General features: G+C 59.6%; 55 protein-coding genes (2 of these 55 only partly in view). 29 read left to right on the top strand and 26 right to left on the bottom strand.

What is annotated here, in order from left to right:
• The 4 genes from CX511_RS23215 to speA all read left to right on the top strand — a co-directional run.
• Positions 1–290, top strand: partial view of a DUF2333 family protein gene (locus tag CX511_RS23215; RefSeq protein ID WP_045182313.1) — the 3' portion only. 784 nt of this gene lie to the left of the window's left edge; the window shows 290 of its 1,074 coding nt (coding positions 785–1,074); its start codon lies off the left edge, out of view; it ends in the stop codon at positions 288–290.
• Between the two features lie 3 nt (positions 291–293).
• Entirely contained in the window at positions 294–830 is a 537-nt protein-coding gene (locus tag CX511_RS23210; RefSeq protein WP_045182315.1) for an NUDIX hydrolase, read from the top strand.
• Positions 831–1,026: 196 nt separating this feature from the next.
• Positions 1,027–1,398: a translation initiation factor Sui1 gene (locus tag CX511_RS23205; RefSeq protein ID WP_010221702.1), complete on the top strand. Its 372-nt coding sequence runs from the start codon at positions 1,027–1,029 to the stop codon at positions 1,396–1,398.
• Positions 1,399–1,551: 153 nt separating this feature from the next.
• A complete protein-coding gene (gene speA, locus CX511_RS23200) occupies positions 1,552–3,465 on the top strand; it encodes an arginine decarboxylase (RefSeq protein ID WP_045182317.1) in 1,914 nt (637 codons plus the stop codon).
• Positions 3,466–3,564: 99 nt separating this feature from the next.
• Here speA and CX511_RS23195 read toward each other — a convergent pair whose 3' ends face one another.
• A complete protein-coding gene (locus CX511_RS23195) occupies positions 3,565–4,905 on the bottom strand; it encodes an MATE family efflux transporter (protein ID WP_045182319.1) in 1,341 nt (446 codons plus the stop codon).
• Between the two features lie 145 nt (positions 4,906–5,050).
• On the opposite strand from CX511_RS23195, the gene CX511_RS23190 reads away from it, so the two are divergent.
• Positions 5,051–9,973 (top strand): alpha-2-macroglobulin family protein, encoded by a 4,923-nt coding sequence (locus tag CX511_RS23190; RefSeq protein ID WP_101292318.1) that lies wholly within the window; start codon positions 5,051–5,053, stop codon positions 9,971–9,973.
• Between the two features lie 129 nt (positions 9,974–10,102).
• Here the strand turns inward: CX511_RS23190 and CX511_RS23185 are convergent, their stop codons facing one another.
• Positions 10,103–10,396: a hypothetical protein gene (locus CX511_RS23185; protein WP_045182322.1), complete on the bottom strand. Its 294-nt coding sequence runs from the start codon at positions 10,394–10,396 to the stop codon at positions 10,103–10,105.
• A gap of 104 nt (positions 10,397–10,500) precedes the next feature.
• On the opposite strand from CX511_RS23185, the gene pbpC reads away from it, so the two are divergent.
• Positions 10,501–12,855, top strand: coding sequence for a peptidoglycan glycosyltransferase PbpC (gene pbpC / locus CX511_RS23180; protein WP_045182323.1), 2,355 nt, complete (start codon positions 10,501–10,503; stop codon positions 12,853–12,855).
• Positions 12,856–12,970: 115 nt separating this feature from the next.
• Positions 12,971–14,635 carry a ShlB/FhaC/HecB family hemolysin secretion/activation protein gene (locus tag CX511_RS23175; RefSeq protein ID WP_045182325.1) on the top strand — a complete coding sequence of 555 codons (1,665 nt, stop codon included), beginning with the start codon at positions 12,971–12,973 and terminating at the stop codon, positions 14,633–14,635.
• A 9-nt stretch (positions 14,636–14,644) separates the two neighbouring features.
• Here CX511_RS23175 and CX511_RS23170 read toward each other — a convergent pair whose 3' ends face one another.
• Entirely contained in the window at positions 14,645–15,052 is a 408-nt protein-coding gene (locus CX511_RS23170) for a response regulator (protein ID WP_045182327.1), read from the bottom strand.
• A 59-nt stretch (positions 15,053–15,111) separates the two neighbouring features.
• Positions 15,112–15,345: a Flp family type IVb pilin gene (locus tag CX511_RS23165; RefSeq protein ID WP_045182329.1), complete on the bottom strand. Its 234-nt coding sequence runs from the start codon at positions 15,343–15,345 to the stop codon at positions 15,112–15,114.
• A gap of 323 nt (positions 15,346–15,668) precedes the next feature.
• Between CX511_RS23165 and cpaB the strand changes: the two genes are divergently transcribed.
• From cpaB to CX511_RS23125, 8 genes are read left to right on the top strand one after another with little or no spacing between them, the layout of a single operon-like run.
• Positions 15,669–16,598 carry a Flp pilus assembly protein CpaB gene (cpaB, locus tag CX511_RS23160; RefSeq protein WP_045182331.1) on the top strand — a complete coding sequence of 310 codons (930 nt, stop codon included), beginning with the start codon at positions 15,669–15,671 and terminating at the stop codon, positions 16,596–16,598.
• A 20-nt stretch (positions 16,599–16,618) separates the two neighbouring features.
• Positions 16,619–17,869, top strand: a complete 1,251-nt coding sequence (locus tag CX511_RS23155) for a type II and III secretion system protein family protein (protein WP_045182333.1) — start codon at positions 16,619–16,621, stop codon at positions 17,867–17,869.
• On the top strand, positions 17,866–19,056 hold the full coding sequence (locus tag CX511_RS23150) for a CpaE/TadZ family protein (RefSeq protein WP_045182335.1): 1,191 nt from the start codon (positions 17,866–17,868) through the stop codon (positions 19,054–19,056). Before CX511_RS23155 ends, CX511_RS23150 begins: the two co-directional genes overlap by 4 nt.
• Positions 19,053–20,324, top strand: a complete 1,272-nt coding sequence (locus CX511_RS23145) for a TadA family conjugal transfer-associated ATPase (protein WP_101292321.1) — start codon at positions 19,053–19,055, stop codon at positions 20,322–20,324. The genes CX511_RS23150 and CX511_RS23145 overlap by 4 nt, the downstream gene beginning before the upstream one ends.
• Positions 20,318–21,202: a type II secretion system F family protein gene (locus CX511_RS23140; RefSeq protein ID WP_177409679.1), complete on the top strand. Its 885-nt coding sequence runs from the start codon at positions 20,318–20,320 to the stop codon at positions 21,200–21,202. The genes CX511_RS23145 and CX511_RS23140 overlap by 7 nt, the downstream gene beginning before the upstream one ends.
• Position 21,203: 1 nt before the next feature.
• Positions 21,204–22,091 (top strand): type II secretion system F family protein, encoded by an 888-nt coding sequence (locus tag CX511_RS23135; RefSeq protein ID WP_045182342.1) that lies wholly within the window; start codon positions 21,204–21,206, stop codon positions 22,089–22,091.
• A 14-nt stretch (positions 22,092–22,105) separates the two neighbouring features.
• A complete protein-coding gene (locus CX511_RS23130; protein ID WP_101292325.1) occupies positions 22,106–22,807 on the top strand; it encodes a tetratricopeptide repeat protein in 702 nt (233 codons plus the stop codon).
• A 34-nt stretch (positions 22,808–22,841) separates the two neighbouring features.
• Positions 22,842–23,105: a DUF3613 domain-containing protein gene (locus CX511_RS23125; RefSeq protein WP_045182346.1), complete on the top strand. Its 264-nt coding sequence runs from the start codon at positions 22,842–22,844 to the stop codon at positions 23,103–23,105.
• Between the two features lie 23 nt (positions 23,106–23,128).
• Here the strand turns inward: CX511_RS23125 and CX511_RS23120 are convergent, their stop codons facing one another.
• Positions 23,129–23,911: a response regulator transcription factor gene (locus CX511_RS23120; protein ID WP_045182348.1), complete on the bottom strand. Its 783-nt coding sequence runs from the start codon at positions 23,909–23,911 to the stop codon at positions 23,129–23,131.
• A 133-nt stretch (positions 23,912–24,044) separates the two neighbouring features.
• Complete coding sequence (locus CX511_RS23115) at positions 24,045–24,515, bottom strand: A24 family peptidase (RefSeq protein WP_045182350.1); 471 nt, start codon at positions 24,513–24,515, stop codon at positions 24,045–24,047.
• 74 nt (positions 24,516–24,589) lie between these two features.
• On the opposite strand from CX511_RS23115, the gene CX511_RS23110 reads away from it, so the two are divergent.
• Both CX511_RS23110 and CX511_RS23105 read left to right on the top strand, forming a co-directional pair.
• Complete coding sequence (locus CX511_RS23110) at positions 24,590–25,033, top strand: TadE/TadG family type IV pilus assembly protein (RefSeq protein ID WP_101292327.1); 444 nt, start codon at positions 24,590–24,592, stop codon at positions 25,031–25,033.
• Positions 25,030–27,711 carry a PAS domain-containing sensor histidine kinase gene (locus CX511_RS23105; RefSeq protein WP_101292329.1) on the top strand — a complete coding sequence of 894 codons (2,682 nt, stop codon included), beginning with the start codon at positions 25,030–25,032 and terminating at the stop codon, positions 27,709–27,711. The genes CX511_RS23110 and CX511_RS23105 overlap by 4 nt, the downstream gene beginning before the upstream one ends.
• Here the strand turns inward: CX511_RS23105 and CX511_RS23100 are convergent.
• The 7 genes from CX511_RS23100 to CX511_RS23070 form a co-directional block, all read right to left on the bottom strand.
• A complete protein-coding gene (locus CX511_RS23100; RefSeq protein WP_231353351.1) occupies positions 27,696–29,648 on the bottom strand; it encodes a pilus assembly protein TadG-related protein in 1,953 nt (650 codons plus the stop codon). The two genes, CX511_RS23105 and CX511_RS23100, sit on opposite strands and share 16 nt — an antisense overlap.
• Positions 29,649–29,713: 65 nt before the next feature.
• The gene (locus CX511_RS23095; protein WP_045182356.1) at positions 29,714–30,295 is read right to left on the bottom strand and encodes a DUF4136 domain-containing protein; all 582 of its coding nucleotides are present in this window, start codon (positions 30,293–30,295) and stop codon (positions 29,714–29,716) included.
• A gap of 19 nt (positions 30,296–30,314) precedes the next feature.
• Positions 30,315–30,953, bottom strand: coding sequence for a DUF4136 domain-containing protein (locus tag CX511_RS23090; protein WP_101292331.1), 639 nt, complete (start codon positions 30,951–30,953; stop codon positions 30,315–30,317).
• Between the two features lie 19 nt (positions 30,954–30,972).
• Positions 30,973–31,722 carry a methyltransferase domain-containing protein gene (locus tag CX511_RS23085; protein ID WP_101292333.1) on the bottom strand — a complete coding sequence of 250 codons (750 nt, stop codon included), beginning with the start codon at positions 31,720–31,722 and terminating at the stop codon, positions 30,973–30,975.
• Positions 31,719–32,024, bottom strand: a complete 306-nt coding sequence (locus CX511_RS23080; RefSeq protein WP_045182361.1) for a MazG-like family protein — start codon at positions 32,022–32,024, stop codon at positions 31,719–31,721. Before CX511_RS23080 ends, CX511_RS23085 begins: the two co-directional genes overlap by 4 nt.
• Before the next feature lie 61 nt (positions 32,025–32,085).
• Complete coding sequence (locus tag CX511_RS23075; protein WP_045182363.1) at positions 32,086–32,940, bottom strand: MaoC family dehydratase; 855 nt, start codon at positions 32,938–32,940, stop codon at positions 32,086–32,088.
• A gap of 2 nt (positions 32,941–32,942) precedes the next feature.
• On the bottom strand, positions 32,943–34,295 hold the full coding sequence (locus CX511_RS23070) for a 3-oxoacyl-ACP reductase (RefSeq protein WP_101292335.1): 1,353 nt from the start codon (positions 34,293–34,295) through the stop codon (positions 32,943–32,945).
• A gap of 197 nt (positions 34,296–34,492) precedes the next feature.
• On the opposite strand from CX511_RS23070, the gene CX511_RS23065 reads away from it, so the two are divergent.
• Entirely contained in the window at positions 34,493–35,770 is a 1,278-nt protein-coding gene (locus tag CX511_RS23065; RefSeq protein ID WP_101292337.1) for an acetyl-CoA C-acetyltransferase, read from the top strand.
• Here CX511_RS23065 and CX511_RS23060 read toward each other — a convergent pair.
• Entirely contained in the window at positions 35,757–36,773 is a 1,017-nt protein-coding gene (locus CX511_RS23060) for a bile acid:sodium symporter family protein (protein WP_101292339.1), read from the bottom strand. The genes CX511_RS23065 and CX511_RS23060 overlap by 14 nt on opposite strands.
• Positions 36,774–36,860: 87 nt before the next feature.
• On the opposite strand from CX511_RS23060, the gene CX511_RS23055 reads away from it, so the two are divergent.
• Together CX511_RS23055 and CX511_RS23050 are read left to right on the top strand one after the other, a co-directional pair.
• Positions 36,861–37,649 (top strand): AraC family transcriptional regulator, encoded by a 789-nt coding sequence (locus CX511_RS23055; protein WP_045182372.1) that lies wholly within the window; start codon positions 36,861–36,863, stop codon positions 37,647–37,649.
• 181 nt (positions 37,650–37,830) lie between these two features.
• Positions 37,831–38,724 (top strand): PA4780 family RIO1-like protein kinase, encoded by an 894-nt coding sequence (locus CX511_RS23050; protein ID WP_045182374.1) that lies wholly within the window; start codon positions 37,831–37,833, stop codon positions 38,722–38,724.
• Between the two features lie 4 nt (positions 38,725–38,728).
• On the opposite strand, the gene cueR is transcribed toward CX511_RS23050, so the two are convergent.
• Positions 38,729–39,133, bottom strand: a complete 405-nt coding sequence (gene cueR, locus CX511_RS23045) for a Cu(I)-responsive transcriptional regulator (protein ID WP_045182376.1) — start codon at positions 39,131–39,133, stop codon at positions 38,729–38,731.
• 73 nt (positions 39,134–39,206) lie between these two features.
• Positions 39,207–39,593, bottom strand: a complete 387-nt coding sequence (locus CX511_RS23040; RefSeq protein WP_045182378.1) for a hypothetical protein — start codon at positions 39,591–39,593, stop codon at positions 39,207–39,209.
• A gap of 148 nt (positions 39,594–39,741) precedes the next feature.
• Between CX511_RS23040 and CX511_RS23035 the strand changes: the two genes are divergently transcribed.
• A complete protein-coding gene (locus CX511_RS23035) occupies positions 39,742–39,939 on the top strand; it encodes a heavy-metal-associated domain-containing protein (RefSeq protein ID WP_045182380.1) in 198 nt (65 codons plus the stop codon).
• A 115-nt stretch (positions 39,940–40,054) separates the two neighbouring features.
• A complete protein-coding gene (locus tag CX511_RS23030; RefSeq protein WP_045182382.1) occupies positions 40,055–41,236 on the top strand; it encodes a multidrug effflux MFS transporter in 1,182 nt (393 codons plus the stop codon).
• On the opposite strand, the gene CX511_RS23025 is transcribed toward CX511_RS23030, so the two are convergent.
• Positions 41,220–41,384: a hypothetical protein gene (locus CX511_RS23025; protein ID WP_177327752.1), complete on the bottom strand. Its 165-nt coding sequence runs from the start codon at positions 41,382–41,384 to the stop codon at positions 41,220–41,222. The two genes, CX511_RS23030 and CX511_RS23025, sit on opposite strands and share 17 nt — an antisense overlap.
• Before the next feature lie 126 nt (positions 41,385–41,510).
• Positions 41,511–42,524 carry a zinc-binding alcohol dehydrogenase family protein gene (locus tag CX511_RS23020; RefSeq protein ID WP_045182384.1) on the bottom strand — a complete coding sequence of 338 codons (1,014 nt, stop codon included), beginning with the start codon at positions 42,522–42,524 and terminating at the stop codon, positions 41,511–41,513.
• 118 nt (positions 42,525–42,642) lie between these two features.
• On the opposite strand from CX511_RS23020, the gene vimR reads away from it, so the two are divergent.
• Positions 42,643–43,560, top strand: coding sequence for a transcription regulator VimR (gene vimR, locus CX511_RS23015; protein WP_045182386.1), 918 nt, complete (start codon positions 42,643–42,645; stop codon positions 43,558–43,560).
• Between the two features lie 476 nt (positions 43,561–44,036).
• Positions 44,037–44,753 carry an ArsR/SmtB family transcription factor gene (locus CX511_RS23010; RefSeq protein WP_045182390.1) on the top strand — a complete coding sequence of 239 codons (717 nt, stop codon included), beginning with the start codon at positions 44,037–44,039 and terminating at the stop codon, positions 44,751–44,753.
• Between the two features lie 62 nt (positions 44,754–44,815).
• On the opposite strand, the gene CX511_RS23005 is transcribed toward CX511_RS23010, so the two are convergent.
• The 4 genes from CX511_RS23005 to CX511_RS22990 form a co-directional block, all read right to left on the bottom strand.
• A complete protein-coding gene (locus tag CX511_RS23005; protein ID WP_045182392.1) occupies positions 44,816–45,769 on the bottom strand; it encodes an adenosine deaminase in 954 nt (317 codons plus the stop codon).
• A gap of 122 nt (positions 45,770–45,891) precedes the next feature.
• On the bottom strand, positions 45,892–46,383 hold the full coding sequence (locus CX511_RS23000) for an NUDIX hydrolase (RefSeq protein ID WP_045182394.1): 492 nt from the start codon (positions 46,381–46,383) through the stop codon (positions 45,892–45,894).
• Between the two features lie 10 nt (positions 46,384–46,393).
• On the bottom strand, positions 46,394–47,107 hold the full coding sequence (locus CX511_RS22995; protein WP_045182396.1) for an NUDIX hydrolase: 714 nt from the start codon (positions 47,105–47,107) through the stop codon (positions 46,394–46,396).
• Positions 47,107–47,676: an adenylyltransferase/cytidyltransferase family protein gene (locus CX511_RS22990; protein WP_101292344.1), complete on the bottom strand. Its 570-nt coding sequence runs from the start codon at positions 47,674–47,676 to the stop codon at positions 47,107–47,109. Before CX511_RS22990 ends, CX511_RS22995 begins: the two co-directional genes overlap by 1 nt.
• 234 nt (positions 47,677–47,910) lie before the next feature.
• Here CX511_RS22990 and CX511_RS22985 point away from each other — a divergent pair, with 234 nt between their 5' ends.
• The 3 genes from CX511_RS22985 to nadE are packed head-to-tail and all read left to right on the top strand — an operon-like array spanning position 47,911 to position 50,646.
• Positions 47,911–48,558, top strand: coding sequence for a nicotinamidase (locus CX511_RS22985; RefSeq protein ID WP_101292350.1), 648 nt, complete (start codon positions 47,911–47,913; stop codon positions 48,556–48,558).
• A gap of 1 nt (position 48,559) precedes the next feature.
• Positions 48,560–49,798, top strand: coding sequence for a nicotinate phosphoribosyltransferase (gene pncB, locus CX511_RS22980; RefSeq protein ID WP_045182400.1), 1,239 nt, complete (start codon positions 48,560–48,562; stop codon positions 49,796–49,798).
• Positions 49,798–50,646, top strand: coding sequence for an NAD(+) synthase (gene nadE / locus CX511_RS22975; protein WP_045182402.1), 849 nt, complete (start codon positions 49,798–49,800; stop codon positions 50,644–50,646). Before pncB ends, nadE begins: the two co-directional genes overlap by 1 nt.
• A gap of 114 nt (positions 50,647–50,760) precedes the next feature.
• Here the strand turns inward: nadE and CX511_RS22970 are convergent, their stop codons facing one another.
• The 4 genes from CX511_RS22970 to CX511_RS22955 form a co-directional block, all read right to left on the bottom strand.
• Entirely contained in the window at positions 50,761–51,441 is a 681-nt protein-coding gene (locus CX511_RS22970) for an SDR family oxidoreductase (RefSeq protein ID WP_045182404.1), read from the bottom strand.
• Positions 51,442–51,778: 337 nt separating this feature from the next.
• A complete protein-coding gene (locus CX511_RS22965; protein WP_101292346.1) occupies positions 51,779–52,363 on the bottom strand; it encodes an IMPACT family protein in 585 nt (194 codons plus the stop codon).
• Between the two features lie 10 nt (positions 52,364–52,373).
• Positions 52,374–53,036 (bottom strand): TetR/AcrR family transcriptional regulator, encoded by a 663-nt coding sequence (locus CX511_RS22960; protein WP_045182409.1) that lies wholly within the window; start codon positions 53,034–53,036, stop codon positions 52,374–52,376.
• Between the two features lie 62 nt (positions 53,037–53,098).
• Positions 53,099–54,016 (bottom strand): LysR family transcriptional regulator, encoded by a 918-nt coding sequence (locus tag CX511_RS22955; protein WP_045182411.1) that lies wholly within the window; start codon positions 54,014–54,016, stop codon positions 53,099–53,101.
• Positions 54,017–54,133: 117 nt separating this feature from the next.
• Here CX511_RS22955 and aptA point away from each other — a divergent pair, with 117 nt between their 5' ends.
• Together aptA and CX511_RS22945 are read left to right on the top strand one after the other, a co-directional pair.
• Entirely contained in the window at positions 54,134–55,480 is a 1,347-nt protein-coding gene (aptA, locus tag CX511_RS22950) for an omega-aminotransferase AptA (protein WP_045182413.1), read from the top strand.
• A 73-nt stretch (positions 55,481–55,553) separates the two neighbouring features.
• Positions 55,554–56,803: the 5' portion of a CoA-acylating methylmalonate-semialdehyde dehydrogenase gene (locus tag CX511_RS22945; protein ID WP_045182415.1), read on the top strand. Its footprint extends 244 nt past the window's final position; only the first 1,250 of its 1,494 coding nucleotides appear in the window; the start codon lies at positions 55,554–55,556; its stop codon lies off the right edge, out of view.

The raw sequence follows: 56,803 nt of genomic DNA, 5'->3' as shown, positions 1-56,803 counted from the left end.
AGATCGACAACGTCTTCTATGAAGCCCGTGGCCAGGCCTGGGCGCTGTCGCACCTGTTGCGCGCCATCGAAGTGGACTTCGCTGACGTCCTGGCGAAGAAGAACGCCACGGTCAGCGTGCGTCAGATCATTCGTGAACTGGAGGCTTCGCAGGAGCCACTGTGGAGCCCAATGGTGCTCAATGGCAGTGGTTTTGGCATGTGGGCCAACCACTCGCTGGTGATGGCCAACTACATCTCCCGTGCCAACGCGGCAGTGATCGACCTGCGCCAGTTGCTGTCGCAAGGCTGATCGATGGCCATCTCCAAGCAAGAGGCGGCGCACCGCGCTGCCTCCGACGCCGAACTGATCGCCTGGGTGGACGACAACGACGTGTTGTTAGGTGCCTTGCCTCGCGCCGAACTGCGTGACAAAGGCCTGATCGGGCGCGGCACCTATATTCTGTTGTTCAACTCCGCCGGTGAGCTGTGCGTGCACCGACGCACCGAGAGCAAGGCGATTTATCCGGGCTACTGGGATGTCGCTGCTGGTGGCATGGTCCAGGCTGACGAAAGCTTTGCCGAGTCAGCCGCCCGTGAGCTGGAGGAAGAGCTTGGTGTATCCGGTGTCGAGCTGACGGCCCACGAACGGTTTTTCTTCGATCAGCCCGGTAACCGGCTCTGGTGCGCGGTGTTTTCAGCCGTCTGGGACGGGCCGTTATGCCTGCAGCCAGAGGAGGTCAGCGAAGCGCGATTTTTGCCGCTCGAACAGGCCTTGGCCGACAGCCGGCAACAGCCATACTGCCCCGATTCGCTGGCTGCTTTGCAGCGCTACATCGACCGTCGGACCTGACGTCGCGAATCGTGTGATAAATGGCGCAGTTTTGTACTTAGCATCGGCGGAATTTATCGTTACACTGCGCGGCCTTTTTAAGGCTGTCGTACCCTGGGTACGACAGTTGCGCTGCCCCTGCCAGAGTGGGGCTTCGCGGTCGGTACCCTGCCCGGGGCGTCGACCAGTTTTTGTCCTCACCGTTCGAGGATCAAAAGTGGCCAAAAAAGCCGCATCATTCGCCGCCCTGGGTGGCCTGGTGTTCTCCACTGATGCAGGTCGGCATTGTCCGGACTGCAGCAAACCCATAGATGCCTGCATCTGCAAACAGACGCTCATCCCCGAAGGCGATGGCATTGCTCGCGTGCGCCGCGAAAGCAAAGGCCGTGGCGGCAAGACGGTGACGACCATCAGCGGTGTACCGCTGCCCCTGGAACAGCTCAAGGACCTCGCCAGCACGCTCAAGCGTCGCTGCGGCACCGGCGGCGCGTTGAAAGACGGGGTCATCGAAATTCAGGGCGATCACGTCGAGCTGTTGTTGGCAGAGCTGATCAAACAAGGCTTCAAAGCGAAAAAGTCCGGCGGCTGAAGACCGCATCGCGATTTTTTGCAGTTCGCTTTCTAAACTCGTTCCCGTAGGAAGGGTCTATCCCTGAACACGGAAAATCGTCATTTCCAGGTTTTACACTGCGCCCGCCACCTGCTGGCCGGTGTTATTCGACTTTTTATATAGGGGACTTCAATGTCCGTACGACGCACACGCAAAGACGATGGCAGCCAATGGACAGTTGCGGACAGCCGCAGTGTTTACGGAATTCGCCATTGGGGGGCCGGTTACTTCGCAATCAACGAGGCCGGCCGCGTCGAAGTTCGCCCTAATGGGCCTGGCAGCGCGCCGATTGATCTGTACGAACAGGTCGACGAGCTGCGCAAGAGCGGCCTGTCGCTGCCGTTGCTGGTGCGTTTCCCCGACATCCTGCAAGACCGCGTGCGCCAGCTGACCGGTGCCTTTGATGCCAACATCGCGCGCCTGGAGTATCAGAGCCAGTACACCGCGCTGTATCCGATCAAGGTTAACCAGCAAGAAGCGGTGGTGGAGAACATCATCGCCACCCAGAACGTCTCTATTGGCCTGGAGGCCGGTTCCAAGCCGGAGCTGCTGGCTGTTTTGGCCCTGGCACCAAAAGGCGGCACGATCGTCTGCAACGGCTACAAGGACCGTGAGTTCATTCGCCTCGCGCTGATGGGCCAGAAGCTGGGTCATAACGTGTTCATCGTCATCGAGAAAGAGTCGGAAGTGGCCTTGGTGATCGAGGAAGCGGCTGAGCTCAAGGTCAAGCCGCAGGTTGGTCTGCGCGTGCGCCTGTCGTCGCTGGCATCGAGCAAGTGGGCTGATACCGGTGGCGAGAAGTCCAAGTTTGGCTTGTCGGCAGCCCAGTTGATCTCGGTGGTTCAACGCTTCCGTGATGCCGGTCTGGACCAGGGTATTCGCCTGCTGCACTTCCACATGGGGTCGCAGATCGCCAACCTGGCTGACTACCAGCACGGTTTCAAAGAAGCGATTCGCTACTACGGCGAACTGCGTGCCCTGAACCTGCCAGTCGATCACATCGACGTCGGTGGTGGCCTGGGTGTTGACTACGACGGTACCCACTCGCGCAACGCCAGCTCGATCAACTACGACATGGACGACTACGCCGGTGTCGTGGTCGGTATGCTGAAAGAGTTCTGCGATGCTCAGGGCCTGCCGCATCCGCACATCTTCTCCGAGAGTGGCCGCTCGCTGACCGCCCACCACGCCATGCTGGTGGTGCAGGTTACCGACGTCGAGAAGCACAACGACGAAGTGCCGGTAATCGAGAACAAGGAAAGCCTGCCTGAGACGGTGCAATGGCTGGCTGACCTGCTCGGCCCGACTGATATCGAGATGGTCACCGAGACCTACTGGCGTGCGACCCACTACATGAGTGACGTGGCGGCTCAGTACGCGGATGGCAAGATCACCCTGGCTGAGAAAGCCCTGGCCGAGCAGTGCTACTTCGCCGTCTGCCGACGCCTGCATAACTCGCTCAAGGCCCGCCAGCGCTCGCATCGCCAAGTGCTCGATGAGCTCAACGACAAGCTTGCCGACAAGTACATCTGCAACTTCTCGGTGTTCCAGAGTCTGCCGGACACCTGGGCCATCGGCCAGGTCCTGCCGATCCTGCCGTTGCACCGTCTGGACGAAGAGCCGATGCGTCGTGCGGTATTGCAGGACCTGACCTGCGACTCTGACGGCAAGATCAATCAGTACGTCGACGAGCAGAGCATCGAAACCAGCTTGCCGGTGCACGGGATCAATGAGGGTGAGGACTACCTGCTGGGAATTTTCCTGGTTGGTGCCTACCAGGAGATTCTCGGCGACATGCACAACCTGTTCGGTGACACCGACTCGGTGAACATCTACCAGAATCCGAACGGCAGTGTTTACCACGCCGGTATCGAGACCCACGACACCATCGAAGACATGCTGCGCTATGTGCACCTGTCGCCGGAGGAGTTGATGACGCACTACCGCGACAAGTGCGCCAGCGCCAAGATCACGGCCCGTGAGAAGACCCAGTTCCTCGATGCCTTGCGTCTGGGCCTGACCCGCTCTTCGTACCTGTCGAGCTGATCAGGGCCCTGGCAAGGCCGGCTCCCACAATGGACTGTGAACACAGAACCTGTGGGAGCTGGCTTTGCCAGCGATGGGCTGCACAGCATCCCCGGCATTCTACCGGGTAAACCACCCATCCCGACGCTGCAATCGCCAGCCCATCACCCCCAGCGTCACCCCACGCAAGGCCATGAACAGCAAAAAGCCCAGCCACAAACCGTGGTTGCCCAGGTCCCTGGCAACATAAGCGACCGGCAGAGCAATAACGACGCTGAGCAGCATGCCGTTGCGCATCTCTCGTGCCCGCGTGGCGCCGATGAACAGTCCATCCAGCAAGTAACTCCACACCGCGATTAGTGGCAGCAGAGCCAAGTACGGCAGGTACTGGTAGGCGGTGTCTCGCACACTGCTGATGTCGGTCTGCATATTGATGAACAAGTGCCCGCCGAACAGAAACAATACGGCAAAGCCGATGCTGGCCAGCAGTGACCAACCACAGGCTACCGTCAACGAGCGGCGCAGAGCCTGGCGATCACTGGCGCCAATGGCGTGGCCGCACAAGGCCTCGACCGCATGGGCGAGACCATCGAGGGCGTAGGCCGTCAGCAGCAGGCCATTGAGCAGTAGGGCATTGGCAGCCACCGTGGCCTCGCCCAAGCGCGCTCCCTGTACCGTGATCAGGAAGAACACCGCTTGCAAGGCTAGGCTACGAATAAAGATGTCGCGGTTGACCGCCAGCAGTGGCCGCCAGCTGTGCCAGCGGGCCAGCAGCGCCCAGGCGATCTTACCCGGGTAGGCACGTAGCGCCGGGCGGGTGAGGGCCAGGCCGAGCAAGGCGGCGCTCCATTCGGCAATGACCGATGCACGTGCCGAACCGATTACGCCCCAATCCAGGCCCAGCACGAACCACAGGTTCAAGGCGATGTTGAGCAGGTTGGTGGTCAACAGAATCGCCAACGGCGCCTTGGCGTTCTGGGTGCCGAGGAACCAGCCGACCAGGGCGAAACTGGCGAGCGCTGCCGGGAGACCGAACAACCGGGTCTGGAAAAAGTCGTGGGTCGATTGCTCCAGCGCCGCCGATGGCTGCATCCATTGCAAGGCCAGGTGACTGAAGGGCAGGGCTAGCAAACCCAGTAACAGTGCAAATAGCACCGCCAGCAACAAGCCTTGTACCAGCACCTGACGCAACGCCGCGCCGTCGGCACGCCCAGCAGCCTGGGCGGCAAAGCCGGTGGAGCCCATGCGCAAAAAGCCCATTACCCAGGCCAGAAAGGTGTACAGGCTGGCACCGACGGCGACTGCGCCAAGTTGGTGAGCATGGGGCAGATGGCCGATCACGGCGCTATCGACCAGCGCCACCAGCGGCACGGAAATATTCGAGAGGATCATCGGCGCAGCCAATGCCCAGACCTTACGGTGGGTCGGGCGGTCGCGCCAGTCAGTGAGCAATCGGGACATGTCGGCTCCAGGCAAGCCGAACATTGTAGCCGCTACAGGCAACAAATCCTGTAACTGTGGAGGGAGGCGCAGATGCCGCAGCCCGATCGTCGCGCTGTTGATATATAGTTCACCCTTCAGAACCTGCTGCCAAAGAGTTACTTTCATGCTCAACAAAGGATTGTTGCTGGCCTGCGCGCTGGCCTTGCTCAGTGCTTGCGACTCGTCTGCCCCGGATAAGCCTGCCACGCCGCCGGCCCAGGCACCCGCCCAGAGTCAACCCCAGGTACAAGAGACCGCCACCGCGGCAAAACCAGTCGAGGATGCCGCGACCCTGGCCAAGCGCTACGCTGGCCGTGAGTTGAGTGTGGTGGATGTCTCCGAAGTTCAGGTCGATGGGGCCAGTGCCTTGTCCCTGAGCTTTTCGGTGCCGCTGGATGCGCAGCAGAACTTTGCCGATCGAGTACACCTGGTCGATACCGTCAAAGGCAAGGTCGATGGTGCCTGGGAGCTTTCTGACAACGGTATGGAGTTGCGCCTGCGTCACCTGGAGCCGCAACGCAAGTTGGTGCTGACCATTGATGCAGGTTTGCAGGCGGTTAACGGCAAACGCCTGGCCGCTGAGTCGGTCAGCCGCCTGGAAACCCGCGACATGCAGGCGACCATCGGCTTTGCAAGCCGGGGTTCGCTGCTGCCGACGCGTTTGGCCGAAGGCTTGCCGGTGATCGCCCTGAACGTCAATAAGGTCGATGTTGAGTTCTTCCGCATCAAGCCGGAATCGCTCTCGCCGTTCCTCAGTGCCTGGGGCCGTAACAGCAGTCTCTACTACTACCAGTCCAAAGAAACCCTGGACATGGCCGAGCTGGTCTACAGCGGCCGTTTCGACCTCAACCCGGCGCGCAACACCCGCGAAACTGTGTTGTTGCCCATTGCCGGGATCAAACAGCTGCAGGAGCCTGGTGTGTACCTGGCGGTCATGCGCGCCTCGGGCACCTACGACTACTCGCAACCTGCGACCCTGTTCACCCTCAGCGACATTGGCGTGTCGGCGCACCGCTTCCAGAACCGTATCGACGTGTTCACCCAGGGGCTGGAAGGTGGCAAGGCACTGAGCGGCGTCGACCTTGAGCTGCTTGACGCAGAAGGTCGTGTGCTGGGGCAGGGCAAAACCGACAGCGATGGTCATGCCCAGCTGCCAATGCCGTCCAAGGCTGAGACCCTGCTGGCCAAACAGGGTGTGCACACCACCATGCTGCGCCTGAACAGTGCGGCACTGGACCTGGCAGAGTTCGATATCACCGGACCCCAGGCCAACCCCCTGCAGTTTTTTGTGTTTGGCCCGCGTGATCTCTACCGTCCCGGCGAAACGGTGCTGCTCAATGGCCTGCTGCGTGATCAGGATGGTCGCCCGCTCAAACCCCAGCCAGTGACCGTGGAAGTGCGTCGGCCCGATGAACAGGTCAGCCGCAAGTTTGTTTGGGAGCCAGGCAGCAATGGTCTGTACCAATATCAACTGCAACTGGCGACCGAAGCACCCACCGGTCGCTGGCAATTGCTGTTCGACCTGGGTGGCGGTAAGAAACAGGTCTACGAATTTCTCGTCGAAGATTTCCTGCCCGAGCGCCTGGCCCTGGAGCTCAAAGGCAGCGATGTACCGCTCCGTCCTGAACAAAATGCCGAAATCGACGTCAATGGCCGCTATCTGTATGGCGCTCCGGCGTCGGGCAATCGTCTGAGCGGTCAGGCCTATGTGCGTCCACTGCGCGAAGCGGTACCGGCATTGCCGGGTTATCAGTTCGGTTCGATCACTGAACAGGAGCTGAGTCAGGACCTGGAGCTCGATGAAGTCAATCTGGACGTCAACGGCAACGCCGTTCTTGGCATTGAAAGCAAATGGTCTGAAGCCCGTTCGCCGCTGCAACTGACGGTGCAGGCTAGCTTGCAGGAGTCCGGTGGCCGGCCGATTACCCGGCGTCTGGAACAGCCGATCTGGCCCGCCGAACGCCTGCCGGGGCTGCGTGGCTTGTTCGACGGTGAAGAAACTGACAGTGATGGTCCGGTGGAGTTTGAGGTGCTGGTCGCCGACCGCGAGGGCAACAAACTGGGGGTCAACAACCTCAAGGTGCGCCTGATTCGCGAGCGCCGTGACTACTACTGGAACTACTCGCAGAGTGACGGCTGGAGCTACAACTTCAACGAGAAATTCCTGACCCAGAGTGAAGAAACGGTCAACATCAAAGCAGGCGCCACCGCGCGCCTGAACTTCCAGGTTGAATGGGGCCCGTACCGCGTCGAGGTTGAAGACCCGGCCACTGGCCTGGTTTCCAGCGAGCGCTTCTGGGCGGGCTACCGTGCCCAGGACAACGCCGACGGCGGTGCGGTGCGCCCGGATCAGGTCAAGCTCGCCCTGGACAAACCGTCCTACGCCGATGGTGCCACGGCCAACATTACCGTCACGCCACCTGCAGCCGGTACCGGCTACCTGATGGTTGAGTCCAGTGATGGACCGCTGTGGTGGCAAGAAATCGACGTGCCAGCCGAAGGCAAAACCTTCGAGGTCAAGCTCGACCGCAAATGGGCCCGCCATGATCTGTATGTCAGCGCCCTGGTGATTCGTCCGGGCGAGCGCAAGGTCAACGCCACGCCCAAGCGTGCAGTTGGCATCCTGCACCTGCCGCTGGACCGCGCCGAGCGCAAGCTGGCGGTGACGCTCAATGCGCCGGAAAAGATGCGTCCCAAGCAGCCATTGAAGGTTAAGGTCCAGGCGCGCAACGCTGACGGCAGTGTGCCCAAGCAGGTGCATGTGCTGCTGGCGGCGGTGGACGTAGGCATCCTCAATATCACTGATTACCCGACCCCAGACCCGTTCACTGGCCTGTTCGGGCGTAAAGCCTACGGCGCCGACCAATTGGACATCTATGGCCAACTGATCGAAGCCGGCCAGGGCCGTCTGGCCAGCCTGGCCTTCGGTGGTGACGCCGCGATGGCCAAGGGTGGTAAGCGACCCAATACCAGTGTCACCATCGTCGCCCAGCAGAGTGCGCCGGTGACGCTGAACGAGAACGGTGAAGGTGAGGTCAGTGTCGATATCCCCGACTTCAACGGTGAGCTGCGGTTAATGGCGCAAGCCTGGACCGACGAGCGCTACGGTATGGCTGAAGCCAAGACCGTGGTCGCCGCGCCGCTGATTGCCGAGTTGTCGGCCCCGCGCTTCCTTGCTGGAGGCGACACCACTACCCTGGCGCTGGATGTGTCGAACCTGTCGGGGCAGGCGCAAAAACTGACGGTGCAGTTGAGCACTGAAGGCCAGTTGAACTTGATGCGCGCTGGCGAACAAACCCTCAACTTGACGCAGGGCAAGCGGGTCACTCTGCAACTGCCGGTGCAGGCCATAGGCGGATTGGGTCAAGGCAAGGTCAAAGTGCAAGTGCTGGGGCTGCAACTGCCAGGCGAGAAGGCCACGGCGTTCAGCCGCGAGTGGACCCTGGGCATCCGCCCGGCGTACCCGGCCATGCTCAAGCACTACCGCGTGGCGCTCACGGATCAGCCGTGGAGCCTGCCGGATGCGGATCTGGCTGCATTCGAACCACAAGGTCTGGAGGCCATGCTGGCGTTGTCCAGCCGTCCGCCGCTGAACCTCGCCGAGCAGATCCGCGCGCTGGAAGCCTACCCCTATGGTTGCCTGGAGCAGACCACCAGTGGTCTTTACCCATCGCTGTATGCCGATGCTGCGACGCTCAAACGTCTTGGCATTACCGGCGAACCGGCCGATGTGCGCAAGCGCAAGATCGAGATGGGCATCGAGCACTTGTTGGGTATGCAGCGCTACAACGGCAGTTTCGGTCTGTGGAGCTCTGATAGCGAGGAAGAGTATTGGTTGACCGCTTATGTCACCGACTTCCTCCTGCGGGCGCGCGAGCAGGGCTATGCCGTACCTGCCGATGCCTTGAAGAAGGCCAGCGAGCGACTGCTGCGTTACTTGCAGGAACGCAACCTGATCGAGGTTAACTACAGCGACAACGCCGAGCACAGCCGCTTTGCCGTGCAGGCCTATGCCGCACTGGTTCTGGCTCGAACCCAGCAGGCGCCGTTGGGCGCACTGCGCAGCCTGTTCGAGCGGCGCAGCGATGCGCGCTCCGGCTTGCCGTTGGTGCAGTTGGCCATTGCTCTGGAAAAAATGGGCGACAAGCCACGTGCCCAACAAGCCTTGCAGGCGGGTCTGGCAGTCGCTCGTGATGCTAAAGGCTGGCTCGGTGACTACGGCAGTCCGGTGCGTGACCAGGCATTGATTCTGGCCTTGCTCGAAGAAAATAACCTGGCCAGCAATACCCTGGATCAACGCTTGTTCGAACTGTCTGATCAGGTCGCGGCCAATCAATGGTTGTCGACCCAGGAGCGTAACGCCTTGTTCCTCGCCGGTCGTGGTCTGCTCAGCAGGCCAGAAGGCAAGTGGTCGGCGCGTCTGGACAGCGCCGGTGAGCTGCGTGACCTGGACAATGCGCAATCGGGGTTGAAGCTTGAAGGGCCGTTGCTGGCCTCGCCGCTGACGGTGCAGAACCAGAGCAGCGACACCCTGTACCAGCAATTGACCCTGTCCGGTTATCCGCGTCAGGCGCCTGCGGCGAACAACGTCGGCATGAGCATTCGTCGTGAGTACCTTGGCATGAACGGCCAGCCTTTGGACATTCGTGCACTCAAGAGTGGCGACCTGGTGCTGGTGCACTTGGCGCTGACCGCCACGACACGGGTACCGGATGCACTGGTAGTCGACCTGCTGCCTGCTGGTCTTGAGTTGGAAAACCAGAACCTGGCGCAAAGCGCGGCCAGCCTGGAGAACGCCAGCAGTGCAGTGAAGCAGTGGCGCGAGTCGATGCAGAACGCCAACCTGGTGCATCAGGAGTTTCGCGATGATCGCTATGTCGCGGCGTTGCCTGTGAACAGCTATGGCACCACTCACTTGCTGTACCTGGCGCGAGCGGTGACACCTGGTACCTACCGAGTGCCGCCACCCCAGGTGGAGTCGATGTACCGACCGAACATGCAGTCGGTGGGTGAGTCAGCCGGCGAGATGGTAGTGAGGGGGCGCTAACAGGCGGGGTGCAGCTTCATTGTGGGAGCCGGCCTTGCCGGCGATGACATCAACTCGGTATCAACTGCACCGAGTCGCCTGCATCGCCGGCAAGGCCGGCTCCTTCAGGTTTTTAAGGCTGCAGTATCGTCAGTGAATGATCCAGCTCAGTACCCACAGCCCCAACACCAGCCAGATAATGCCAAGCACAATGGACGCACGCATAAAGGCGCGGATTGCCGAGTACAGCAGCATCAAACCGATGATCAGGGCGATGATGCTGACCAACGAGGTGTCCATGCCCAGCGTACGTGCCAAGCCATCGATAAAGTTGCCTCCGGCGTTGGTCAGCAGGTTGAACAACCCGCTCAGGGCATCAACGATAAAGCGGATCAGCGCGCCCAGTGCCTGGCCGAGCCACTCGAAAAAACCTTCTACATGCATAGTTGCTTCCTGATGATCGTATCGGCTCATTGGCCGTTGCCAAACCTTTGGCCATGCGTTGGCCTGCTCGGTTCCCTGCCCATTGCCAGCGACGGGGAGGCCTGATGCCTATCTTAGCTCGCCCGCTTAGCCCAATGGCAAAACGCCTGAGAAGGCTATTAGCTGTGCTGCTGTTGTTTATGGCATTGCTGTGGGCCGCTGACCGCATGTGGCCCTTGCCGCTGCCGACCGATGACCTGGCGCGGGTAGTGTTGGCCGAGGACGGCACACCGCTGTGGCGATTTGCCGATGCCGAGGGGGTCTGGCGCTACCCGGTCAGCGCCGAACAGGTATCACCCTACTACCTGCAGGCACTGTTGACCTACGAGGACCGCTGGTTCTACCAGCACCCAGGCGTCAACCCGCTGGCCCTTGGCCGTGCAGCGTGGCAGAACCTGCGTGATCAGCGGGTGGTGTCGGGGGGCAGTACGCTCTCGATGCAGGTAGCACGTCTGCTCGATCCACACTCACGCACCTTGCCCGGCAAGCTACGCCAGTTGTGGCGCACGGCGCAGTTGGAGTGGCACTTGTCGAAGGCGCAGATCCTGGAGATCTACCTCAATCGCGCCCCGTTTGGCGGTACCTTGCAGGGTGTGGCAGCAGCCAGTTGGGCGTACCTGGGCAAATCGCCGCAACACCTGACCCCGTCTGAAGCGGCCATGCTCGCGGTATTGCCCCAGGCGCCGAGCCGCTTGCGTCCGGACCGTCACCCGGCACGCGCACAGGTGGCCCGCGACAAAGTACTCAAGCGCCTGGCCGAGTTTCAGGTATGGCCGCAACAGCGAATTGATGAGGCCATGGAGGAGCCGCTGTTGCTGGCGCCACGTCAGGAGCCGACACTGGCGCCATTGCTGGCGCGACGCTTGAATCGGCCGCACAGCCCTCCGCTGATCCACACCACCCTCGATGCTTCGCTGCAACGTCGTCTGGAAGACTTGCTGCTGGGCTGGCGAGCGCGGCTGCCCGAGCGAACCTCGGCAGCGATCCTGGTGGTGGAGGCGCAGAACATGGCGGTACGCGCTTACCTAGGGTCGGTTGACCTGAGCGATGAACGACGCTTCGGCCATGTCGACATGATCACCGCCTTACGTTCCCCAGGATCGACGCTCAAACCGTTCCTCTATGGTATGGCCATGGACGATGGTCTGATTCACTCCGAATCCCTGTTGCAGGACGTGCCCAGACGCTATGGCGACTATCGGCCCGGTAACTTTTCCATGGGGTTCAGCGGCCCGGTGGCAGCCAGCTCGGCGCTGGCACTGTCGTTGAATCTGCCTGCGGTGCAGTTGCTCGAAGCCTATGGTCCCAAGCGCTTTGCCGCGCAGATGCGCATGGGAGGCGTGCCGCTGACCCTGCCACCGCTGGCCGAGCCGAACCTGTCGTTGATCCTCGGCGGTGCGGGCAGTCGCCTTGAAGACTTGGTGGCTGGCTACGGTGCGCTGTCACGCGGCGGTATGAGTGCCCCGATGCGGTTGCAACCGGATGCGCCATTGCTCGACCGCCGTTTACTGTCACCGGGGAGTGCCTGGATTATCCGGCGCATTCTCAGTGGCCAGGCGCGCCCGGACCGTGACCCCCATGCCGAACTTGTGCAGCGACCACAATTGGCCTGGAAGACCGGCACCAGCTATGGCTTTCGTGATGCCTGGTCGATCGGCGTCGGGCCGCGGTATCTGATCGGGATCTGGATTGGCCGACCGGATGGCACCCCGGTACCAGGGCAGTTTGGCCTGGCGTCGGCGGCGCCGTTGATGCTCCAGGTTCATGACGTGCTGAGCAACCGTGACAGCCAACGTGGAATCGCTGTACCTGTGGCGGCGGTGCCTGCCAATGTCGGCGTGGCTGCGATCTGCTGGCCACTGGGACAACCCCTTGCCCGCCAGGACGACAATTGCCGTCGCCAGCGCTTTGCCTGGACCCTGGACGGCACTACACCGCCAACCTTGCAAGCGGCCGACCAGCCCTTGAGCGTCGGCTTGCGCGAAACGGTATGGCTCAATGCCAACGGGCAACGGGTCGATGCCAGTTGTCCTGGTGCTCAAGCCCGCGAGATAGCCTTGTGGCCAGCGCCGTTGGAGCCCTGGTTACCGCGTGTGGAACGGCGCCAGGCGCGCTTGCCCCAGCTTGATCCGGACTGCCCACCCCAGGTCCCGGCGATTGCCCCACCGTTGTCTATCGTCGGTGTGCGCCAGGGCGATCAATTACGTCGACCGGCCACCAGCAGTGAGCCATTGCGCCTTGAGGTGTCAGCACTGGGTGGTAGCGGGCGGCGCTGGTGGTTCCTCAACGGCGTGCCACTGGGGGAGTCGCTGGGGCAGGAGCACTTGAGCGCCCGTTTCGAACAGACCGGACGGATGGAGTTGAGTGCGCTGGATGAAAGCGGGCAAACCGCGCGGGTCGAGTTCCAGATCAATGAGTAGCGGCCGGTGTGCCCTTGCATTGTGATTAGACGATCCTTCGGGCAACACCTACGCTTGAGACTGACGAGCGGACTGTCTTGGCGCTCTCGTACTTGTCGGGATCATGGAGCGTCCAATGCGTCCGTTGACCGTCGTGATTCTGAGTCTTGCCTGGGTAAGTGGGCTAAGTGCCGAACCACTGCCAGGCTTTCTCAACAGCAATGACGTCGAACGCAGCCTGCCCGCGGCCAACTTGCCTGCCGATGCCTATCGCCCCAGCGTACTCGACCTGCAGGTAGCCGCACCTGTCCCTCAGCCGCAAGCGTTGATGAGCACCCGAGTGCGCTTACACAAGGTTCGCTTCGAAGGCGGTACCCTCTATCCCTTGAGTGACCTGCGCGACAACTTTCAGGACCTGATCAATCGCGAGGTTAGCCTGGCCGAGTTGAATGAAGCGACTCAACGCCTGACACGGCGTTATCAACAGGATGGTTACCTGTTGTCTTACGCGTACCTACCGCCGCAGGACTTTGCTGATGGGCGGGTACAGGTGGTGTTGGTTGAGGGCTACATTCGCGACTATGAATTGCAAGGCGATATTGGCCCGGCGTCAGCCTATCTGGGTAAGCTGGCGACCCGGCTCAAGGCCGAGCGCCCGCTGACGCGCGAGACCCTGGAACGCTATACCGGATTGATGAGCCGGATGCCCGGAGTCACCCTTCGCGCTCAAGTGGCCGCGCCTGACACTCATGACGCCGCGAACACGCTGGTGGTTCAGGCCTCGCGTAACCCCGTGTCCTCAACGCTGACCCTGGGCGATGGCAGCCGTGACGACCTTCAGGCGTTATTGGCCGTCAGCAGCAATGCCCAGACGTCACTGGCCGAACAAGTGAGTTTCAGTGCGCTGGTGCCGCCGGGCGATGACCATGAGTACTACTACCGCCTGGATTATGCCCAGTACCTGGACAGCGAAGGCAGTCAGCTCAACCTGTCAGCCTCGCAGTACCGTAGTGAGCCGCGTGCGCGGGTGCGTCTGAACAATGGCGTCGACCTCAAGCAACGCCGCGAGAACGACCGTTACTCGGTTGGCCTCAGTCAGGTGCTGATTGCCGCGCCTGACCAGTGGTTAAGTATTGGCGGACGCCTGTATGCGGTGAACGATGACACCGATTATCAAGCCGTTGACGCACCCCTTAGGATCAGCAGCCGTACCGATCTACGTGCCTTGGCGTTCGACGGTGACTGGCGCAAGGCCGATCCGCGGCAACTGCGTATTCTCAGTGTCGGTGCCTATCAGGGCATGGACTATTTTGGGGCGAATACCACAGGGAATATCGATCTCGACTTTCTGCGCCTGCGCGTCTCCGGACTGCAGAGTGATCGTTTCTTCGATGATTGGCAGGGGGTGGTTTCGGCCGCGTTGTTCTGGACCAACGATAGCCTGCCTGACAGCGAGCGCGCGGTATTTGGCGGGCAGACATTCGGCCGTGGTTATCCCAGTGACCAGGCGTCGGGGGACAAGGGCTGGGGGGCGGCGTATGAGCTGAACTACAGCTTCAAGCGGGACAACGGCTGGTTCAAACGTGTTCAACCCTATGTTGTGGTGGATGCTGCACGCAGCTGGTTCAACGAGCTGGAGATACGTGACTCACGCCTGTCATCAACGGCAATGGGGCTGCGCTTTGGCGATGCCCACGCTTACAACATCTCCCTGGAGGTGGCCAAGCCGATGTCCGATATCGCCCTGGACAGCCTCAACCGGCAGCCACGTTTTACCGTGAGCTTCAGGTATCAGCTGTAGGCGCGAGTGTCAGTTAACCAGGTGTAGGCGCGGCTTGGGGAAGAGGTTATCCAGGGTTTCCAGCAGGCGGGTGTGATAGATCGGCTTGCGAAACAGGTCCAGCACCTGCAGGCGTAGCAAGTCACTGATGTCGTCCATGTCGGCATGGCCAGAGGTGACAATCACTGGCAAGTGCTGGCGCGCCGTGTGCTCGCGCAGGCGCTTGATCAGGGAAATGCCACTTTCCTCCGGCATGCGCAGGTCGGTGATTACCAGGGCCACATCCGGGTGGCGGGTGAGCTGCTGTAGGGCGAGTTTGACCGAGGTGGCCGTGTAGCAACAGAAGCCTTCGCCCTCAAGCAATTCGGCCAGTTCCAACAAGGCGTCCTCTTCATCATCCACCAGGAGTATCTGTTGTCGCTGGGAAGAGGTTGGCATGGTGTTGTACCGTTAAAATTCAAAGGTCAGGCCGCATAGTCCATGAAGCTGGTCAGTCTTTAAGTGCCACTACCGCCACCAGTGGAAGCAGTACCACCGCCAGTTTTTCCTGCATTTTCCATGGAGGTTTGCACCTTCTCAAAAATTGAGGTGACGTTGGTGGAGATGGGCTCGATAAACGTGGTCAACACTGCCGCCACCATCGCCGCCGCAATGGCGTACTCGATACCGGAAGCCCCGTCCTTGCGGTAGAAGAATTCTTTGCAGCGCTTGAGCATTCGTGACAGACGCATGGCTCTTCTCCTGGCGCACAAGGCGCAGATGGGCAGGGGATTTGTTCGATGATTCCCCTTTGCCATCACAGCATCGTCAAACGCTGAAAATCCGGCAAATGTAAGAAGGCATTAATACGAAAGTGATAGTGCCTTTTTGACGTCACTAACCTGCTGTTTTGAGGGGGTGTCAGCTTTGCGATGGAAAAAAATCTGACGGGTAATGGCGTTTTGCCTTAGCTGCGCTACCTTCAAATAGCGAAATAGTTACTTCTGATTTCAACGTAGTGCGCGGGTTCGCAAGGTGGCTGCACGGGACGAACACGCGCTGAGGAAGGGCCAGCATGAGCAGTCGCATTACCATCATTCTCGCTGGCTTCTTTTTACTTGGCGCCGTGCTCGCTGGTTACTGGGGCCTGGTATTGAGCCGTCCTGCCGTCGAGCCCGTGGCCGCGCCTGCCGCACCAACGCCTGTCTCTGCGCCAGTGGCGTTGGCCGAAAAGGCCGCCGATGAAATACGCCACCCGGTGGTAGTGCTGCGCCGAGATGTGCAGCCCTACACGCCATTAACCGTCGATGACTTGTTAGTTGAGCGTTTACAGGTAGCACCTGCGGGCAGCTTCCAGACGTTGGAGCAGGTGCTCGGCCGCAGCAGCTGGCGCGCACTGAGCGCTGGCACCTGGCTTGAGGCGAGCAGCTTTGAGGCGGGCGGGCCGTTGGCGCGCATGATCCATCCCCATGAGCGTGCCCTGGCCCTGGCCATTGACGATGTGGTTGGTGCGGCAGGGCAATTGAGCCCTGGCGATTACGTTGATGTGTTGCTCTACTTGCGTGAAGACAACAACAACCCCCAGGCCTCCGCCCAAGTGGTTTTGCCGGCCCTGCGCCTGCTTAGCGTCGGCAGGCAAATGGGGCTGGGTACAGAGGGGCAGCCCGTGGAACCGGCCCTGGATGACAAGGCCCGCCAGGAGCTGCAACGCAATGCAGCGCGTACTGTGGTCTTGGCGGTACCGGAAGCCTTGGCCAGTCGCCTGTTGCTCGCTGCCCAGGCTGGCAGTTTGCGCCTGGCCGTACGCAGCGCCGAAGAAAAGCGCCTGGCCCGTTACTGGGCTGACCCGCAAAGCAGTGCCCAAGAGGTGGGCCTCGCCAACCGCGAACTCTATCGCTTCAGTCAGTTGGCACAGACCCCCGTTGCTGCGGCCGTCGCCAGTTCAACGCCACGCCGTGGCATGCAAATCATCCGCGGTAATCAGTCCAGTCAGCCTACTCCCTGATCAAGCAAGGATGCCCTTAAATGAGCAGTCGTTCCGTGCGGATTATCAAGCAATTGCTGTGCGCTGCGTTCTGCGGCGGCACGCTGCTGCCCCTGGCCCACGCAGCGGGAAGTGGCTGCAAGGCGCTGGCAAATCTGCCAGCGGCGATCGAGATCGATCAGGGCTTGCAGCAGGAGTTGCGTACTCAGGTGCCGATCACTCGGGTCGCTGTGGGCGATGCGAAAATTGCTGACGTACACGCCAGTGGTGACGATGGTGTACTGCTGACGGCGATGAACCCAGGTGCTACCAGCCTGATGCTGTGGACGGATTGTTCAAAGAACCCGCTGCAAACGCTGTTGTTCGTCAAAGGCGTAGCCACTACCGCAATGGCCGATACCGCCTTGCCACCGTCCCAGGATTCAACGCTACCGAGCCAGGTGCAGGCCGATATCCGTTTTGTCGAGGTCAACCGGACCAAGTTCAAGGAAGCCGGTGCACGACTGTTCTTTAAAGGCTCCAACAACTCGCTGATCGGATCGCCGGGTACAACGTTCAACACCATCGCCAGGCCTGGTCAGGTGGCTGACGTGATCGGCGGTGTACCGCTGGACAACGATGTCTTCAATATTGTCTGGGGAGGTGGCAGCAGCCGCTTTCTGGCGGCTATCAATGCGCTGGAAAACAGCGGTTTTGCCTATACCCTGGCGCGTCCCAGCCTGGTGGTGCTCAGTGGTTTGACCGCCAGTTTCCTGGCTGGTGGTGAGATCCCGATCCCAGTGCCCAGCAGTGGCAGCGACAACGTCTCGATCGAGTACAAGGAGTTCGGTATTCGCTTGGCGCTGTCGCCAACGGTGGTTAGCCGTGATCGCATTACCCTGAAGGTCGCGCCAGAGGTCAGCGAACTGGACTACACCAATGCCGTGAATATCGCTGGCACCCTGGTGCCGGGGCTGACGGTCCGGCGCACCGATACCAGTATTTCCTTGGCCGATGGTGAGAGTTTCGTCATCAGCGGCCTGATCAGCAGCACCACGCGCTCGGCGGTGGATAAGTTTCCGGGCCTGGGCAATATCCCGATCCTGGGTGCGTTTTTTCGTCAGTCGCAGCTGATGCGCGATGAAACCGAGCTGTTGATGATCGTCACCCCGCACTTGGTCCAACCCTTGGCTGCCAATGCCAAGCTGCCGCAGCTGCCGGGTGAGGGACTGCGCAACTATGACCCAAGCTGGGGCCGGCTGTTCTTTCTTGAAAACGGCGACTTTGAGGGTCGCAGCGGGTTATCTCAATGAGCGAAAGCCTGAGCCAGACCTTTCTTGCCATCACCCGCAATAACGTCGATCTGCAGTGGCTGCAGGGCGCGCTGGCACCGTTGGGACAGGTTGTGGGTGCCGGCAGTGGCAGCCTCGATGAGTTACTGGCGCTGGTCGAAGTGACCTTTGCCAACCTGGTGTTTGTTGGCCTCGATCGCGAGCACGTGGTCAGCCAATGTGCGTTGATTGAAGGCGTACTGGAAGCCAAGCCGATGCTGGCGATCGTCGCCCTCGGCGATGGTATGGACAACCAGCTGGTGCTCAATGCGATGCGTGCTGGTGCCCGGGATTTCGTCGCCTATGGTTCGCGCTCAAGTGAAGTGGCAGGGTTGGTGCGACGCTTGAGCAAACGCCTGCCACCGGTGACCAGCAACCCCAGCCTGGGCGGCCTGACCGTGCTGTACGGCGCACAATCTGCGGCTGACGGTGCGCTGCTCACCACGCACCTGGCACGGGTGGTACAAAACAATGGTCAGCAGACCCTGCTGCTTGACCTGGGGTTGCCCCGTGGCGATAGCCTGGCGCTGCTGGGGCTGGAGGCATCGTTCCATTTCGGTGATGCCTTGCGTCACCTGCGCCGCCTGGACAACACCTTGATCGACAGCGCCTTCAGTCGCGAAAGCTCCGGTTTGCGCTTGCTGGCTTATGCCCAAAGCGACGAGCCGCTGGAACGTACCAGCGCTGCCGAGTTGTACATGCTGCTCAGTGCCTTGCGTCAGCACTTCCAGCACATCGTGGTCAACCTGACCGGGCAGGCGGACAGTGAAGCCTTGCGTACCTTTGTCAGTCATTGCGACAAGCTGATCTGGTACACCGATCAGAACGTTCTGGACTGCCGACGCAATCTCGAAGTGCTGGCCCAGTGGCGGGAAAGAGGCATGAAACTGGAGCATGCCAGCCTGCTGGTCGATCGCTATCTCAAGGGTGTGGCCCCGGATGCCGATGCCTTGGTCAAGCGCTTTGGCTTGCCCCTGTTAGTGGTGCTGCCTTACAGCCCGGAAGTACGACTGAATGCCAAAAACCAGGGTTTGACCCTGTTCGAGTTGGCCCCCCGGGAAAGCCTCACCCAGCATCTCAAAGCCTTGGGTGAGCGTTTGGCGCGGCGTACGCAGAGCAACAAACCTGCCAGAGCTAATTGGCTGAACCGACTGTGGGGGCACAAATGAGCAGCGTCGATGAACTGTTCGGTGGTCAACGGCATAACCTGGGCAACGATCCTCAAGCTCTCAAGCGGGCCTTGCATCGTTACATCATCGACGCCATTGAAGACAGCGGGCGTAACTTGCTTGAAGGGTCGCGCCCGGCGCTCGCGCAGTTTGTGGTGGAGCAAGTCGGTGACTACATATCGCGCCTGCACCTGGCCTTGTCGCGCTATGAGATGGAGCGCCTGGCTGAGGAAATCGTCGATGAGTTGACCGGCTTCGGCCCGCTGGAAGTGCTGCTGCGTGATACCAGTGTCACCGAGATTCTGGTCAACGGTCCGCACCGGGTGTTTGTGGAGCGCGGCGGCATGCTGCAGCAGACTGACCTGCGCTTTATCGACGCCCATCATGTCGAGCGCGTGATGCAACGCATCCTTGCGCCCCTGGGCAGGCGTCTGGACGAATCCTCGCCGATGGTCGACGCGCGTATGCCCGATGGCAGCCGGGTCAATGCCATCATCCCGCCGGTGGCACTGGATGGTCCTTGCCTGTCGATCCGTAAGTTTCGCAAGGACATGCTCAAAAGCGCTGACCTGCTGGCCACGCGCACCATTGACCAGAACATCCTCGATTTTCTCCACTTGGCGGTGACGCGGCGCTGCAACATCCTGGTCAGCGGCGGCACCGGCACCGGCAAGACTACTTTGCTCAATATCCTCAGCCAGTTGATCACCCCACATGAACGGTTGGTGAGCATTGAGGATGTCGCTGAACTGCAGTTGGACCACCCGCATGTGGTGCGCCTGGAAACCCGCCCGCCGAATGCCGAGGGCCATGGCGAAATCAAATCCAGCGAGCTGATTCGCAACGCCCTGCGCATGCGCCCTGATCGTATTCTGCTGGGCGAGATTCGTGGTGTTGAAGTGCTTGATGTGCTGACGGCGATGAATACTGGTCACGATGGTTCGATGAGCACCGTACATGCCAACACTGCGCAGGATGCCTTGCTGCGTCTGGAAACCCTGGTCGGCCTGACCGGGCGCCAGGTTGCGGAAAAGACCTTGCGGCAGATGATCTGTGCCGCGCTCGATGTTGTGATCCAGTTGACGCGTCTGGCTGACGGTCGGCGTTGTGTCAGCGAAGTACTGGAAGTGGTTGGCGTGCGTGAGGATGTTTATGTCACCAACACCCTGTTCCGTCTTGATCGTCGCAGTGGCGAGGGCTTCTTGCGCGAAGCGCTAAACCCGGCGAGTGACAAACTCCGCCGGGTATTCTCCGAGCCCCAATCATGATCGGGGCGTTGCTGGGGATTATTTGCCTGGGATTGCTGGGCTTTTCCATTCGGCTGTTCTACAGCGGTCTGCGCAAGGCCGGTACTGAACGTACCCTGGATCGACTCGGCCGGGTCCAGACTGCTTCCACCCTGGCGCCAGCAGGACGCGACTGGCTGGATCGGCTGTTGCAGCGAGCAGGCCTGGAACGACGCAATGACCATCTGTTGTCGTGCTTGGCCGCCTGGGCGTTGCTGTCTTTATTGATCGCACTGGCGATGGGGTGGGCGTTCGGCGCGGTGCTGTTGCTGACGGGGCCGTTGCTGTTTCGCCTGTATCTGGGCTGGCGCTATCACCGCCGTGTGCAGCGCATGATTGAGCAATTGCCGGTGCTGCTCGATCATTGCGTGCGCAGCCTCAAGTCTGGCCGAACCTTGAGCGATGCTGTGCTCGGTGGCATTGCGGTCTCCCGTCAACCCTTGCAGGGGGCTATGCAGCGAGTGCGGCGTAACGTGCAGATGGGGGTCAGCCTCGACGATGCCATGCAGGATCTGGCCGAACTCTATGAGCAAGACGAGCTGCGTCTGTTCGCCCTCGGTTTACGCATCAATCATCGCTACGGTGGCAATGCCAGCGAGTTGCTGGAGAACCTGATCAAGCTGATTCGCGAGCGTGAGCAGGGCGCCCGACAGTTGCGCGCGATGACCGGTGAAACGCGAATGACGGCGATTGTTCTGGGACTGTTGCCAGTGGGCATGGCCAGCTACTTTCTGCTCAGTAACCCCAAGTACCTGTTGACCATGTGGCACGACAGCCACGGTCAATTCATGTTGCTCGGCGCATTCGGCTTGCAGGTGTTTGGTTGCCTGGCGCTGTGGCGCATGTTGCGGAGTATCTGACATGGCCTTGATGCTAAGCGCCGTTATGTTCTTCGCAGCATTTGTATTGTTGCTCAGCCAGTTTCTACGCCAGCGGCGCAGGCAGCGTCTGGTTTCCCAGCGTCTGCAAGGGCAACTGACGGGCGATGATCGTCTGGGCAACTGGCTGCAGCAGGTGGGCAGCAGCTCGCTGGCGCAGCGCTTGTTGAATTTCGATGGTGAAACCCGCCTGCTGCTCGATCGGCTCGGTTGGCGGCGCAGCCGCCAGCGCGCGTTGTTCGCTGCCTGCCAAGTCGGCGTGCCGGTGCTGGCGTTGGGCGTTGGCGTGCTGGTCGAAAAAACCTTCTACCACGACCACCAGAGTGCCTGGCTAGTGGTGCCGCTGTGTGCCCTGGGGATCGGCTACCTACTACCTAAGCGCCTGCTGGCATGGGCGGCAGCACGGCGCCAGCAACAAATTGTGCGGGAAGTGGCGACCTTCATTCCCTTGCTGCGCATTCTGTTCGAATCGGGGTTGGCGGTAGAGCAGGGCTTACGCGTGTTGAGCCAGGAGTCGCGGCACCTGTTGCCGGTGCTCAGCGAAGAGTTACGGCTGATATTGCTGCGGGTCGATTCCGGCCTGGCCCTGGCGCCGGAGCTGGAGAAAACTGCGCAGACGCTGGCTGTGGACGAATTCAGCGACACCTGCGTGATTCTTCAGCAATTGCTCGCCCAAGGCGGCGGGGCGATGAAATCGCTGCTGGCTCTCAAGCAACTATTGGATGACCGGCGGCTGACACGGATGCAGGAACGGATATCGAAAATGTCCGGGAAGATGTCGATGGTGATGATGGTGTTTTTGTTTCCCGCCTTGCTGATCGTGCTGGCCGGCCCCGGCTTCACGGCATTGGCCAAGGCCATGGGCTCATGAACGGAGGAGCAGGGATGAAAGCAGTCATGGTAGTCATGAGCCTGGTGTTGCTCGGTGGTTGTGCCACTGCTGGTGGCCCGCCTTGGGCGGCGCTGGCAGGTAGCACGGCCAGTTGCGCCAAACCCGACTCGAGTCAGGAGTTGGCTTTGAGCATGGCTGACGAGATGCTCAGCGAAGGGCGTCCGCATGCCAGCCTCGCGCACCTTGAGGCGCTGCCGACGGACATGGCTCAGGTGCGTCTGCGCAAGGCCAAGGTACTGCGCCTGCTCGGGCGCAGCGAAGCCGAACCGTTGTATCGCAGCCTGCTTGGTGGTTGTCTGGCCTCCGACGCCGAACATGGCCTGGGCCAGTTGTCGGCGGCCCGTGGTGACAATCTTCAGGCCCAGCGCCACCTGCTGCGGGCGGTACGCCTGGCACCTACAGATGAAAAAGTACGCAACGATCTCGGTGTGGTTTACCTCAACCTTGGCAACGTCGAACAGGCTCGATTCGAGTTTCTGACGGCCATCGAACTCAAGGACAACAACACCCTGGCGGCGGTCAACCTGGTCAGCTTGCTGTTGTATCAGGACAAGTGGCAGCAGGCGGCCGACTTGGTCTCACGCCTGAACCTGACACCGGCTCAGTTCAGCGAGGCCAGGTCGCGTGCCGAGTACTTGAAGCAACCAGGCAAATCTTCGACAGCGCGCGCCGATCAGGTCGCGGCGGTGCAGTAATTCATCCTTAGGCTCAGGCAACGATGAGGTGTTTATGAAATCTGCTTGGTTATTACTGCTTACCTTGAGTTCACAACCGTTGACGGCGCTGGCGATAGAGGCGGGGCCGTCGTCCGCGTCGCAAAATGCCACTGAAGCCTGGTTGCAGATGCAGGCCAGCAACCAGCAGGCCTCGAAGATCCCGCAGTCAGCCACGCCCAAGGAGCGCGAGCAGACCATGCAGCGTTGGCTGGACAGCTACAAGTATGAGCTCCCGGAGTTCTACCAATGGGAGAAGGTCAACTCATCCAGCAAGTAAGGGCATCGTGTGGTAACGCTGCACTAATGCGCCGTCACTCGCAGACGCAATGGTGAGTTGCTCGGCGACAATGCCAGTGCGAGCTGCGTGCGGTTGTGCATGTGGGTCAGGCGTAATACCTGAGAGACATAGAGTTTGACGGTGTTTTCGGTGATGCCTAATTCGCAGGCGATCTGGTAGTTGGTCTTGCCTTTACTGACTAGGCGCGCGACTTCCAGTTGACGCGGTGACAGTTGCTCGAAAAGGCTCGGCAGGTTTTCGCTCTCTGCTTCACGTTCGACGTCGGTGGAACGGCGATGCGCACCCAGGCCCCGGGCTTTGTCCAGGTCCTGATAAAGGTCATCGATCGAGTCGGCCAGGTACTGCAGTTTCTGGTTCAGGGTACCCAGGTGCTGGACACTCTTCTGCTGCTCCTGCACTGCAGCCTCCTGTCGCTGAACGCCTTCGAGCAGTTCATTCAGGTCTACGGGTTTTTGGTAGTAGTCGGCAAAGCCTTCGCGCAAGGCTCTGATCACATCCTGCTTGTCGGCTTGGCCGGTGAGCATGATGGCTTCGAAAATTCGCTGATGGCCAGCGATAACTTTCAGCGCCTTGAATAATTCGATGCCATCGCAGCCGGGCATGTGCAAGTCGCACAGCACCAGGCCAATGCCTGGATCAGCAGCAAAGCATTCGAGCGCTTGATCGGTGGACTGACAGGGCACACAACAGTAGCCGCAACTTTGCAGAAACTCGCAGAGCTCTGCGACGGTCAAGGGCTGGTCATCGACCACCAATACCTTTACTGCACTGACGGGCTTGTTCACACGCTACTCCCTGCTAAAAAGCTCCTCTATCCCGGAGCTTGGGGCCTTGCGATCGGCCGCGGACTCTCTAGAAAGTAGTCGCACTTTGAGACTATGTAAAAGCGAGACGCGGTGCGAACAGTGGACGGGGCGACTAATGGGTCCACACGCTGGCCAGGATAAAACCGGCCAAGATGAAGGGCGCGAAGGGTTGTTTATTTGACGTTTCCTCGATCAGTTGCTTGATGCGGTTCTTAACCTTTTGACTTAGCAGCGACCACAGCCAGCGCCGACTGGACAGCCAGATCAGTACAGCTATTCCGGCGCCGATAAAGGTGCCCAGTACATACATGCGATCGGTCGCCAACGCCAAGGCGCCAAGCAGCTTTACATCCCCGGCACCAAAGCGACCGAGCATGTAGCCGGGCAAGGTCAGGAGCATGACGATGGCCAGCGCCCAGCCACCTTCGCTGGCGTCGGCACCGATCCAGGTGTGCCCGGTAATGAATAAATAACCCAGCGCGCAGGCTGCAGCGCCGAGGGTCAGGGTGTTGGCGATCTGGCGCTCACGCAGGTCTTGTTCAGTGCACAAGGCAAGCCACAACAACAGGACAATGCTTTGCATTGGCGAAATGCATCCCTTTGTGGTGAATGATTCTATGCTGTCAGTCAGGTGTCACTGTCAGGGTAGACGCGATCATGAAAGCAAGCGCGGTGAAACGGCAAAAAGGCGCGGTGGCACTGGAGTTCGTTGCTGTATTCGTGATCTTTTTCGCTGTGTTCTATGGTGTGGTTAGCTACGGTCTGCCGATGCTCATGCTGCAATCATTCAATCAGGCCAGTAGCGAAGCGGTGCGTCGTTGTGTGGCTCTGGATCCCAGCAGCGAAACCTACCGGCGCGACGTTGATAAGCTGGCCAAGGAGGTACTCGGCGAACAATTGGGCTGGATGCCGAACTCATTGAATTTTCAGCTGGCCAGTGATGCCAGTGTCACCCTCACCCCGGGCAACTTATTGACGGTAAAGATTGACTACGCCAAAGCTAAATTGACCGCTGTTCTGCCGGTACTCGACCTGCCAGTGATCGGTGAAGTGCCGCGGCTGCCTGCGAGCCTGAAGGCCGAAGCGAGCCTGCAACTGTGAGTGTTGGACAAGGATTGTTCGGCCGTTGGCGTGGGCGCTCTACTGCGAAGGCTGTCGAGCCGCAGCCGGTGACCTCCCTACCTGCCGTTGGCTTGCAGCTGTGGTTAGACGATGAAGCCAGGGTACAGCGCTTGGCCGGGCCCCTGCGCTCCGCGTTGGCATTACAGGGGCAGGGGCAAGCGCGGCTGCAGGATTATGTACAGCCTTATAGTCTGTTGGTGCTTGAAGGCGAGCCTTTGGACTGGCAGGCACAACCGCTTGATCTGGATTTCAAGGCGGTCAGTGGCGGCACCCTGCATACCCGCGGCTGGCTGCTGGGGCAGCCTGGCAGTTGGCTGTTGCAACTGTTCGACATCGGCGATCTGCTGCAACACCGCCAGCAGTCGCTGAGCGCCGAACGCCAGCGGCACTTGACCAGTCATTTGGCTGCCGAGTTGCGTGATTGCAGCTTCGATCGCCTGGGTCAGGTGGCCCGGGAACAGTTGCAATGGCTGGTCCGTCATTGGCGAGCCAGCGCTGGACGTATCCTGTTGCAAGGAAAACAAGGCTGGCAGACTTATGCCAGCAGCAGTGATCCGCTGAGTTGGCCTGACGATGATGAGCTCGGGCCGTTGTTGGATCGCTTGATACCGGGGCAGATGGCTTCGAGCCTTTCGCACGCAGCGCTGCAGGCGCTGCTACCGCAGGCTGATACCTACGTGCTGCCTTATGCCCAAGGGCACATCGTCCAGGCCTGGCTGGTCTGCGTTGGTCCGTTTGAGCCGTTGTCAGCGGCAGATGCGCTTAATGCTTGGGCCGCTTATGCCGAACCGCTGGTCAGCCGCCTGGCCGCATTCGAGTTGCAGCAGCAGAGTGAACGTCTGGACAGTCTGCAACTGCAACTGGGCGCGGGTTGGTGGCAGTGGCGTTTGAGCGAGGCAGCGTTGCAGCTTGACCCCGGTCTGGCCGCCAGCCTCGGGGTACCGGCACAGTTGACCATCAGTCAATGGCTCAGTCGCGTGCATCCAGCCGACCGTGAAGCGGCGCAGCTGGCCCTAGGGGAACTGCAACGCGACGGCTGCGCCTTGCACCTGAGTCTGCGTCTGCTCGACCACAACCTGGCGGCGAACCCACGCTGGTATCGCTTGTGTGGGCAGGTGCGCGGAAGTGGTCAGCAACGCCGTCTGCAAGGCTTCATGCTCGATGTCAGCGATATCAAGGGCCAGCAACTGCAAGCTAGCGCCGCCCAAGCGCGCCTGGAAAACCTTATCGCCAGCTCGCCTGCCGTGATCTACATCCAGCGCTACGTCGAAGGGGCGCTGCAGGCTGAGTTTTTCAGCGCCAGCCTGCAACCAATGCTTGGTTGGGAGCAGACCGGTGAGACATTGCAGCCCGGCCAATGGGTCCATCCTGAAGACCACGACTTATGGTTGGCTCGCTCGCGCACCTTGCTGCGCGAAGGGCAGGCGCGCGGCCGTTATCGTCTGCGTGATCGCCACGGGGGGTATCACTGGGTGCTCGACGAGGCGCGGCTGTTGCGTGATGACCTCGGGCTGCCGGTGGAAGTAGTGGGTATCTGGCTGGACGTCACCGAGGCCAGCGAAGCGGCCGAACGAATGCAGGTCAGTGAAGAGCGCTACCGGGTGTTGGTAGAAGATTCGCCCGCCATGATCTGTCGCTATACACCTGAACTGAACCTGGTGTTTGGCAACCAGCCGTTGGCCGACTACCTGGAGTGCTCGGCCGCGCAGTTGGCCGGCATGAACCTGGGCCAGTGGATGTCGGCAACCCAGCGTGAGGCCTTCGTTGAGCGCTTGTCCGGGCTTACCGTCGAGCAGCCAGTAAGCACTGCGGAAATCTGTCTGGCGTTGCCAGGGCGCGAGCACGCCTGGTGGGTGTGGGCCGATCGAGGCCTGTTCGACGCGCAGGGTCGGTTGCTGGAGATCCAGGCGGTGGGCCGTGACAACACGCAGGTAAGGCGAACCCAGCAGCAGTTGTTACAGAGTGCGAAAATGGCCACGCTCGGCGAGATGGCCACCGGGCTTGCCCATGAGATCAACCAGCCGCTGAATGTGATGCGCATGGCCGTGGTCAACGCTCTCAAGCGCCTGGAAAACGGTGATGTACAGGTCGATTACCTGCAAGACAAGCTCAAACGGATCGACGCCCAGGTGCAGCGAGCTTCGCGAGTGGTGGATCATATGCGCGTGTTTGGCCGCCGCTCAGAGGTCGAACAGCAATGGTTCGCACCTTGGCAGGCGGTGGAAGGTGCGTTGTCATTGCTTGCTGACGGTTTGCGTAGCAAGGGCGTGGAGCTACGGGTCGACACGCCCCAACAGCAGGGCTCGGTCAGTGGTCATCAGGATCAGTTGGAGCAGGTGCTGATCAACCTGCTGGTCAATGCCCGCGATGCTTTGCTGGCACAGCGCGAACAGCAGCCATGGATCGCCTTGCGTATGGACGCCGATGAGCAGAGGGTGCGGCTGTGGGTCGAGGACAACGGCGGCGGGATCGAGCCGCGGTTGCTCGAGCGGATTTTCGAGCCGTTCTTCACCACTAAACCGGTGGGTGTCGGCACTGGGCTTGGGTTGTCGGTCAGTTACGGGATTATTGATGGCATGGGCGGTTGCCTGAGTGTCGATAACGGTGCCCATGGCGCGCGGTTCTGTATTGAGCTACCGGTTCAAAGCACCAACTGAGCGCGGCTACTGGAACAGGTCAGGTTGGCGCCAACATCGACGTGTACCAGGTTGATGCCCAAGGTTTGCAGCAAGGCATTGATCAGGGGATCGACCAAGGGACTTAGCAGGCCTTTGATCAGCGGTTCGAGTATCGCCTTGACCTCGTTCAATACGCCACTCGTCAATACCAGCACGCTACCCAGAATGTTGCCGTGCAGGGGGTTGTAGGCCTCCAGATCAATGCCGTTAATAGTGGTGTCCAGGCTGCTGATAATGTCGCTGGCGGTGGTGCTCAGATAGGCCGGTGGCTGATCAACATCGGGCGGTGTATGGTCGGCAGGCGCGAATATCAGGTCACTGGCAGGGTCAGTGGAGTTGCTACCGAGCAAGGGCGCGTTGATCTTCAAGCCGATACCGCCGCCTTCAAACGGAATTCGGGTGCCACAGATCGCTGGAAGGAACAGCAGGCGGCTGCAGACATTGGTGCCGATATCAATCAACGGCAGAGGGCTTACCGTAGCCACTCCAACGGTGAAGAAGTCTTCGCGATCTTTGAATTGGCCGATCGCGACGTCCACCGCCGCACTTCGGGTATGCGCGGTGAGAGTTTTTTCCGGCGTGCAGCTATAGTCGCTGATCTCGCTGCTGGCTTTTGCGACCTCAAGACCCACATCCAGGCTGACCGTGCCAGGTAGCAGTTGGATGTCGCTGACCTTGCATGGAATGCCCAAGGCGCAGGTCAACGATTTCACGGTTCCGAGCAGGTGCAGGTTCAGCAGGTTGTTGAGGATATTAGTCAGGGGGGAGGCGAGGTCGAGCACGGCGTTGACCAGACCGGTGACGGTAGACAACACCGGCAAGTCCAGTGAAATCAAGGCGCGTACTTGTGCAGTGTGTACCTTGATCTGATCGGTCTGTGGATTACCGATGGCAGAAATCTGCTGTGGCTCAATGACCTTCAGGCGTATCTTGCCTTTGGCCAGACCGAGCAGGTCGATGGGCATTTCAACCACCGCGGCGCTGTCCTTGGTCGACAGCAGGATCACACTTTGCACCAGATCCAGTACTTGCAGGCTGGTGTCCAGACCCGCTTGGGTTGTGCCACTTTGCAGGTCGAGGATGTCGCCCAGGTGCAGCACGCGGGTATTGTCGGCACCGACGGCAAGCTTGCCCAGGTTGGTCGCCACCTCGACCGCAGCGCCGCCTTGCTGCAGTACCTTGGCGGCGGCGTCGATGAGCTGGCTCGCGGTGGCATCGGCACGCAGCAACTGTTGGTAATCGCCAGCGCTGACGCGAACATCAATGGCCAGTTGGTCGAGGTAACTGAGCAGGTTGATCTGAGTGTCGGCCAGGCCTTGCCAGCCCAACAGGTCGAGATTGACGTGGCTACCCAGTGGATTGAGCAAGGCACTGAGCAGTGCCGATTGACGCGAATCGACTTTTGCCAAGGTGCTGCCAATACGCAGTATGGCCTGCGGTGGTTTAGGGGTGGCGGCGATAGCGCGGGCGCTCAAGGTGGTGGCGTCAGGTAAGGCCTTGCCGCTGGCCAGCGCCTGTACACCGGCGGCGACGCTGGTGGTGACCTGGGCAGTGGCGATGACGCGGATTGCTTCGTTGCGCACGACATCGACCTTGAAGCTTCGCAAACTATTGGCACCGGTTTGTAACGCACCGCAGGCAGTGTCCAGCGTTTGCCCTGCGCCCGCGTCGAAACCGTTGCGAGCTGCGCTGCTCCGCGCCAGGGCATCAGCCCGAGGGCCGACGCCGCTGCACACGGCACTCTGGCCCGCAGCCTCCAACGCTGCCATGTCGGCGATCCGCTGCAAGCGGCGCTGCTCCAGGTAGAGTCTGCTGGTGTCGATCACCATCAGCATGAACAGCAACCCCATGGCCAGGGTCAACGCCGCAATCAAGCCGATGGCACCGCGTTGCCGTGCTGGAAAGCGAGAAGACACGAGCACTCCTTAGCTGGCGCATGGCCCGCGGGACAGAGGGTTACGCCGCGATCAGGAGAGTGTAGTCAGGGGGATGGCGTTGTGCCTCTAGTGGGAGGGTAGTTGGACAAGGCGCTGCTCACGGTGTCGTAGATCGCACTGCTGCGTTCTTCTGGGGTTGGCGGGTAATTGTTCATGATTTGCTCGGCACTGCCACGCCACACCAGCTTGCCATCCTTGCTGTCGAACATATCGATCTGGATGGTCGCCACCTTGTAGTCAACGCTGCGGGTTTCGTTGTACATCGGCCCGCCCCAGTAGCCGTTCCAGTAACCGTTCCAGGCACCGCCGTAATGGGTGGTTATCTGCTGCTGGCGTTGCTCGACGATCAGATAGGACTGCACTTTCAGATCGCCCTGGCTATTGCCTTGAGCTGGGCGCAAGCCACGCTGATCAAGTTGGCCAGTCACCGCTTGGCGGATGCGTTGTTCAGTCAGGTCGCTCTTGATGCGCGGATCGTCAGGACGGTACTGCAGCGCCGGTTCCTGCCACACCCAACTGCGATAGGCAGCAAAGTCGCGACTAGCATCGAAATCCACGGTTGCATTGTTGCTCTGGCAGGCGCCGAGCAACATCACTAAGGAGAGTAAAACGACACGGCACAACATAATGGATCTCCAATTGCCTTTAGCTGGGAGGATAGCCGCTAAGGGCCTTGTTCACTGACTTGCGTAAAGCCTCTGCGCGTTCGCCTTGGGAGCCCTGGCTGCTGGTTTCGGCGCTGGTGCTCCACACCGCTTGGCCGTCGCGGGCGTCATACAGGTCGACGTAGACCACCACGACTTCAACCTCGTAGGTGCGCACCACTGGAACGCTGCCATACACCCCGTAGCCGTTGTAGTAGCGGCCGGCACCGACGTATCCGCCATAGGGGTAGCCGTAGGGATAGTTATCGTAGGGATAGTAGTCTTCACGTACCTGGCGCAAACGCCGCTCCAGTTGCACGTTGGCACTGACCAGCAGGTCACCGCTCTGGCCATTGCGCGCCGGGCGCAGGCCATGCTGGTCCAGGGCACTGCTGACCGCGTCGGCGATTTGCGCAGGCTCGGCCAGGGCCGTGCCGGATGGCAACTGGCCGTTTTGCCAGGTCCAACTGCGGTAGCGGCCAAAATCCCGTGGTGGCGCAGGGTAGGCGCTGGCATCGAAAGTGTTGGCCGCCTGCGGCGGCGCTGGTGGCAGTGGCAGGGAGCTGGCGACATAGGGGTTGCTGTTCTGGCAGCCTGCCAGGGCCAGGCACAGCAGGCCCATAGCCAAACGATACGACATGTCACCCTCCCGGCGTGATTCAGCGTGGTCGACAGAGCCAGTGCAGGTAGCGTCCCAACCCGGCAAAGGCGGGATGCCGTCGATGGGCCAGTTCCATTTCCAGCAGATCAAGTAGCTCGGCCTTGGCCTGGAACTCGTTGGGCATATAGTCGTGGAACACCCGCACGCCGCTTTCGGTTTCGATCTGCCACAGATCTTCAACTTGCACCCTGAGCGTGCGTGGATCAAGTGGTTTCTGCGGGGTCAGGCTTTGCTTCTCGCCGGCCATGTCATCGCGCCGCAGCTTGCGAAAATGGCCTTTGAGCAGGTTGCGATAAACCAGGGCGTCGCGGTTGTAGAACGCCAGTGACAACAAGCCATCACTACGGGTCAGCTGATGCAGGACCGGCAGAATGGTCTCAGGCTCAGCCAGCCATTCCAGTACCGCATGGCACAGCACCAGGTCGTAGGGTTCTGTCAGTTGCCCGAGCAGGTCCTGCCAGGGCGCCTGGATGAACGTTGCCGCTTGCCCTGCTTGGGCAAAGCGCGTGCGGGCGCCTTCAAGCATCGGTGCGGCGGGCTCGGCGAGGGTGACATGGTGACCGCGCTCAGCCAGCCACAGGGCCATATGACCCAGGCCCGCGCCAATATCCAAAACGCGCAAAGGGCGTTCGGGCAGGGTTTCGGCCAAGTCCGCCTGAAGCACCGCAAGGCGGATTGCACCTTTGGCACCGCCGTAGATTTTTTCGGCAAAGCGTGTGGCCAGGGCGTCGAAATGGCGGTCTTTCATCGTGCAAACCGCCGTTCGCTGTCGGCCAGCTTGGCCCGTACCACCTGCTCCATGTCCAGGCCCAGTTCACTGCACAGTAACAACAGGTAAAGCACTACATCGCCGACCTCCTGGCCAGCATGTTCCTGTTGTTCAGGCGAAAGCTGGCGCGACTGGTCTTCACTGAGCCACTGGAAAATCTCCACCAGTTCGGCCATCTCCACACTGGCAGCCATGGCCAGGTTTTTCGGGCTGTGAAAACCGCGCCAGTCGTTGGTGTCACGGATACGGTGCAAGCGTTGCGTCAGTTCGTGCAGGTTCATCAAAGCTCTCCTCAAGCCGCATAGCTTCAGGCGGGCGCTTGCGCAACGCAAGAGGGCTGTGTCACGCCAGGGTTTGCCAGGCTCCGCGCATGTGCACCAGATCGCCATGGCCGTCCAGGCGCAGCTGCCCCTGGTCGGCAGTGGGGCTGGCGTTGAGGATCACTTCACCGGGCAGGCGCACGGGTTTGAGGAAGTCGACCTCGACCTGGTAGCCACTGACCGGCAGGTGGCTGCGTAACGCCGCCAGGGTCATGGCTTTGCTCCACATACCGTGGGCAATGGCGGTGGGGAAACCGAACAGTTTAGCGCTGGCAGCGCTCAGGTGGATCGGGTTGTAGTCGCCGCAAACCTTGGCATAACGGCGGCCGATGTCGCTGTCAGCATACCAGCGGGTCAACTCCTCCAGCGCAATGCTGTCAGGCGCTTCAGAAGGGGTGGGCTGTGCCTCTAGTTTCACCCCGCGACAGAGCATGCGGCTGGTTTCGCTCCAGATCAGGCCCAGGCCATCTTCGGCTTCAGTGATCAGGTCGGCGGTGGCGCCTTTTTCATGAGGCTGCAGGTTGTCTACATACACACTAAAGCGCAGGTGGCTGATACCACCGAGTGGGCGCAGTACGCGGATGCTGTTGTGCAGGTGCACCAGGCCAAGCAACGGGAATGGGAAGGCCTTGTCGGTCAACAACTGCATTTGCAACGCGAAGGCCATCACGTGTGGGAAGGTTGGCGGCAAACGTCCATCGTCGCTGAAATGACAGAGTTTGCGGTAAGCCTCCAGCCGTCGCGGTTGGACTTCCAGGTAACAGCGCAAACCCGTGTCAGGCAAGGTGCTGCCAGTGATCTTGCGTTTGCGGGCGGCACGTAGATAGAGGTGAGAGAGTGAATCGGTATTGCTCAGGTCCTGCCATTGTCGAGTCATGTTCACGCCCCCATCACGGCCTGGCCGCAGACGCGCAGCACTTGGCCATTGACCGCGCCGCTGCCGGGCTGGACCAGCCAGGCGATGGCTTCGGCGACATCCTGGGGTAGGCCACCCTGACCCAGGGAGCTCATGCGTCGACCGGCTTCGCGCAGGGCGAAAGGAATGGCCGCGGTCATACGGGTTTCGATGAAGCCCGGTGCTACGGCGTTGATACTGCCGCCGCGTGGTGCCAGCTTCGGTGCCCAGGCCTGAGCCAGGCCGATCAACCCGGCCTTGCTGGCGGCGTAGTTGGATTGGCCACGGTTGCCGGCGATACCGCTGATCGAGGCCAGCAGTACGACGCGGGCGTTGTCATGCAGGGCGCCGCTGTCGAGCAGGGCCTGGGTCAGCAACTGCGGCGCCTTGAGATTGACTGCCAGTACCGAGTCCCAGAATTCCGGGGTCATATTGGCTAAGGTCTTGTCGCGTGTGATGCCGGCATTGTGCACAACGATGTCGATGCCTTCCGGAAGCCCTTCGAGCAGTTGTGCGGCCGCATCGGCCGCGCAAATGTCCAGGGTCAGGCTGCTTCCTCCCAGGCGCGCGGCCAGCGCCTCTAGGTCAGTCTTGGCCTGAGGCACGTCGAGCAGAATGACATCGGCGCCATCGCGGGCCAGGGTTTCGGCAATCGCGGCACCGATACCACGGGCGGCGCCAGTGACCAGGGCCTTGCGCCCGGCCAATGGCCGGGTCCAGTCCTGCACCTGGGTGGAGCAAGCTTCCAGGCGCAGGACCTGGCCGGAAACAAAGGCACTCTTGGGTGAAAGGAAAAAGCGCAAGGCCCCTTCAAGCTGGTCCTCGGCGGCGTCGCTGACATAGAGCAACTGCAAGGTACCGCCAGCACGCAGCTCTTTGGCCAGGGAGCGACTGAAACCTTCCAGGGCGCGTTGGGCGACCTGAGCCAACGGGTCATCGAGTTGTTCCGGTGCACGGCCGAGAATCACGATATGCGCGCTGGGCGCCAGGCTGCGCAGCAGTGGCTGGAAAAATTCGCGCAATTGCTTGAGCTGATCGATGTCGTCCAGTTCGCTGGCATCAAAGACCACCGCCTTGAGCTTGGAACCCAGCCCTGCGACCCACTCAGTAGCGCTCAGGTCGGGGCTGGCGAAGCTGTAGACATCATCGGTAAGGCGCTTGGCAAATGCCTCGACCTTGTTTGCCAGGGGGCCGCCGCCCAGTAGCAGGGCGCCCTCGATCGGCCGCAGGCGACCGGCCTGCCAACGTTCCAGGCGCGCGGGGCTGGGCAAGCCGACGGCGCCGACCAGACGGCGGCCGAGGTCGGAGTTGGCGAAGTCGATATAGCGGTCGCTCATGTGCGGCTCTCCCTGAAATAAGCTTCAAAGTGTGGACCATCTTTGGCCGTTGGTCGTTCGAACCCTGAAAAAACACCTACGCTGTGGGGGAGCAACGCGCCTGTGCTGATTTGTCGGACTGGCTCTCACAGTAAAGCAGCCAGCACAGAGCCCGCTTTCACATTGGACGATTTGGTAGAAAGAAGAGGAGGGTACGCATGCGCTCATTGCGCCGAGTCGCGATCATAGGCGGCAACCGAATTCCCTTCGCCCGTTCCAACGGCGCCTACGCCACTGCCAGTAACCAGGCGATGCTCACGGCAGCGCTGGAAGGGCTGATCGAACGTTTCGGTCTACATGGCCTGCAACTGGGCGAGGTCGCTGCCGGGGCGGTGCTCAAGCACTCGCGGGACATGAACCTGACGCGCGAATGCGTGCTCGGCTCCCGTCTGTCGGCGCAAACCCCGGCCTACGACCTGCAACAGGCCTGCGGCACCGGGCTGGAGACGGCGCTGCTGGTGGCCAACAAGATTGCCTTGGGGCAGATTGACAGTGGCATTGCTGGTGGTGTCGACACCACTTCCGATGCGCCGATTGCCGTTAATGAAGGCTTGCGTCGAATTCTGCTGCAGGCCAATCGCGGTAAGACCCTAGCCGATAAGCTCAAGGCGTTTCTCAAGCTGCGACCGGGCCATCTAACGCCTGAGCTGCCGCGTAACGGAGAGCCACGCACAAGCTTGTCCATGGGCCAGCATTGCGAGCTGATGGCGCAGACCTGGCAGATTCCTCGTCCGGCGCAGGACGAGTTGGCCCTGCTCAGTCACCAGCATATGGCGGCTGCCTATGCAGACGGTTGGCATGACGACCTGCTTACTCCCTTCCTGGGGCTGAGTCGCGACAACAACTTGCGAGCGGACCTGACCCTGGAGAAGCTCGCCAGCCTCAAGCCTGCTTTCGAACGTAGCGACAAGGGCACCTTGACTGCGGGTAACTCGACGCCGCTGACCGATGGCGCCTCAGTGGTATTGCTGGGCAGTGAAGACTGGGCCCGAGAGCACGATCTGCAAGTGCTGGCCTATCTGGTCGATGGTGAGAACGCTGCCGTGGACTTCGTCAAAGGTCAGGAAGGACTGCTGATGGCGCCGGCCTACGCTGTACCGCGTTTGCTGGCGCGCAATGGGCTGCGCTTACAGGACTTTGACTACTATGAAATCCATGAAGCGTTCGCTGCCCAGGTGCTGTGTACCCTCAAGGCTTGGGAGGATCCCGACTATTGTCAGCGTCGGCTGGGATTGAGCGAGCCGCTGGGGGGCATCGACCGCAGCAAGCTCAACGTCAAGGGCAGTTCGCTGGCGGCCGGACATCCGTTTGCAGCCACCGGTGGGCGCATCCTTGCCCACATGGCCAAGCTGTTGGCCACGGCTGGTAAGGGCCGTGGTTTGATCTCGATCTGCGCTGCAGGTGGCCAAGGAGTGACGGCGATCATTGAGCGCTGACCAGCGACGTCGTAAGTAGGGCGGGGCGGCTGGCATAGTGTTCGGCCATGATTGAGCAGACGATCAACTGCAGCGGGTGGTAGATCATGATCGGCAGCAAGATCAAGCCCAGCCCAGGATGCGCACCGAAGATCAGCGCGGCCATCGGTGCACCGGCAGCCAGGGACTTTTTGCTGGCGCAGAACACGGCTGCCACTTCGTCAGCCGGGCTCAAGCGCAGGGCCCGGGCGCTGCGGGTGGTCAACCAGAGAATCAGCGCCAGCAGCAGTGCACTGCCGACAAATGCGGTAATCAATACCGCGCGGCCTTGCTGCTGCCACATGCCCGAGACCATTGAGTTGCAGAACGCGGCGTAGACCAGCAGCAGGATCACCAGCTTGTCAATGATGTTGGTGTAGCGCTTGTGGCGGGCGAAAAAACGGCCCAGCCAGGGGCGCAGCAATTGGCCCAAGACCAGCGGCAGCAGCAGTAAGGTGCAGAGGTCGAGCAACGTTGCCCCCAAGTCGATGCCATTACTGCCTGTGCCGACCACCAGGCTGACCAGCCAAGGGGTAAGGAAAATCCCAAGGACACTGGACAGGCTGGCATTGAGGATCGCCGCAGGCACGTTTCCGCCAGCGCTACCGGTCAATGCCACGGATGACGAGATGGTCGAAGGCAGGGCGCACAGGTAGAAGAAGCCCAGCATCAGCAGCGCGGGCACGTGATTGCCCAGCAGCGTGTCAGCCAGCCACCAGAGCAGCGGGAAGACGATAAAGGTGAAACCCTGCACCATCATGTGCAGGCGGCCACTCTTCAGTCCTTGGCCAATCTGCTCGCCTGACAGGTTGATGCCGTGCAGGAAGAACACCAGGAAAACACCCACATTGATGACATACTCGGCGTGCATCGCTCCGCCGCTGCGGCCAAAACCGGGAAACAACCAGGCTAGAAAAGTGGCAAGGAACATACCGCAGAGGAACCAGTCGGTTACTACGCGTTTGAAGTGCTTGAGTGCATGCATGGGCGGGCCTTTGAATCATTTTGTATTCATTGGGCGCAAAGGCTACGCTCGGTCAACGATTACCGTCTTGCGACATAAGGCCAAGTGATGCCGATTAACGGACAACAGCTTGCACCTCGTCCGATTCCTGAGCTTGAGCGATTGCCTCGGGCGCTGTATGCGCGGGCGGAACGTTTAGATGCTGGGTCTTGGACGCCGCGTCATCAGCATGACTGGGTGCAGTTTTCCTATGCGATCAGTGGTGTGCTGGGCGTTTGTACTGCAGAGGGCAGCTACTTCGCCCCGCCGCAGTGGGGCGTATGGATTCCGGCTGGGGTCGAACACGAAGTGGTGACGTCCATGCAGGCCGAGATGCGCAGTTTATATGTGCGTCCAGAGGAGGCCAGTTGGGCGCCAGGGCAGTGTCGGGTGTTGGAGGTCACGCCGTTGGCGCGCGAGTTGATCAAGCAATTTTGCTCGTTGCCGGTGGACTATGACGAAGGCAACAGTGCTGACGCGCGATTAGTGGCTGTCTTGCTCGACCAGTTGCAGGTGTTGCCGGAGGTGGCCTTTTCTTTGCCATTGCCCCAGCATCCGCGCTTGTTGGACCTGTGCAACGAACTGCTTGCGCACCCGGAACAAGGGCAAACTCTGGGGCAGTGGGCGCAGCGCCTGAACACCTCGGAAAAAACCTTGATGCGTTTGTTCCAGCGCGAAACCGGTTTGAGCTTCCGTGGCTGGCGCCAGCGCATGCGTTTGCTGTCTTCGCTGACGGCCCTTGAGGCGGGGCAGACCGTCACCGAGGCGGCATTGGGCTGTGGTTACGATTCGACCTCGGCTTACATCGCCGCCTTTAAAGGCATGTTTGGCTTCACTCCAGGTGGCCTGCGCCTGTGAACGGTAAAGAAATTTGATGATTTTTGTGAACGATTGTGCACCGACAGATACAAAAACTATGGCAAGTCGAACGGTTTGTCGCTACAACGCAGTGCGGTCTTGCGATAGCGACAAGCCCGGTGCAGCACCGGTGACCTAAAAAAACTCGTGTCTGGCAGAACAGGACCCCCGACAAAAGCCGATGAAGACTCCAAAACGCATTGAACCACTGGTTGAAGATGGACTGGTCGACGAAGTACTTCGACCGCTGATGAGTGGCAAGGAGGCCGCCGTGTACGTGGTGCGCTGCGGTCAGCAACTACGCTGTGCCAAGGTCTACAAGGAAGCCAACAAGCGCAGTTTCCGCCAGGCTGCCGAGTACCAGGAAGGGCGCAAAGTGCGCAACAGCCGCCAGGCCCGAGCCATGGCCAAAGGCTCTAAGTACGGACGCAAGGAGGCCGAGGACGCTTGGCAGAACGCCGAGGTGGCGGCTTTGTTCCGGTTGGCCAATGCCGGTGTGCGGGTGCCTAGGCCCTACGACTTTCTCGACGGCGTGCTGTTGATGGAGCTGGTGGCTGACGAATATGGCGACGCCGCGCCGCGGCTCAACGACGTGCACTTGGAGCCGGATCAGGCGCGTGAGTACCACACGTTCGTGATCCGCCAGATCGTGCTGATGCTGTGCACGGGGTTGGTGCATGGTGACTTGTCGGAATTCAACGTGCTGCTCGGGCCTGACGGCCCGGTGATCATCGACCTGCCTCAGGCGGTAGATGCGGCAGGTAACAACCACGCTTTCAGCATGCTCGAGCGTGATGTCGGTAACATGGCCGCTTACTTCGGACGCTTTGCTCCAGAACTGCGCCAGACGCGCTACGCCAAAGAGATGTGGGCGCTTTACCAGGCCGGTGAGTTGCTGCCGGACAGCGAGCTTAGCGGTCTGTTCGAGGAGGACCAGCACAGCGCCGATGTTGACGGAGTCATGCGCGAAATCGATGCCGCGCGCTTTGATGAAGCCCGTCGACGCGCCGCCAAAGAAGACGCCGAACGGGGGGCGCGCAAGGAAGAAGAGCCCACACCGCCGTGGCTGCAATAAACCGTCAGTGACAGCAGCTGGCGCCGGCTGCCAGGTCCTTGAGGATCGGGCAGTCGGGGCGGTCATCTCCCTGGCAATGGGCGACCAGTTCACTCAACGTATCGCGCAGGCTGACCAGTTCTTCGATGCGCCGGTTAAGGTCCTCGATATGCTCGCTGGCCAGCGCCTTGACGTCGGCACTGGCGCGCTGGCGATCCTGCCAGAGAGTCAGCAGACGGGCGACTTCTTCCAGCGAGAATCCCAGGTCGCGCGAGCGCTTGATGAAGGCCAGTTGGTGCAAATCGTCCTGCTGGTACAGGCGATAGCCACTATCGCTGCGCAGGGCTGGCTTGAGCAGGCCGATGGACTCGTAGTAGCGGATCATCTTGGCGCTCAGACCGGAGCGGCGAGCAGCTTGGCCGATGTTCATAAGGCGTCGTCCTCTGGTGGGGTTTCAGGCTTCCAGGTTTCCCATCAGCATCAACCTTGACACGCGGGTAAGGTCAATAGCCCAAGCCAGCCCTTATCAATGTGAGGCCATTCTGATCGACGGCAACCCGGTACTTATTGATTTGGCCAGCCTGTAGCTTCAATCGGGTGCTGCGTTGGTTCTCGATCCCTGGCTGACAACCGGGGGCTTGGCCTGGCAAATAACGCAGGCGAACGTCGATATCACCGGCTGGCAGGTTGAAAGAATTCGATTGCTCCTGGAAAACCCGGCCAGCCAATTGATCGTTGATGTACACGCCAATCTCGCATGAGGTCGCCACTTCCAGGCGTTCACGAGAAATGATCAGAATGCTGTAGTCGCTCGGCCCCGCGGCGCTGGCCTGGGGAAGCATGGCGAAAATACCCAGCAGGCCGAAAAGGCCGAAAGCTGCCCTGCGCATGAATGAAACTCCTGCATTGTCAAAATCATCAGCTTCGCAGCTTGGCCGACCCGGGCGATGATTTCCAGCCCGGCAGCGTCAACAGGAACTTGACCTTGCCCCAATGGCAAGCTTGAAACTGGGTCAAAATCTACAGGAGGCAATCCACATGCAAGTGTTCAATGTTCAAGACATGACCTGCGACCATTGTGTCAAGGCCGTGACCCGCGCGGTTCAGGCTCAGGATGCGGCAGCCGTCGTCGAAGTCGATCTGGACCAGAAACAAGTGAAAGTGCAAAGTTCGCTGCAGGTGCCAGAGATTCTGCAGCTGATCCGCGAAGAAGGTTACCCCGCCGAAGCGGTCTGAGGTCAATGGCTAGCGCTGTGAATAAAACTTTCACGGCGCGCTGCCAACTCTTCGCAGCGCAACCTCGGCAGGACGGTTAGACTAGCGGACTTGCTTAGCCTGCTATGGATCTTCCATGAACCTGCGAACCATCCTGATTCTGGGCGCCCTCAGTGCGTTCGGACCCTTGGCGATCGATTTCTACCTGCCAGGCTTTCCAGCGATGGCGCTGGCCTTCGGTACCGACGAAAACCATATTCAGACCACGTTGGCGGTCTACTTCCTTGGCTTGTCCACAGGGCAACTGGCCTACGGACCGGTGGCCGATCGCTTTGGCCGCAGGATTCCGCTGCTGGTTGGTGTCTGCCTGTTTACCCTGGCGTCCATTGCCTGCGCCTTTGCCCCTAGTCTCGAAGCGCTGATTGTGGCGCGATTCGTCCAGGCCCTGGGTGGCTGTGCCGGTATGGTGCTATCGCGGGCGATTGTCAGCGACAAATGCGATGCGGTGGCCTCGGCCAAGGTGTTTTCTCAGTTGATGCTGGTGATGGGCCTGGCGCCGATTCTGGCGCCGATGCTCGGCGGGGTATTGGTCAATGTCTATGGTTGGCAGTCGATCTTCATTGCCCTGACCGTGTTCAGTGCCCTGTGTACTGTGGCCGTTGCCTTGGGCTTGCCGGAAAGCCTGCCAGCCAATCAGCCGCGTCAGCCCCTCTCGGGAGCCCTGCATCAGTACGGACGCCTTCTCAAGGATCGGGTATTTATCGGTCATGCCTTGACCGGCGGTATCGCGATGGCCGGGATGTTTGCCTACGTTGCTGGTTCGCCGTTTGTCTTCATCAAACTCTACGGGGTGCCGCCCGAGCACTACGGTTGGCTGTTCGGCAGTAACGCAGCCGGATTCATTCTGGTGGCGCAGGTCAATGCGCGGATGTTGGCCAAGCGCGGGCCAGCGTTTTTGCTGGCGCGATTCGTGTGGGTGTATCTGGCGGCAGGGCTGACCTTGCTAACGGTCAGCGCGCTGCATCCGGCCAAGCTCTGGCCGCTGCTGATTCCCCTGTTCATCTGCATCGCCAGCCTGGGCTGCATCATTCCCAATGCTTCAGCCTGTGCCATGAATGGCCAAGGGGCTCGAGCAGGGAGTGCCTCTGCACTACTCGGTTGTCTGCAGTTCAGTGTTGCCGCCGGAGCTGCGGCCTTAGTCGGAGTACTGCACGACGGCAGCGCCGTGCCGATGGCGCTGGTCATCAGCCTGTGTGGTTTGGTAGCCACAGCGATGGCGATGGCTACCCGTCGCTTGCAGCTCAGCCGACTCGTTTGAGTGGGTGTGGCGCCTGCAAGCGGGCTTGCAAGGTGTTAACGAAGGCCCGGGCTTCGGCCTCGTTGCGAAAACTGACCACATGCTGGTCCAGTCGAACCTGCCACGGGTAGCCTGGTTTTTGGGCTGATGCACTGACTTGAATGATCATCGTTGCATACCTGCGGTTGGCATTGGCTGAAGAATTGTAGCGCTGCCTGCCCGCAGGGAAATGACCTGGATCAGTTGTCGGACTGACGGTCGTGCCCACCCCTTTATCGGGGGTGGGCCACTCGCCTTAGAACCCTTCGAGGACGATTTTGCCTTTGGTCGCGCCACTCTCCAGCAGGGCGTGAGCACGCCGCAGATTGGCTGCGTTGATGCTGCCAAAGTGCTCGCCCAAGGTAGTCTTGAGGGTCCCGGCGTCGATGAGTTCGGCGACCCTGTTAAGCAGATTGTGCTGCTCGATCATGTCGGCGGTTTCGAACAGCGAGCGGGTGTACATGAACTCCCAGTGCAAGGACAAACTCTTGCGCTTGAGCAGGCCGACATCCAGTTGCTTGGGATCATCAATCAGCGCCAGTTTGCCTTGTGGAGCCAAAGCCTCGACCAGTTGTGGCAGGTGCTGGTCAGTCTGCGTCAGGCTGGCGACATGGGTGACCGTATCGATGCCTTGCGCCTTGAGTGCTTCGGCGAGCGGCTGGCGATGGTCGATGACCAGGTCGGCGCCCAATTGGCGCACCCATTCCTGCGTTTGCGGACGTGAAGCCGTGCCAATCACCGTGAGCCCGGTCAATTGGCTGGCCAACTGGGTCAGGATCGAGCCAACACCACCGGCGGCGCCAACGATCAACAGACGCTGACCTATGTCGTCCTGGCCTGGTGCAACCTGAAGGCGTTCGAAGAGCAATTCCCAAGCGGTGATTGCCGTCAGCGGCAGGGCAGCGGCTTCAGCGAACCCCAGGGTCTTGGGCATATGACCAACGATGCGCTCGTCTACCACATGCAATTCACTGTTACCCCCGGCACGGGCGATAGATCCTGCGTAGTAAACCTTGTCACCAGGCTGGAACAGGCTCACTTCACTGCCCACGGCCTTGACTACGCCGGCCACATCCCAGCCCAGCACCTTGGCTGCACCGCCCTCAGGCTGTGCGTTCTGGCGCACTTTGGTATCGACCGGGTTGACCGAAATGGCACGTACTTCAACCAGCAGGTCCCGGGGCCCTGGCTCCGGCGCAGGGAGCTCGACGTCTTGTAGGGCAGCAGGGTCGGTAATGGCCAGGGAGTGATAGTAGGCGATGGCTTTCATGGGTGCGTCCTTTAGGGGCAAATCGGTGGAGGCCATGATTGGTGCTTTCACTTCATGTTAAAAGTCGCTAGAACGACAGATACTTTCAATTATTTTTTGATAATGCTGAGGCTTCTCTGTGCGAATCGATGACCTGCAGCTGTTCGTTCGCACCGCCGAGCTGGGCAGCCTTTCTGCTGCTGCGCGGCTGCTCGACTTATCGCCAGCAGTGGCCAGTGCGGCCCTCAAACGTCTGGAGCAACAACTGGGGACGCGCTTGCTGGCGCGTTCGACCCGCAATCTGCGCCTGACGGCCGACGGTGAAGGTTTCTTGTTGCATGCTCGTAGCGCGCTGGCCAGTCTCGATGAAGGTCGGCGGCAGTTGGCGCTTGGACAAGATGAGGTCAGTGGGGTGTTGCAGTTGTCGGCACCCTCGGATTTCGGGCGCAATGTCCTGCTGCCTTGGCTGGATGAATTGCAACGCGAACACCCGAAGCTCTCTGTGCGTCTGTTGTTGGGGGACCGCAATGCTGACCTGTTTCGTCAGGCGGCGGACATTGCCCTGCGTTACGGCGCACCGGAAGACTCGAGCCTGGTGGCACTGCCGCTGTGTTTGGATAATCGGCGAGTAGTGTGCGCTTCGCCTGCGTACCTGGCTCGTCAGGGTGAGCCCAGGGAAATAGCGCACCTGGTGCAGCACAATTGCCTGCTCTATCAGTTGGGCAGTCGCATTCACGACCAGTGGCGCTTTGGTCGCGGGGCGGGTGAGGTGGGGGTGACCGTCAGCGGTGATCGCTTTAGCGACGACGCTGATGTGGTTCGCCGCTGGGCGCTGGCAGGGCATGGAATTGCCTACAAGTCTTGGCTGGATGTGGCGTTTGATGTGCAGGCAGGGCGCTTGAAGATATTGCTGGGACAGCTTGAGGGAGAACCCGCGCCACTGAATCTTATGTGTACGCACCGGGCGCAGTTGGGCAAGCCCGTGCACTTACTGCGTCATCTGCTCAAGATGCGTTGCCAGGCATTGTTTGAACAATTGAAAGTAATGAGCCCGTAACCTGAATGTTGGAACTACAGAAATTACTGAAAAACGTGTGGGCTTTTCTCATTCAAGTTGTAGGCCTTATTTCTGGTTTTTTTATGGCCAGCCATTATTGTCCTCAGTTCAACAGGTATAGAACGCGGTTCTACAACAATTATTACGAAAAGTTGGTTGTGCCTTCTTGGAACGCGATGAGGTTCTGGTTGGCTAGAGCAGGGGTGTTTTGCCCGGTGGTCCACAGGGCGATGAGGAAATTGTGCCTTCAGGGAGGCTTATAATGGACTCAGCAGTCGCTTCCAGCGAGAGAAACTTCCATGTCAACGGCCGGCAAGAATCGCTTGCGCCTAACTTGTTTGAGTTATAGCGCTGGCTGACTGCCAGTGAGTGAGTATTACAACTTCCAGCCGATCTGGCATCGGGAACCTCGCAGTAAGTGCTGCTGACATGGTTATTCAAACGATTTCAGATGTAGTCTCGCAGGGAGTTGAGATATGAAACCTGTAACAAGTATTAGCCAAATTGCCAGCTTGCTTGCCGATCCTAAGCGCAGCGCGATGCTTTGGGCGTTGATCGATGGAGTGGCGCGGCCCTCAGATGAGTTAGCCGACATGGCTGGCCTGACGCCGTCTTCGGCCTGCGCACACTTGGCCAGGCTATCGGCCAGCGGTTTGCTCAAGCTAGAGCCACGAGGGAGAAAGCGCTACTTCCGGCTTGCCGGGCCGGAAATCGGTGCCGCAGTAGAGGCCTTGGCCAGTGTTCAGGTCACTTCCCGGGAGATCAATGCAGCCCGAGAGGACGCGGGTATTCCATTGTCCATGCGCCGGGCCCGGCTGTGCGGTGATCACTTGGGCGGTGAGCTCGCTGCAGATCTGTATCAGCGTCTGTTTGATGCGGGTTGGTTGGAGGGTCTGGAGCAGCAGATTGAAGTAACCCAGGAAGGTCGCACGCAGTTTGCCTGCTATGGCATCTTCATTGAGTCCCTGGCTCGCTATCAGCGCCGAAACTTCAGCAGCTGTCGGTGCTGCAGCGAGTGGACTGACCATCGACCGCACCTTGGTGGCGCATTGGGCAGTAGCTTGCTCAAACTGTTCATGCAATCTGGCTGGATTCGCGAAAGTGAGACCTCTCGCATGTTGCAGATCAATGCCGCTGGGCTGCGTCAGATCAACGGTATTGCCCATCCGGTGACGTTACAGTCGGTAGGTTAGGGGGCGTGTACAACGACGCCCCAGCACTGGCGTCGTTGTACTAATCATGCAGACAATGTTGTTTACGGCTTGATCAACCGGGCATCCAGGCTGTTTTGCGCCAGGCGTCGAGCCTGGTCCTGGGTCATGCCCAAGTGGGTATGCAAGGCGTGGAAGTTCTCTGTGACGTAGCCACCGAAATACGCTGGATCATCCGAATTCACCGTGACCTTCACACCGCGCTCGAGCATGTCGAGGATGTTGTGCTGGCTCATATGATCAAACACGCACAGCTTGGTGTTAGACAATGGGCACACGGTCAGTGGGATCTGTTCATCAATGATTCGTTGCATCAGGCGCTCGTCTTCAATGGCGCGCACGCCATGATCGATGCGCTGGATCTTGAGCAGGTCGATGGCTTCCCAGATGTACTCGGGAGGGCCTTCTTCACCGGCGTGGGCAACGGTTAGGAAGCCTTCGTTGCGGGCGCGATCGAAGACGCGCTGGAACTTGCTGGGTGGGTGGCCCATTTCTGAGCTGTCCAGGCCAACGGCGATAAAGGCGTCGCGAAATGGCAGGGCCTGATCGAGGGTCTTGTGCGCCTCATCTTCACTCAAATGGCGTAGGAAGCTCAGGATCAAGCCGCTGCTGATACCCAGTTGCAGTTGGCCATCCTTGAGTGCAGCGCTGATGCCCTTGAGCACCACTTCGAAGGGAATACCACGATCAGTGTGGGTTTGCGGGTCGAAGAACGGTTCGGTGTGGATCACGTTCTGTGCTTTGCAGCGTAATAGGTAGGCCCACGTCAGGTCGTAGAAATCCTGCTCAGTGCGCAGCACGTCGGCGCCCTGATAGTAGAGGTCGAGAAATTCCTGCAGGTTATTGAAGGCATAGGCCGATCGTAGGGCTTCGACGTCGTTCCAAGGTAGAGCAATCTTGTTGCGTTCGGCCAGGGCGAACAGCAGTTCGGGCTCCAGCGATCCTTCCAGGTGCAGGTGCAATTCTGCCTTGGGCAGCGCGTTCAGCCAGTCGTACATAAAGTCGGTTTCTCATCAGGTGCGGTTGCCAGCATTCTACAGGGGTTGTCTGTAACTGGCCGACAAAGCTGACAGGGTGGCAACTGGGAAAACTTCTGTAATGACGACGGCTGAAGTCGCGATTAACGCATTGCCCAGGCCGACAGCGTATGCGCGTCAGTGATCTTGCCACTGCGGATCAAGGCTTTCATCTCATCCTCGGTATACGTTTTGATGCCTTTGGCTTCTCCATCGGTGTCCGTCGTCACCTGTATGGCATCAACCGCCAAATACACTTCAACCGAGCTTCGGATCAGCGAGGTGTTGGTGTGCACCTTGCCGAGGTACGTCCAGGACGCTGACGCATAACCGGTTTCCTCCAGTAACTCACGTTTTGCCGTTTCCTCCAGTGTCTCGCTTGGGTTGCGGCCACCGCGCGGGAGTTCCAAAGAGTCTTGGTCAATGGCGCCACGGTAGTGTTCAACCAACAGATACTGTCCTTGGGTGTCCCTGGCCAAGATCACTGCCGCGTTGATCTCGTGCTGTTCCGCGACAATGAAATACTTCCCACGCTTGATCACGTCAAAGAACGGGGTTTGAAGCAGGGTCTGAATCTCTTGAGTGGGTGTGCTCATGGTTTATGCCTTAGCCATCTGACAGTGCACGATCAAACTCGAAAATCACTTCTGGTTTGAGTTTGAGGTATAGGTTTTGTGGTCGGCCCATCGCGAGTTGGACGGTTTCACTGGTCAGCGCGATGAGCTCTGCCTCGATCATTTTCTTTACCCGCTGAATGATGCTGGTCTTACCCTTAGCCGGGTTAGCGCCCCTGACTACCGAGAACAGGGTGATCACATCAGTCATGGTGAACTTCATGGGCAGCATGGAAAAACCGATGCTGGTGTAGCGAAATTTACCGGCGAGCCGCGCTCGGATTTTTTCAACGAGGTCGTTGTGGTCGAATGCCAGCAAGAACCTCCTCTCGCTGACCGCGATCAGGTCGACCCATTGCTTCTCGCCTTCAACTTCAACGCAGTCATCAACCATGGCCATGTAGACCGTCGTCGTCGCCCAGCCCCGAGGGTCTCGAACGGCGTTGCCGACGGTTACAACCTGTTCGCAATGGCTGACGCTGAAGCCAACTTTAGGCGATAGAAGAAGGCGGTCAATCGCCGCTTCCAGGCTTTGATCTTCTGTGTCGCCGTTGATGACCAGGCCAGGTAATGCCCACTGACCGAAATAGGGCTCATCCGGGTTTTGCCGTTTGAGCAGCAGAATTTCCGCACGGCCAAGCTCGCGATTGAATCGAAGGATTCCGACATCGACCGATTGGATGGCGCTTCTTCGTTCTCCGCTCACTACGCAGTCCTCAAGTGTTGATCTGACGAAATCCGCCCAGTATCAGCGAAAACCAGATAGTCCGTCACGCTCAGGCCCGGTGCTATCCAACTTGAAGGGATGTCCGTGCCGGCCTTCAGGCTGTCGCGGATCATGCTGCTGTGAACGTGGATCGTCTCGGGCACGGTGATGATCGAGAACTCGTCCGTGATTTGCTGGTAGCCATAGAAGGTGTGGAGCACCTTTTGGTTGTCCTCACCCACCACCAGGGCAACGTCCTTTTTGTTCAAGCTGAAGCGCTCTGCGATGGACCGAAGCAGGTCGATGCTGAAAATCGGGGCCTTATGCTTAAACAGCTCCCGCTCGCAGGTGTCGACCACCAGTCGAGGCTCGCTGAACACCCCGACGATCTCTTCCAACCACTGGACGCGCAGGTCGAAATCCACCATCTGCTTACCAAACGGGTGGGCAAATGAGGGTACAACGCGTACGTGCTCTGCCTGGTTCAACAGTGACGCCATCACTTGGACGTGTCCTGCGTGTGGAGGGTTGAACGCTCCTCCATACACCGCCAATTTCGCTTTCTTCATACAGCCCTCCTTTCGCCAACATAGTGCGTGTCACGTATTTTATCGTCAAGCGAAAAGTAAAATTCTGGATTCTGGCGTCGCTCGCTGGCAGTAGAGTCAATTGTGCATAACGTATGGTATGGGTTCTTTTATTTATGTCGTGATGATGGCAATCGAAAGTTTTTGGTTTACCTGTTGACTAACATAATACTTAACACGCATTATGTGCTCAAGACGACAGCGGAGGTGCCTGAGATGAACATGCTCAAATCCCATATTGCTAGCTTCGACGTAGATGCACAGTGCGGTTTCACCCCGCTGTGCCCAGATGAGCTGCCCGTTCCGGGTGGTGATGAGATCGTACCCGCGCTGAACTTCATGGCCTCGTTCGCAGGTTTTCGCGTTGGAAGCAAGGATGCCCACAGCCCGAATGCAAAATGGGTAGTCGGCTCTCACGCCGAAATGGGTATTCCTACAGGGCTGGCGCATGCAGACCTGACCTGGGTGTCGCACTGCGTTGTTGGCACCCAGGGTTTTGAACTTCTTCCTGGCCTGCCGAAGGTCAGTGAATACGGCTACATGGTGTACAAGGGGCTCGAGGTCGATCTACACCCGTACGGCGCCCTGTTTCACGATGATGTCTTGAGCACCGGCGTTATTGAGGTTTTGCGGGCGAGGGGTATCAGCACCGTTCTCGTCGGCGGGTTAGCTCTCGACTACTGCGTGAAATCGACAGTGCTACAGCTGCTCGCTGCCGGGTTCGAGGCAGCCGTTTATCTACCTGCCTGCCGCGCAATCAGCCAGGACTCCGCCGACCAGGCACTGCAAGAAATGAAGTGTGCTGGCGCAGTGTTGGCGAACAACAGCGATGAATTGACTCGTTTCGTATGTGAGGGGAAATAACATGGAAAGTGTTTATAGCCACAACCAGCCTTTGATCCAGAGCTTACTGGACACCGACTACTACAAGCTGACCATGATGCAGGCGGTGCTCCACCAACTGCCGAATGTCGACGATGTCGAATACAAGCTGATTGTGCGCTCCAAGGAAGACCTGACGTACCTGATTCCCGAGGTGCGTAATGAACTGGAAAACCTGGCTAACTTGCAGGTGCGTGAAGACGAATCACGGTTCATTTTCGACTCCCGCTTCCGTGAATACCTGACCCCGGATTTCCAGCGTTTCCTGGGGCTGTTCCGCTTCAACCTGCGCTATGTCCATGTGTCGAATGAAGAGGGTCAACTGGCTATCCGTGTTCGTGGCCCAATGCTGCACTGCATGCTGTTCGAAATCCCGGTGCTGGCCACCGTCAGTGAGCTGCGAAATCGCCACAAGTACCCTGATGTCCAGTTGTCTCAGGTCCGTGACCGCCTGTACCAGAAGTTTGAGTGGTTGGAGAAGAACGCTACCAAGGAAGAACTGGCTGACTTTCGCGTATCGGACTTTTCGACCCGTCGGCGCTTGTCCCAGTTGGCCCAGCGTGAAGTTGTCGATGTCATGCGCCGCGACTTCCCGGGTGTATTCGTTGGCACCAGCAACCCGTCACTGGCCTACGAATTCAACCTGCCCTTGATCGGCACCATGGCCCATGAGTGGCTGATGGTTCACCAGCAAAGTGATTGCCGCTTGAGTCATAGTCAAAAAGCTGCGCTGGAAAATTGGGTAAAGGAATACCGTGGTCGCCTGGGTATTGCACTGACGGATGTGTTCTCCACCGATTACTTTCTGAACAAGGATTTCGACCTTTACCACGCCAAGCTGTACGACGGCTTGCGCCACGATTCAGGCAGCCCGTTTACCTGGGCTGACATGTGCATCAAGCGCTACGAAGCGTTGCGGGTCGATCCCAAGGGCAAGGAGCTGATGTTTTCTGACAGCCTCAACTTCGAGAAGGCGCTGAGTATTCACCGCCACGTGAAAGGGCGGGCCAGGGTCGGATTCGGTATTGGTACTAACCTTGCCTGCGACGTTGAAGGTGTCGAGCCATTGAGCATCGTGATGAAGTTGGTACGTGTTCACGGTGAGCCGGTTGTAAAGTTCTCTGACGATCCGGTCAAGAATGTCTGTGAAGACCCCAGTTTCCTGCAGTACGCCGCAAGTGTGTTCGGCATCAAGGAAATAAATGACAAGGCGGGCAAGTGATGAGTACTGACCAGAAGATTGATATTGTCGCTCCATCGGCGGCGCGTATCGCCCGCGATCTGAAGGTAAATCAGTGGTCTGATGAAGCCGAAGACGCGGCACAAGAAATTCTCGCCCGTGTAAATTTTCTCAAGGAGCGGGTACGGGCCACTAACACCAAGGGCTTGGTGTTGGGGATCAGCGGAGGGGTGGACTCCACTGTCGCGGGGAAACTCTGCCAGATGGCGGTTGAGCAGCTACGTGCTGAAGGCTATACCGCGAAGTATTACGCCGTGCGTTTGCCCTTCTACGTGCAACGCGACGAAGAAGACGCTCAGAAAGCGCTGCGCTTCATTGGTCCTGATGAAGCCCTGACTGTCGATATCGGCCAGTCGGTTGACGCCATGATGGGCGCGTTGAGCGGTCAACACACTAGCGATGAACACAAGATCGACTTTGTCAAAGGGAACGTCAAAGCGCGTGCCCGGATGATCGCTCAATACGCCATTGCAGGTGATAAAGGCTGTCTGGTGGTGGGTACCGACCATGCTGCTGAGGCCGTAATGGGCTTTTTCACCAAGTTCGGTGACGGTGCATGTGACCTGGCACCGTTGACCGGTCTGGTCAAGGGCCAAGTTCGTCAGATCGCGCTGGCGCTGGGGGCTCCAACAGAACTGGTGTGCAAAACACCGACGGCCGACCTCGAAGACCTCGATCCAGGCAAACCAGATGAGTGGGCACACGGCTGCACCTACGATGAAATCGACAACTTCCTGCTCGGCAGACCTGTCTGCGATGACGTTGCCAAGGTGATCATCGATGCCTACGAGAGGACCGCTCACAAACGCGCACTGCCCTATGCCCCATAACTCAACCGTGATTGCCTTGGCGCTTCAGGTGCAGGGCCTGACGCGGTTCAAGGATCAGACCGCCACGGGCCTCGAAGGCGGTGGCGGTCGAATCCAAACCCACCGTAAATTACGTCACCAGATCAGGCTATCGCCTTTGTAGTTGATGAAGTGCAGGCCGCCTTTGCCAGCGTTGGTCTTGATTTGTTCAAGCATGCCACGCGTACTGGTGAGCACATCAATCTCGGCATTTTCGCCGCCCATGTCGGTCTTCACCCAGCCCGGGTGCATGGCCAGGACAGTTTGTGTCGGCTGTTGCAGGGTGACGAAGCTGTTGATCATTGAATTGAGCGCAGCCTTGCTGGCCTTGTACAAACAAATCTCGCTACCGTCAGGAATGGCAATGCTGCCAAGGATCGAACTCATGAAGGCCAGCACGCCATCGCTCTGCAATTGCGAGGCAAAGCGCTGGGCGACGCGAATTGGCGACACGGCATTGGTCATGAACAGGTCGCCGACATCCGCCAGCTGCGCACGCTCGGGATTCTGGTCGCCTGGCCCCATGACGCCTGCGTTGACAAACAGCAGGTCAAATCGCTGGCCCTGCAGACGCTGCTGGAGGGCATCAAGTTGGCTCGCGCTGTTCATTTCCAGGGTTTCCACCTGCACGCCTGGCAGGGCTGCCAGTTCGCTGGCCTTGTTCGGATCGCGGACCGTAGCGATAACCTTCCAGTGATCTTCCAGCAGACGTTGTACCAGTCCCAGTCCGAGGCCACGTGAGGCCCCGATGATCAGGGCGGTTTTGTTCGAGGGCATGGAGGAGCTCCTTTTTAGTGGATGGGGTGTTGATCAAAGAATAACCAGTCTAGCCAACCGGCGGCCGGATAGGGCGTTGGTGGAGGGGTGCACGGCTTATCCACAGTTTGCTCCACAGTATCTGTGAGCAATTGCTGAAGGTGGATATAAGTGCCTTCAGGCTTCCTTCGAAGAGCAATAAATGGGGATAACTGACTGATTTTTGGACAGTTGAAGCGCTGTCATCAAATCTTGATCAAAATATGATCGTTTGTCTGTAGGCCTTGTAAATCAAGGGGCGTAGGCGAATGCCCAGAGGTTATCCACAGCCGGGCCCACAGTGAATGTGGGCAATTGTTCAGCGTCGTTCGAGCAAGATTCGACCGCGGCTCAGGTCGGCCAGTTGGCGTTGGAGTGGATCGATCTGTTCTTCACCCAAGGCCAGGAGCAGGTCGACGCCATTGGCGGTGAAGTGTTCTTCCAGGACCAGGCCGTCAGCTTCCGCCACACGTAGTTTGAGCAGGGCAAGTTCACTGAATCCGCAACTGCAGCTGACTTCGCAGCGACTGACCAGCAGCCGTTTTTCGGCTTGCTGCAAACATTTATTGGCACCGCCGCCGTAAGCACGGGCAAGGCCGCCGGTGCCCAGTTGAATACCGCCATACCAGCGGATCACCAATACCACTACTTGGTCACAATCCTGGGCTTCGATCGCCGCCAGGATCGGGCGTCCAGCGGTACCGCCGGGTTCGCCGTCGTCATTGCTACGATACTGCGCGCCCAGTTTCCAGGCCCAGCAGTTGTGGGTAGCGGCGAGGTCGCTGTGTTGTTCAATGAAGCTCATGGCCTCGGCGGCGCTGCTGATGGGCGCTGCCAGGGTAATGAAGCGGCTCTTGCGAATCTCTTCGCGAAACTCGCAGGTGTCGAGCAGGGTAAAAGGCATAAACGCAGGTTCAGTCGGGAAGTTTCAGGCCACAGCCTTTGAGAATGATGTGGATAAGGTTGTTGCTGGCATCTTGCATGTCTTGCTTGGTCAGGCGGCTACGGCCGGTGACCTGGCAGATCTGCGTGGCGAAATCGGCGTAATGCTGAGTGCTGCCCCACAGCAGGAAAATCAGATGCACAGGATCGACCGGGTCCATTTTCCCGGCGTCGATCCAGGCCTGGAACACGGCAGCGCGGCCCTTGAACCAGTCGCGGTAATCCTGGCTGAAGTAGTCGCTAAGGCACTGACCACCACTGATGATCTCCATCGCGAAAATTCGCGAGGCCTGGGGGTTGCGGCGGGAAAACTCCATCTTTGTGCGGATGTAGGTGCTCAGTGCCTCGGCTGGGTCATCGTCGACACTCAAGGCATTGAAGGTGCTGTCCCACAACTCAATGATGTTGCTCAGCACCGCCACATACAGGCTGAGCTTGTTGGTGAAGTAATAGTGCAAGTTCGCCTTGGGCAGCCCGGCCTTGAGGGCGATGGTGTTCATGCTGGTACCCTTGAAGCCGTGACGGGCGAACTCGTCTTCGGCTGCCTGGATAATGGCTTGCTCGTTCTTCTGACGAATGCGGCCAGCGGGCTTGCCCGGGGCGGGGACACGATGCGCAGGGACTTCGAAGGACATGGGCGGTTCCAGACAAGGCAATGGGTATCACTTCTGATCGGCTAACCTACCAGCATTAGTGCTCAGCGAGTAGCCGCCAGGCTTTCCAGAAAGCTTTCCAGGACCAGATGCGGGCGCCGTCCTTTACGCGTTACCCAGCACAGGCTCAGGTCATAAAAGCGCTGTGTAGGTTTGAGTGCGCGCAGGCGTCCTTGTTGTACCCAGAAGCTGGCGTAGTGATCCGGCAGGTAACCGATATAGCGCCCGGTGAGGATCAAAAAGGCCATGCCTTCCCGGTCCGAAGCGCTGGCGGTGCAATTGAGGGCTTGGTAGTGCGCTTGGACATCGGCCGGCAGGCGGAAGGTCGGTGCAATGGCATCCTGGCTATTGAGGCGTTCGTCGTCCAGCTGGCGGTCATCGGCATAGAACAGCGGGTGACCAACCGCGCAGTAGAGTAATGAGCGCTCGCTGTACAGTGGCTGATACTCCAAACCCGAGAGTGGGCTGGTTTGCGGTACCACCCCGACATGCAGGCTGCCATCGAGTACCCCTTGTTCAACCTGGCTGGGGGCGATCATGCGGATCTGAATGCGTACGTCCGGGCCTCGGTCCTTGAGTTGGGCTAGGGCATGAGTGATGCGCATGTGCGGCAAGGTCACCAGATTGTCGGTCAGGCCGATGTTCAACTCGCCACGCAAGTGCTGGTGCAGGCCGTTCACCTCGGTGCGGAAACTTTCCAGGGCGCTGAGCAGTTGCAAGGCCGACTGATACACCTCGCGGCCTTCCTCGGTCAGTGAAAAACCTGCACGCCCGCGCTGGCACAAGCGCAGGCCCAGGCGTTGTTCTAGGTCGCTCATCTGCTGGCTGATGGCCGAGCGGCCGATCCCCAGCACGTTCTCGGCTGCTGAAAAGCCACCACACTCCACTACGCTGCGGTAGATCTTCAGGAGACGGATATCAAAGTCGCTGACTTGAGCGAGGGGGTCGGGGCGGCGGCTCATAGTTTAGTCATCATCTATCTGAAGATTAGAAAAGTTGGGTTTTCTAGACTTTATCGCCATGCCAATTTAGTCGCAACAACACTTGTTGCTGCCCATTGCCTTGCGAGGACTTGCCCGATGAATCTGCCTGAAAACGCTCCTGTCGGTTTGGCCAGCCAGCTCAAGCTGGACGCCCACTGGATGCCCTATACCGCCAACCGCAATTTTCAGCGTGATCCTCGGTTAATCGTTGCCGCTGAAGGTAGCTACCTGACCGACGACAAGGGTCGCAAGATCTATGACGCACTGTCGGGCCTGTGGACCTGCGGCGCCGGTCACACCCGCAAGCAGATTCAGGAAGCAGTATCGCGTCAACTTGGCGTACTCGATTACTCGCCAGCCTTCCAATTCGGTCACCCGCTGTCGTTCCAGCTGGCCGAGAAAATCACTGACATGACGCCGGGTAACCTCAATCACGTCTTCTACACCAACTCCGGCTCCGAGTGTGCCGATACGGCAGTGAAGATGGTGCGTGCCTACTGGCGTCTCAAAGGCCAGGCCACCAAGACCAAACTTATCGGTCGTGCCCGTGGTTACCACGGTGTGAACATCGCGGGTACCAGCCTGGGTGGGGTCAACGGCAACCGTAAGCTGTTCGGCCAACTGCTCGATGTTGATCATATTCCGCATACCCTGTTGGCCAGTAACGCCTTCACCAAGGGCATGCCGGAAGAGGGCGGTATCGCCCTGGCCGATGAAATGCTCAAGTTGATCGAACTGCACGACGCGTCGAACATCGCCGCCCTGATCGTCGAGCCGCTGGCCGGATCCGCGGGTGTTCTGCCACCGCCTAAGGGCTACTTGAAACGTCTTCGTGAGATCTGTGACCAGCACAACATCCTGCTGATCTTTGACGAGGTCATCACCGGTTTCGGCCGTATGGGTTCGATGTTCGGTGCTGACGCCTTCGGTGTCACTCCAGACCTGATGTGCATCGCCAAGCAGGTCACCAACGGCGCCATTCCAATGGGTGCGGTGATTGCCAGCAGCGAGATCTATCAAACCTTCATGAACCAGCCGACGCCTGAATACGCGGTGGAATTTCCACACGGCTATACCTATTCGGCGCACCCGGTCGCATGTGCCGCCGGTATTGCTGCCCTGGACCTGCTGGAAAAAGAAAACCTGGTGCAGTCTGCCGCTGAACTGGCGCCGCACTTCGAGAAGGTGCTGCACGGCGTCAAGGGTGCGAAGAACATCGTCGACATCCGTAACTATGGCCTGGCTGGCGCTATTCAGATTGCTGCACGTGACGGTGATGCCATCGTGCGTCCGTACGAGATCGCCATGAAGCTGTGGCAAAACGGCTTCTATGTGCGCTTCGGTGGCGACACCCTGCAGTTTGGCCCGACCTTTAACAGCCAGCCGCAGGAACTGGATCGTCTGTTCGACGCGGTCGGCGAAGCAATCAACCAGGTCAGCTGATCGTTACACCTATATATAAGAAGAGGACGCGAGCGCGCTCGCGTCCAGGTACACCCTCTTTCTGGAGTTTTGCATGAGCACTGTTCAACATCTGATCAATGGCGAGTTGGTTGCTGCTGACGAGCGCACCGCTGATGTCTTCAACCCGTCTACCGGGCAGGCTATCCACAAGGTCGCGCTGGCCAGCAAGCAAACCGTGCAGCAGGCCATCGATTCGGCCAAGGCCGCGTTCCCGGCCTGGCGCAACACGCCACCGGCCAAGCGTGCCCAGGTGATGTTCCGTTTCAAGCAGTTGCTGGAGCAGAACGAAGCACGTATCTCCCAACTGATCAGCGAAGAGCATGGCAAGACTGTTGAAGATGCTGCCGGTGAGCTCAAGCGCGGTATCGAAAACGTTGAATTTGCTTGCGCAGCGCCAGAGGTGCTGAAGGGCGAGTACAGCCGTAACGTCGGCCCGAACATTGATGCCTGGTCTGACTTCCAGCCGCTGGGTGTGGTTGCCGGTATCACGCCGTTCAACTTCCCGGCCATGGTGCCACTGTGGATGTACCCGCTGGCCATTGCGTGCGGCAACTGCTTCATCCTCAAGCCTTCGGAGCGTGACCCGAGCTCGACCCTGCTGATTGCCCAGTTGCTGCACGAAGCCGGCCTGCCAAAGGGTGTGCTGAACGTGGTGCACGGTGACAAGGAAGCTGTGGATGCGCTGATCGAGGCACCAGAGGTCAAGGCCCTGAGCTTTGTAGGCTCGACGCCGATCGCCGAGTACATCTATGCCGAGGGTACTAAGCGTGGCAAGCGCGTTCAGGCACTGGGCGGGGCAAAGAACCACGCGGTGCTGATGCCCGATGCCGATCTGGACAACGCAGTGAGCGCACTGATGGGAGCGGCCTACGGTTCCTGTGGTGAGCGTTGCATGGCCATTTCGGTAGCCGTATGCGTAGGTGACCAGGTTGCCGACGCGCTGATCGCCAAGCTGGAGCCGCAGATCAAGGCGCTGAAGATCGGCGCTGGCACTTCTTGCGGCCTGGACATGGGCCCGCTGGTGACTGCTGCTGCTCGTGACAAGGTCGTGGGTTACATCGATGACGGTGTTGCTGCCGGTGCACAGCTGGTAGTGGACGGTCGTGGCTACCGCGTTGCAGGTAATGAAGATGGTTACTTTGTTGGTGGCACGCTGTTCGATCGCGTGACCACGCAGATGCGCATCTATAAAGAAGAGATCTTCGGCCCTGTCCTGTGCGTAGTCCGGGTCAATAGCCTGGAAGAAGCCATGCGCCTGATCAACGAGCACGAATACGGCAACGGTACCTGCATCTTTACCCG

It is taken from the genome of Pseudomonas sp. S06B 330, from assembly GCF_002845275.2.
GTDB lineage: Bacteria > Pseudomonadota > Gammaproteobacteria > Pseudomonadales > Pseudomonadaceae > Aquipseudomonas.
The sequence above is the reverse complement of the archived record's forward strand: the minus strand, read 5'-3'. Positions and strand labels throughout refer to the sequence as shown.

Coding starts and splice junctions, on each gene's coding strand:
- CX511_RS23210 (WP_045182315.1), top strand. CDS start 294: ATGGCCATCTCCAAGCAAGAGGCGGCGCACCGCGCTGCCTCCGACGCC.
- speA (WP_045182317.1), top strand. CDS start 1,552: ATGTCCGTACGACGCACACGCAAAGACGATGGCAGCCAATGGACAGTT.
- CX511_RS23195 (WP_045182319.1), bottom strand. CDS start 4,905: ATGTCCCGATTGCTCACTGACTGGCGCGACCGCCCGACCCACCGTAAG.
- CX511_RS23190 (WP_101292318.1), top strand. CDS start 5,051: ATGCTCAACAAAGGATTGTTGCTGGCCTGCGCGCTGGCCTTGCTCAGT.
- CX511_RS23185 (WP_045182322.1), bottom strand. CDS start 10,396: ATGCATGTAGAAGGTTTTTTCGAGTGGCTCGGCCAGGCACTGGGCGCG.
- pbpC (WP_045182323.1), top strand. CDS start 10,501: ATGCCTATCTTAGCTCGCCCGCTTAGCCCAATGGCAAAACGCCTGAGA.
- CX511_RS23175 (WP_045182325.1), top strand. CDS start 12,971: ATGCGTCCGTTGACCGTCGTGATTCTGAGTCTTGCCTGGGTAAGTGGG.
- CX511_RS23170 (WP_045182327.1), bottom strand. CDS start 15,052: ATGCCAACCTCTTCCCAGCGACAACAGATACTCCTGGTGGATGATGAA.
- CX511_RS23165 (WP_045182329.1), bottom strand. CDS start 15,345: ATGCGTCTGTCACGAATGCTCAAGCGCTGCAAAGAATTCTTCTACCGC.
- cpaB (WP_045182331.1), top strand. CDS start 15,669: ATGAGCAGTCGCATTACCATCATTCTCGCTGGCTTCTTTTTACTTGGC.
- CX511_RS23155 (WP_045182333.1), top strand. CDS start 16,619: ATGAGCAGTCGTTCCGTGCGGATTATCAAGCAATTGCTGTGCGCTGCG.
- CX511_RS23150 (WP_045182335.1), top strand. CDS start 17,866: ATGAGCGAAAGCCTGAGCCAGACCTTTCTTGCCATCACCCGCAATAAC.
- CX511_RS23145 (WP_101292321.1), top strand. CDS start 19,053: ATGAGCAGCGTCGATGAACTGTTCGGTGGTCAACGGCATAACCTGGGC.
- CX511_RS23135 (WP_045182342.1), top strand. CDS start 21,204: ATGGCCTTGATGCTAAGCGCCGTTATGTTCTTCGCAGCATTTGTATTG.
- CX511_RS23130 (WP_101292325.1), top strand. CDS start 22,106: ATGAAAGCAGTCATGGTAGTCATGAGCCTGGTGTTGCTCGGTGGTTGT.
- CX511_RS23125 (WP_045182346.1), top strand. CDS start 22,842: ATGAAATCTGCTTGGTTATTACTGCTTACCTTGAGTTCACAACCGTTG.
- CX511_RS23115 (WP_045182350.1), bottom strand. CDS start 24,515: ATGCAAAGCATTGTCCTGTTGTTGTGGCTTGCCTTGTGCACTGAACAA.
- CX511_RS23110 (WP_101292327.1), top strand. CDS start 24,590: ATGAAAGCAAGCGCGGTGAAACGGCAAAAAGGCGCGGTGGCACTGGAG.
- CX511_RS23095 (WP_045182356.1), bottom strand. CDS start 30,295: ATGTTGTGCCGTGTCGTTTTACTCTCCTTAGTGATGTTGCTCGGCGCC.
- CX511_RS23090 (WP_101292331.1), bottom strand. CDS start 30,953: ATGTCGTATCGTTTGGCTATGGGCCTGCTGTGCCTGGCCCTGGCAGGC.
- CX511_RS23085 (WP_101292333.1), bottom strand. CDS start 31,722: ATGAAAGACCGCCATTTCGACGCCCTGGCCACACGCTTTGCCGAAAAA.
- CX511_RS23080 (WP_045182361.1), bottom strand. CDS start 32,024: ATGAACCTGCACGAACTGACGCAACGCTTGCACCGTATCCGTGACACC.
- CX511_RS23075 (WP_045182363.1), bottom strand. CDS start 32,940: ATGACTCGACAATGGCAGGACCTGAGCAATACCGATTCACTCTCTCAC.
- CX511_RS23070 (WP_101292335.1), bottom strand. CDS start 34,295: ATGAGCGACCGCTATATCGACTTCGCCAACTCCGACCTCGGCCGCCGT.
- CX511_RS23065 (WP_101292337.1), top strand. CDS start 34,493: ATGCGCTCATTGCGCCGAGTCGCGATCATAGGCGGCAACCGAATTCCC.
- CX511_RS23060 (WP_101292339.1), bottom strand. CDS start 36,773: ATGCATGCACTCAAGCACTTCAAACGCGTAGTAACCGACTGGTTCCTC.
- CX511_RS23055 (WP_045182372.1), top strand. CDS start 36,861: ATGCCGATTAACGGACAACAGCTTGCACCTCGTCCGATTCCTGAGCTT.
- CX511_RS23050 (WP_045182374.1), top strand. CDS start 37,831: ATGAAGACTCCAAAACGCATTGAACCACTGGTTGAAGATGGACTGGTC.
- cueR (WP_045182376.1), bottom strand. CDS start 39,133: ATGAACATCGGCCAAGCTGCTCGCCGCTCCGGTCTGAGCGCCAAGATG.
- CX511_RS23040 (WP_045182378.1), bottom strand. CDS start 39,593: ATGCGCAGGGCAGCTTTCGGCCTTTTCGGCCTGCTGGGTATTTTCGCC.
- CX511_RS23035 (WP_045182380.1), top strand. CDS start 39,742: ATGCAAGTGTTCAATGTTCAAGACATGACCTGCGACCATTGTGTCAAG.
- CX511_RS23030 (WP_045182382.1), top strand. CDS start 40,055: ATGAACCTGCGAACCATCCTGATTCTGGGCGCCCTCAGTGCGTTCGGA.
- CX511_RS23025 (WP_177327752.1), bottom strand. CDS start 41,384: ATGATCATTCAAGTCAGTGCATCAGCCCAAAAACCAGGCTACCCGTGG.
- CX511_RS23020 (WP_045182384.1), bottom strand. CDS start 42,524: ATGAAAGCCATCGCCTACTATCACTCCCTGGCCATTACCGACCCTGCT.
- CX511_RS23010 (WP_045182390.1), top strand. CDS start 44,037: ATGAAACCTGTAACAAGTATTAGCCAAATTGCCAGCTTGCTTGCCGAT.
- CX511_RS23005 (WP_045182392.1), bottom strand. CDS start 45,769: ATGTACGACTGGCTGAACGCGCTGCCCAAGGCAGAATTGCACCTGCAC.
- CX511_RS23000 (WP_045182394.1), bottom strand. CDS start 46,383: ATGAGCACACCCACTCAAGAGATTCAGACCCTGCTTCAAACCCCGTTC.
- CX511_RS22990 (WP_101292344.1), bottom strand. CDS start 47,676: ATGAAGAAAGCGAAATTGGCGGTGTATGGAGGAGCGTTCAACCCTCCA.
- CX511_RS22985 (WP_101292350.1), top strand. CDS start 47,911: ATGAACATGCTCAAATCCCATATTGCTAGCTTCGACGTAGATGCACAG.
- pncB (WP_045182400.1), top strand. CDS start 48,560: ATGGAAAGTGTTTATAGCCACAACCAGCCTTTGATCCAGAGCTTACTG.
- nadE (WP_045182402.1), top strand. CDS start 49,798: ATGAGTACTGACCAGAAGATTGATATTGTCGCTCCATCGGCGGCGCGT.
- CX511_RS22970 (WP_045182404.1), bottom strand. CDS start 51,441: ATGCCCTCGAACAAAACCGCCCTGATCATCGGGGCCTCACGTGGCCTC.
- CX511_RS22965 (WP_101292346.1), bottom strand. CDS start 52,363: ATGCCTTTTACCCTGCTCGACACCTGCGAGTTTCGCGAAGAGATTCGC.
- CX511_RS22960 (WP_045182409.1), bottom strand. CDS start 53,036: ATGTCCTTCGAAGTCCCTGCGCATCGTGTCCCCGCCCCGGGCAAGCCC.
- CX511_RS22955 (WP_045182411.1), bottom strand. CDS start 54,016: ATGAGCCGCCGCCCCGACCCCCTCGCTCAAGTCAGCGACTTTGATATC.
- aptA (WP_045182413.1), top strand. CDS start 54,134: ATGAATCTGCCTGAAAACGCTCCTGTCGGTTTGGCCAGCCAGCTCAAG.